This is a genomic window from Chromobacterium sp. CCUG 76385, assembly GCF_059916625.1.
In genome coordinates, this window is record NZ_JAUCGU010000028.1 from 1 (window position 1) to 51,458 (window position 51,458).

General features: G+C 63.8%; 53 protein-coding genes and 1 tRNA gene. 23 read left to right on the forward strand and 31 right to left on the reverse strand.

Annotated features, from left to right (window positions below):
• The first annotated feature begins 245 nt into the window (after positions 1-245).
• From hpnC to QUG01_RS15810, 8 genes are all read left to right on the forward strand, one after another.
• Complete coding sequence (gene hpnC, locus QUG01_RS15775; protein WP_500830921.1) at positions 246-1,058, forward strand: squalene synthase HpnC; 813 nt, start codon at positions 246-248, stop codon at positions 1,056-1,058.
• A gap of 64 nt (positions 1,059-1,122) precedes the next feature.
• Positions 1,123-1,968 (forward strand): presqualene diphosphate synthase HpnD, encoded by an 846-nt coding sequence (gene hpnD, locus QUG01_RS15780; RefSeq protein ID WP_500830922.1) that lies wholly within the window; start codon positions 1,123-1,125, stop codon positions 1,966-1,968.
• Complete coding sequence (hpnE, locus tag QUG01_RS15785; protein WP_500830923.1) at positions 1,965-3,236, forward strand: hydroxysqualene dehydroxylase HpnE; 1,272 nt, start codon at positions 1,965-1,967, stop codon at positions 3,234-3,236. The genes hpnD and hpnE overlap by 4 nt, the downstream gene beginning before the upstream one ends.
• On the forward strand, positions 3,233-3,994 hold the full coding sequence (locus QUG01_RS15790) for an SDR family oxidoreductase (RefSeq protein ID WP_500830924.1): 762 nt from the start codon (positions 3,233-3,235) through the stop codon (positions 3,992-3,994). Before hpnE ends, QUG01_RS15790 begins: the two co-directional genes overlap by 4 nt.
• Positions 3,995-4,074: 80 nt before the next feature.
• Positions 4,075-4,563: a hypothetical protein gene (locus QUG01_RS15795; protein ID WP_500830925.1), complete on the forward strand. Its 489-nt coding sequence runs from the start codon at positions 4,075-4,077 to the stop codon at positions 4,561-4,563.
• A 72-nt stretch (positions 4,564-4,635) separates the two neighbouring features.
• Positions 4,636-5,997, forward strand: a complete 1,362-nt coding sequence (gene radA / locus QUG01_RS15800) for a DNA repair protein RadA (RefSeq protein ID WP_500830926.1) — start codon at positions 4,636-4,638, stop codon at positions 5,995-5,997.
• Positions 5,998-5,999: 2 nt separating this feature from the next.
• Positions 6,000-6,560 (forward strand): sigma-70 family RNA polymerase sigma factor, encoded by a 561-nt coding sequence (locus QUG01_RS15805; protein ID WP_261173643.1) that lies wholly within the window; start codon positions 6,000-6,002, stop codon positions 6,558-6,560.
• Positions 6,557-6,754 carry a zf-HC2 domain-containing protein gene (locus QUG01_RS15810; RefSeq protein WP_500830927.1) on the forward strand — a complete coding sequence of 66 codons (198 nt, stop codon included), beginning with the start codon at positions 6,557-6,559 and terminating at the stop codon, positions 6,752-6,754. Before QUG01_RS15805 ends, QUG01_RS15810 begins: the two co-directional genes overlap by 4 nt.
• A 352-nt stretch (positions 6,755-7,106) precedes the next feature.
• On the opposite strand, the gene QUG01_RS15815 is transcribed toward QUG01_RS15810, so the two are convergent.
• The 5 genes from QUG01_RS15815 to QUG01_RS15835 all read right to left on the reverse strand — a co-directional run bounded on the left by QUG01_RS15815 (position 7,107) and on the right by QUG01_RS15835 (position 12,360).
• Complete coding sequence (locus QUG01_RS15815; protein ID WP_500830928.1) at positions 7,107-7,778, reverse strand: hypothetical protein; 672 nt, start codon at positions 7,776-7,778, stop codon at positions 7,107-7,109.
• Between the two features lie 254 nt (positions 7,779-8,032).
• On the reverse strand, positions 8,033-8,641 hold the full coding sequence (locus QUG01_RS15820) for a 3'-5' exonuclease (RefSeq protein WP_500830929.1): 609 nt from the start codon (positions 8,639-8,641) through the stop codon (positions 8,033-8,035).
• Entirely contained in the window at positions 8,641-10,446 is a 1,806-nt protein-coding gene (locus QUG01_RS15825) for a putative nucleotidyltransferase substrate binding domain-containing protein (RefSeq protein WP_500830930.1), read from the reverse strand. Before QUG01_RS15825 ends, QUG01_RS15820 begins: the two co-directional genes overlap by 1 nt.
• A 57-nt stretch (positions 10,447-10,503) precedes the next feature.
• The gene (locus QUG01_RS15830) at positions 10,504-11,283 is read right to left on the reverse strand and encodes a class II glutamine amidotransferase (RefSeq protein ID WP_500830931.1); all 780 of its coding nucleotides are present in this window, start codon (positions 11,281-11,283) and stop codon (positions 10,504-10,506) included.
• Positions 11,284-11,448: 165 nt separating this feature from the next.
• The gene (locus tag QUG01_RS15835) at positions 11,449-12,360 is read right to left on the reverse strand and encodes a LysR family transcriptional regulator (protein WP_500830932.1); all 912 of its coding nucleotides are present in this window, start codon (positions 12,358-12,360) and stop codon (positions 11,449-11,451) included.
• A gap of 143 nt (positions 12,361-12,503) precedes the next feature.
• Between QUG01_RS15835 and QUG01_RS15840 the strand changes: the two genes are divergently transcribed.
• The 3 genes from QUG01_RS15840 to QUG01_RS15850 all read left to right on the forward strand — a co-directional run bounded on the left by QUG01_RS15840 (position 12,504) and on the right by QUG01_RS15850 (position 15,540).
• Positions 12,504-13,364 carry an MBL fold metallo-hydrolase gene (locus QUG01_RS15840; RefSeq protein WP_500830933.1) on the forward strand — a complete coding sequence of 287 codons (861 nt, stop codon included), beginning with the start codon at positions 12,504-12,506 and terminating at the stop codon, positions 13,362-13,364.
• Positions 13,365-13,369: 5 nt separating this feature from the next.
• On the forward strand, positions 13,370-14,053 hold the full coding sequence (locus QUG01_RS15845; RefSeq protein ID WP_500830934.1) for a DsbA family protein: 684 nt from the start codon (positions 13,370-13,372) through the stop codon (positions 14,051-14,053).
• 167 nt (positions 14,054-14,220) lie between these two features.
• Positions 14,221-15,540 carry a chitinase gene (locus QUG01_RS15850; protein ID WP_500830935.1) on the forward strand — a complete coding sequence of 440 codons (1,320 nt, stop codon included), beginning with the start codon at positions 14,221-14,223 and terminating at the stop codon, positions 15,538-15,540.
• 17 nt (positions 15,541-15,557) lie between these two features.
• Here the strand turns inward: QUG01_RS15850 and QUG01_RS15855 are convergent, their stop codons facing one another.
• The 9 genes from QUG01_RS15855 to QUG01_RS15895 all read right to left on the reverse strand — a co-directional run bounded on the left by QUG01_RS15855 (position 15,558) and on the right by QUG01_RS15895 (position 20,860).
• The gene (locus QUG01_RS15855) at positions 15,558-16,283 is read right to left on the reverse strand and encodes a peptidylprolyl isomerase (protein WP_043622683.1); all 726 of its coding nucleotides are present in this window, start codon (positions 16,281-16,283) and stop codon (positions 15,558-15,560) included.
• Between the two features lie 192 nt (positions 16,284-16,475).
• A complete protein-coding gene (locus tag QUG01_RS15860; protein WP_500830936.1) occupies positions 16,476-17,258 on the reverse strand; it encodes a peptidylprolyl isomerase in 783 nt (260 codons plus the stop codon).
• A gap of 32 nt (positions 17,259-17,290) precedes the next feature.
• Complete coding sequence (locus QUG01_RS15865) at positions 17,291-18,079, reverse strand: peptidylprolyl isomerase (RefSeq protein WP_500830937.1); 789 nt, start codon at positions 18,077-18,079, stop codon at positions 17,291-17,293.
• A gap of 20 nt (positions 18,080-18,099) precedes the next feature.
• Positions 18,100-18,366 (reverse strand): BolA family protein, encoded by a 267-nt coding sequence (locus QUG01_RS15870; protein ID WP_500830938.1) that lies wholly within the window; start codon positions 18,364-18,366, stop codon positions 18,100-18,102.
• A complete protein-coding gene (locus QUG01_RS15875) occupies positions 18,363-18,665 on the reverse strand; it encodes a YciI family protein (protein ID WP_500830939.1) in 303 nt (100 codons plus the stop codon). Before QUG01_RS15875 ends, QUG01_RS15870 begins: the two co-directional genes overlap by 4 nt.
• Positions 18,665-19,198, reverse strand: a complete 534-nt coding sequence (locus QUG01_RS15880) for a septation protein A (RefSeq protein WP_500830940.1) — start codon at positions 19,196-19,198, stop codon at positions 18,665-18,667. Before QUG01_RS15880 ends, QUG01_RS15875 begins: the two co-directional genes overlap by 1 nt.
• A gap of 62 nt (positions 19,199-19,260) precedes the next feature.
• A complete protein-coding gene (locus QUG01_RS15885; RefSeq protein WP_043622698.1) occupies positions 19,261-20,202 on the reverse strand; it encodes an SPFH domain-containing protein in 942 nt (313 codons plus the stop codon).
• Between the two features lie 9 nt (positions 20,203-20,211).
• Positions 20,212-20,637 carry an NfeD family protein gene (locus QUG01_RS15890; protein ID WP_500830941.1) on the reverse strand — a complete coding sequence of 142 codons (426 nt, stop codon included), beginning with the start codon at positions 20,635-20,637 and terminating at the stop codon, positions 20,212-20,214.
• Positions 20,638-20,731: 94 nt separating this feature from the next.
• Positions 20,732-20,860, reverse strand: coding sequence for a hypothetical protein (locus tag QUG01_RS15895; protein ID WP_500830942.1), 129 nt, complete (start codon positions 20,858-20,860; stop codon positions 20,732-20,734).
• Between the two features lie 105 nt (positions 20,861-20,965).
• On the opposite strand from QUG01_RS15895, the gene QUG01_RS15900 reads away from it, so the two are divergent.
• Both QUG01_RS15900 and QUG01_RS15905 read left to right on the forward strand, forming a co-directional pair.
• A complete protein-coding gene (locus QUG01_RS15900) occupies positions 20,966-21,553 on the forward strand; it encodes an IMPACT family protein (protein ID WP_500830943.1) in 588 nt (195 codons plus the stop codon).
• 30 nt (positions 21,554-21,583) lie between these two features.
• Positions 21,584-22,516 (forward strand): exopolyphosphatase, encoded by a 933-nt coding sequence (locus QUG01_RS15905; RefSeq protein ID WP_500830944.1) that lies wholly within the window; start codon positions 21,584-21,586, stop codon positions 22,514-22,516.
• Positions 22,517-22,521: 5 nt separating this feature from the next.
• Here the strand turns inward: QUG01_RS15905 and QUG01_RS15910 are convergent, their stop codons facing one another.
• Positions 22,522-23,181: an HAD family hydrolase gene (locus tag QUG01_RS15910; protein WP_500830945.1), complete on the reverse strand. Its 660-nt coding sequence runs from the start codon at positions 23,179-23,181 to the stop codon at positions 22,522-22,524.
• 145 nt (positions 23,182-23,326) lie between these two features.
• Here QUG01_RS15910 and QUG01_RS15915 point away from each other — a divergent pair, with 145 nt between their 5' ends.
• Both QUG01_RS15915 and QUG01_RS15920 read left to right on the forward strand, forming a co-directional pair.
• Positions 23,327-23,974, forward strand: a complete 648-nt coding sequence (locus QUG01_RS15915) for a nucleotide-binding protein (protein WP_500830946.1) — start codon at positions 23,327-23,329, stop codon at positions 23,972-23,974.
• Positions 23,975-24,158: 184 nt separating this feature from the next.
• The gene (locus QUG01_RS15920) at positions 24,159-25,109 is read left to right on the forward strand and encodes a GMP reductase (RefSeq protein WP_500830947.1); all 951 of its coding nucleotides are present in this window, start codon (positions 24,159-24,161) and stop codon (positions 25,107-25,109) included.
• A 63-nt stretch (positions 25,110-25,172) separates the two neighbouring features.
• On the opposite strand, the gene QUG01_RS15925 is transcribed toward QUG01_RS15920, so the two are convergent.
• The 7 genes from QUG01_RS15925 to lptF form a co-directional block, all read right to left on the reverse strand.
• A complete protein-coding gene (locus tag QUG01_RS15925; RefSeq protein WP_500830948.1) occupies positions 25,173-25,655 on the reverse strand; it encodes a MaoC family dehydratase in 483 nt (160 codons plus the stop codon).
• Positions 25,656-25,713: 58 nt separating this feature from the next.
• Positions 25,714-26,253: a GNAT family N-acetyltransferase gene (locus QUG01_RS15930; RefSeq protein WP_500830949.1), complete on the reverse strand. Its 540-nt coding sequence runs from the start codon at positions 26,251-26,253 to the stop codon at positions 25,714-25,716.
• Complete coding sequence (locus QUG01_RS15935; protein WP_500830950.1) at positions 26,250-27,020, reverse strand: alpha/beta fold hydrolase; 771 nt, start codon at positions 27,018-27,020, stop codon at positions 26,250-26,252. Before QUG01_RS15935 ends, QUG01_RS15930 begins: the two co-directional genes overlap by 4 nt.
• A gap of 16 nt (positions 27,021-27,036) precedes the next feature.
• Positions 27,037-27,603 carry a GNAT family N-acetyltransferase gene (locus QUG01_RS15940; protein ID WP_500830951.1) on the reverse strand — a complete coding sequence of 189 codons (567 nt, stop codon included), beginning with the start codon at positions 27,601-27,603 and terminating at the stop codon, positions 27,037-27,039.
• A gap of 65 nt (positions 27,604-27,668) precedes the next feature.
• On the reverse strand, positions 27,669-30,239 hold the full coding sequence (locus QUG01_RS15945; protein ID WP_500830952.1) for a [protein-PII] uridylyltransferase: 2,571 nt from the start codon (positions 30,237-30,239) through the stop codon (positions 27,669-27,671).
• Between the two features lies 1 nt (position 30,240).
• Positions 30,241-31,317 (reverse strand): LPS export ABC transporter permease LptG, encoded by a 1,077-nt coding sequence (lptG, locus tag QUG01_RS15950; RefSeq protein WP_500830953.1) that lies wholly within the window; start codon positions 31,315-31,317, stop codon positions 30,241-30,243.
• A 13-nt stretch (positions 31,318-31,330) separates the two neighbouring features.
• The gene (lptF, locus tag QUG01_RS15955; protein ID WP_500830954.1) at positions 31,331-32,431 is read right to left on the reverse strand and encodes an LPS export ABC transporter permease LptF; all 1,101 of its coding nucleotides are present in this window, start codon (positions 32,429-32,431) and stop codon (positions 31,331-31,333) included.
• Positions 32,432-32,624: 193 nt separating this feature from the next.
• Here lptF and QUG01_RS15960 point away from each other — a divergent pair, with 193 nt between their 5' ends.
• From QUG01_RS15960 to QUG01_RS15990, 7 genes are all read left to right on the forward strand, one after another.
• Complete coding sequence (locus QUG01_RS15960) at positions 32,625-34,190, forward strand: leucyl aminopeptidase (RefSeq protein WP_500830955.1); 1,566 nt, start codon at positions 32,625-32,627, stop codon at positions 34,188-34,190.
• Entirely contained in the window at positions 34,177-34,605 is a 429-nt protein-coding gene (locus QUG01_RS15965; protein ID WP_500830956.1) for a DNA polymerase III subunit chi, read from the forward strand. Before QUG01_RS15960 ends, QUG01_RS15965 begins: the two co-directional genes overlap by 14 nt.
• On the forward strand, positions 34,602-37,043 hold the full coding sequence (locus QUG01_RS15970) for a hypothetical protein (protein WP_500830957.1): 2,442 nt from the start codon (positions 34,602-34,604) through the stop codon (positions 37,041-37,043). The genes QUG01_RS15965 and QUG01_RS15970 overlap by 4 nt, the downstream gene beginning before the upstream one ends.
• Positions 37,040-37,591, forward strand: a complete 552-nt coding sequence (locus tag QUG01_RS15975) for a cob(I)yrinic acid a,c-diamide adenosyltransferase (protein WP_500830958.1) — start codon at positions 37,040-37,042, stop codon at positions 37,589-37,591. Before QUG01_RS15970 ends, QUG01_RS15975 begins: the two co-directional genes overlap by 4 nt.
• A 307-nt stretch (positions 37,592-37,898) precedes the next feature.
• Positions 37,899-38,330 (forward strand): hypothetical protein, encoded by a 432-nt coding sequence (locus tag QUG01_RS15980; RefSeq protein WP_500830959.1) that lies wholly within the window; start codon positions 37,899-37,901, stop codon positions 38,328-38,330.
• Positions 38,331-38,376: 46 nt separating this feature from the next.
• Positions 38,377-38,452, forward strand: a tRNA-Thr gene (locus QUG01_RS15985).
• 149 nt (positions 38,453-38,601) lie between these two features.
• Entirely contained in the window at positions 38,602-38,754 is a 153-nt protein-coding gene (locus QUG01_RS15990) for an Arm DNA-binding domain-containing protein (RefSeq protein WP_500830960.1), read from the forward strand.
• Positions 38,755-38,908: 154 nt separating this feature from the next.
• Here QUG01_RS15990 and nudC read toward each other — a convergent pair whose 3' ends face one another.
• Genes nudC through QUG01_RS16005 form a run of 3 tightly spaced genes read right to left on the reverse strand, consistent with a single transcriptional unit; the run spans position 38,909 to position 42,061 of the window.
• Positions 38,909-39,703, reverse strand: a complete 795-nt coding sequence (gene nudC, locus QUG01_RS15995; RefSeq protein WP_500830961.1) for an NAD(+) diphosphatase — start codon at positions 39,701-39,703, stop codon at positions 38,909-38,911.
• Between the two features lie 26 nt (positions 39,704-39,729).
• Positions 39,730-40,863 (reverse strand): YbdK family carboxylate-amine ligase, encoded by a 1,134-nt coding sequence (locus QUG01_RS16000; RefSeq protein ID WP_500830962.1) that lies wholly within the window; start codon positions 40,861-40,863, stop codon positions 39,730-39,732.
• Positions 40,856-42,061, reverse strand: a complete 1,206-nt coding sequence (locus QUG01_RS16005; RefSeq protein ID WP_500830963.1) for a cation:proton antiporter — start codon at positions 42,059-42,061, stop codon at positions 40,856-40,858. Before QUG01_RS16005 ends, QUG01_RS16000 begins: the two co-directional genes overlap by 8 nt.
• A 95-nt stretch (positions 42,062-42,156) precedes the next feature.
• On the opposite strand from QUG01_RS16005, the gene QUG01_RS16010 reads away from it, so the two are divergent.
• Positions 42,157-42,975: a M90 family metallopeptidase gene (locus QUG01_RS16010; RefSeq protein ID WP_500830964.1), complete on the forward strand. Its 819-nt coding sequence runs from the start codon at positions 42,157-42,159 to the stop codon at positions 42,973-42,975.
• Here the strand turns inward: QUG01_RS16010 and QUG01_RS16015 are convergent.
• The 6 genes from QUG01_RS16015 to QUG01_RS16040 form a co-directional block, all read right to left on the reverse strand.
• Entirely contained in the window at positions 42,966-44,285 is a 1,320-nt protein-coding gene (locus QUG01_RS16015) for an MFS transporter (protein ID WP_500830965.1), read from the reverse strand. The two genes, QUG01_RS16010 and QUG01_RS16015, sit on opposite strands and share 10 nt — an antisense overlap.
• Positions 44,286-44,497: 212 nt before the next feature.
• Entirely contained in the window at positions 44,498-46,708 is a 2,211-nt protein-coding gene (gene katG / locus QUG01_RS16020) for a catalase/peroxidase HPI (RefSeq protein ID WP_500830966.1), read from the reverse strand.
• Positions 46,709-46,937: 229 nt separating this feature from the next.
• A complete protein-coding gene (locus tag QUG01_RS16025; protein ID WP_500830967.1) occupies positions 46,938-47,921 on the reverse strand; it encodes an ABC transporter substrate-binding protein in 984 nt (327 codons plus the stop codon).
• 396 nt (positions 47,922-48,317) lie between these two features.
• Positions 48,318-49,163 carry a carbohydrate ABC transporter permease gene (locus QUG01_RS16030; RefSeq protein WP_500830968.1) on the reverse strand — a complete coding sequence of 282 codons (846 nt, stop codon included), beginning with the start codon at positions 49,161-49,163 and terminating at the stop codon, positions 48,318-48,320.
• A gap of 7 nt (positions 49,164-49,170) precedes the next feature.
• Positions 49,171-50,037 (reverse strand): carbohydrate ABC transporter permease, encoded by an 867-nt coding sequence (locus QUG01_RS16035; protein WP_500830969.1) that lies wholly within the window; start codon positions 50,035-50,037, stop codon positions 49,171-49,173.
• Between the two features lie 85 nt (positions 50,038-50,122).
• A complete protein-coding gene (locus QUG01_RS16040; protein WP_500830970.1) occupies positions 50,123-51,382 on the reverse strand; it encodes an ABC transporter substrate-binding protein in 1,260 nt (419 codons plus the stop codon).
• Between the last annotated feature and the right edge of the window lie 76 nt (positions 51,383-51,458).

Below are 51,458 nucleotides of genomic sequence, written 5' to 3' on the forward strand. Positions count from 1 at the left end.
GGCGTTTCGCGCGCCGCATAGTCATTCTCTGCCAGCGCGAAACAACGAAGAGTCGGCGCGAAAGGCACCCGGCCCTGCGGGTTTGGCGAAGCTCAAACGCGATCCTCGCAGCAAACGTCAACAGCCCCTAGCGCAAGCTGATTTGGCATGTTTCGGCTGGATCGAGCATGGCATTGTCAGCGCGCGGGACGTTGTCACGCAGGCTCGGTTATAATCCGCAGCCGGAATCGGTTTGAGAGGCGGCAATGTCGGTTGGCCATTACGAGAATTTCCCGGTGGGTTCCATCCTGCTGCCGCGAAAGATGCGGCGGGCGGTGCACGCCATCTATCATTTCGCCCGCTATGCCGACGACGTGGCGGACGAAGGCGATGCCGACGCGGCGACGCGGCTGGCCGAACTGGACAGACTGGAGGCAGATCTGGACCGCATCGCCGTCGGCGAGCCGCCGCGGATCGCGCTGATGGCACCGCTGGCGGTGGCCATCGCCGAGCATGCCTTGCCGCTGCAACCGTTCCGCGATCTGCTGTCCGCTTTTCGTCAGGATGTGGGCAAGACGCGTTACCAGAACTTTGGCGAATTGGTGGACTATTGCCGCCGTTCCGCCAACCCGGTGGGGCGATTGATGCTGGCGCTGCACGGCGAAACCGATCCGCGCAGCCTGGCGCAGTCCGACGGCATTTGCACCGCGCTGCAGCTGATCAATTTTTGGCAGGATGTGGCGGTGGATTGGCAAAAGAACCGGGTCTATCTGCCGCAGGAGGATCTGGCGCGCTTTGGCGTGACGGAGGCGCAGATCGCGGAAGGCCTTTGCGACGCCAAATGGCGCGCGCTGATGCTTTACCAGGTGGAGCGGGCGCGCAAGATGCTGCAGGCCGGCGCGCCGCTGGGGCGGACGCTGCGCGGCAGGCTGGGGCTGGAGTTGCGGCTGATCGTGATGGGCGGCGAGCGCATCCTGCACAAGCTGCATGCCAGCGAAGGCGACGTGTTCCGCCGGCGGCCGAAGCTGAACAGCCGCGATTGGGCATACATGATATGGCGGGCGTGCCGGGGCAAATGAGCCGGCGCGACGCACACTACGGAATCCCGCCGGCAAAGTCCGGCGACAGTTTTGGGAGAGGCGCGTGACGCCGGATCAGTATTGCGAGGACAAGGCCGCGTCCAGCGGCTCCAGTTTCTATTACAGCTTCCGTTTTCTGCCGCAAGAGCGGCGGCGCGCCATCACCGCGCTGTACGCCTTCTGCCGCGAGGTGGACGACGCGGTGGACGAGTGCCAGGACCTGAACGTGGCCAAGGCCAAGCTGGCCTGGTGGCGCGGCGAGGTAGGCCGGGCGTATCTGGGCCAGGTGGACCATCCGGTGATGCGCGCGCTGCAGCCGCATTTGAAGGCCTTCCAGCTGCCGCAGTCGCAGCTGGAAGAGATCATAGACGGCATGGAGATGGACCTGCACATGGTGCGCTATCAGCGCTACCAGGACCTGCTGCTGTATTGCCACCGCGTGGCCGGCGTGGTGGGACAGCTGGCCGCCCGCATCTTCGGCTACCGCGACGAACGCACGCTGGAGTACGCTCATGAACTGGGCGTGGCTTTCCAGCTGACCAACATCATCCGCGATGTGGGCGAGGACGCCCGGCGCGACCGCATCTATCTGCCGATGGATGAGCTGCAGCGTTTCAATTGCCCGGCGATGGACATTCTGCATTACGAGGAGAGCGAGGCGTTCCAGGCGCTGATGGCCTTCCAGATCGAACGGGCGCAGCAGCAATACCGCAAGGCTTGGGATTTGCTGCCGGCGGAAGACCGCAAGTCGCAGCGGCCCGGCCTGCTGATGGCGGCGATCTACCGCGCCACGCTGGAGGAAATCCGGCAGGATGGTCCTGCCAAAGTGCTGAACCAGCGCCTGTCGCTGGGAACCGGCCGCAAGCTGTGGCTGGCCTGGAAAACCTGGACCTTCGGCTACCAGCCGTGAAACCGAGAGTGGCGGTGGTGGGCGCCGGCTGGGCCGGCCTCGCCGCGGCGGTGGAACTGACCGGCTGGGCGGACCTTACCGTGTACGAGGCCGGGCGTGATCCAGGCGGGCGGGCGCGGTGCGCCGGCAAAGATGGCGCCAGGTTTGACAATGGTCAGCACATTCTGTTGGGCGCTTATGCAGAATGCTTGCGCCTGATGCGGACTGTAGGCGTCAAGCCGGAAAGCGCTTTGCGGCGGCTGCCCATGCAGTGGCTGCGCGATGGCGGCTTGCGTCTGCGCTGCCCGCACCTGCCGGCGCCGCTGCATGTGGCGGCTGGGCTGCTGCTGGCGCGCGGCGTGTCCTGGACGGACAAGTGGAAACTGGCCCGCGCGCTGGATGGATTGCAGCGCTCGGGATACCGGTTAGAGCGCGATTTGAGCGTGGAAGCCTGGTTGGCGGAGCAGGGGCAAAGCGCGGCCTTGCGCCGCGACTTCTGGCAGCCCTTGGTGGCGTCGGCGCTGAATACGCCGCTGCGGCGGGCATCGATGCGGGTGTTGGCCGCCGTCTTGCGCGACAGCCTGGGCGCCGCGCGCGAGGCCAGCGATCTCTTGCTGCCGGCGCTTGATCTGTCCGCGCTGTTTCCCGATCCCGCCTGGCGCTGGCTGGGCGAGCGCGGCGCGGCGCTGCGGACCGGCGAGCGCGTGGCATCGGTGGAAATCAAGGATGGCAGGCCGCAGGTGGACGGGACCGGGTATGATGCGGTGATCGTCGCCGTGGCGCCGTATCATGCCAACGATTTGCTGGCCGAGCCGGCCCTGCGGGAATCGGTAGCCGCCTACCGTTATTGCCCCATCGCCACGGTTTATTTGCGCTTCGACCGCTCGCCGCGCTTGCCGGCGCCGATGATGGGCGTCAGCGGCGGCACGGCGGACTGGCTGTTCGATCGCGAGGCGCTGTGCGGCGAGGCTGGTTGGCTGGCCGCTGTGATCAGCGCGCCCGACGCACTGCCGCCAGCGCGGGAACTGGTCCAGGCGGTGGCGGCCGATGCGCGCCGTTTGGCTCCCTGGCTGGGCGAACCTTGCCAGAGCCAAGTGATTGTGGAAAAACGCGCCACCTTTGCCAGCGAGATCGGCCTGTCCAGGCCGGATACTCGCACTGCGTGGCCGGGAGTTTATCTGGCCGGGGATTGGGTGCATCCCGATTACCCGGCGACACTGGAGGGCGCGGCGCGCAGCGGCGTAGCCGCGGCCGCCGCCGTGAAGCGGGATTTACAGGTAGAACAATGACAATGAAAACGGAATTTGCTGCAGACGCGTTGGCCGGGCGCGTCATCCTGGTCACCGGCGCCTCGCAAGGCATAGGCCGCGAGGCGGCGCTGGCCTTCGCCCGCCATGGCGCGACGGTGGTGCTGCTTTCTCGCAGCGTCAAGGGCCTGGAGAGAGTCTACGATGAAGTGGTGGCGAGCGGCGCGCCGGAGCCGGCCGCGGTGCCGCTGGATCTGCTGAATGCCGGCGAGAACGAATTCAACAATCTGGCGCTGACCATACATCGAGAGTTTGGCCGGCTGGACGGGATTCTGCACTGCGCCTCGCATTTTTACGCGCTGTCGCCGCTGAGCAACCAGACCATAGAAGAATGGATGAACCAGTACCGCATCAATACCGTGGCCCGCTTCGCGCTGACCCGCGCCTGCCTGCCGCTGTTGAAGGATGCGCCGGATGCGTCGGTGCTGTTCGTCGGCGAGCATCACGCGCTGCATCCCGCGGCTTATTGGGGCGGCTTCGGCGCTTCCAACGCCGGCCAGGTTTATCTGACCACGGTGGCCGCCAGCGAATGGGACATGCATCCCAATTTGCGGGTCAATCTGCTGCTGCCGGGCCCTGTCAACTCGCCGCAGCGCAACCGGACGCATCCGGGCGAAGACAAGCGCGAGCGCGGCGATCTGGACGATCTGATGCCGCATCTGCTGTACTGGATGAGCGCAGACAGCCGCGGCCGCAGCGGCGAAGTGCTGGAACTGGATCTGCGTCAGCCGCGCGGCTGAGGCATTAGCGAAAACGGGGGATAAGCATGAGAATTTTGCTGCTGCTGACGACCATATTGGCTCTTGGCGGATGCAATTGGGTGAACAGCGTAACCGGCCTGACCCGGGACTCTGACAAGGCTGTGGGCGCCGCCTGCCGCCAGACCGGCCGCTCGCTCGAGGAATGCTATATCCGCAACCCCGAGGCCGATAAGGCGTCCATCTATTCCGGCTGGCGCGAGATGAACGAATACATGGCCAAGAACAAGCTGGAGACGATGGCGCCGCCGCCGGAGAAGCCGGTCGCCGCCAGCGGCGCCATGGCGGGCGCCCCCGCCGCCGCCGTCAACAAGCCGGCCGCGCTAGCCGGCAAGTCCAGCGACGCCGGCCCGCATCCTTTAACCAGCGAAGAGGCCGACCAGGCCGCCAAGAATGATCCGCAGGTCGCAGCTGTGGTGGCGGCGATGCAGCATCCCGACGCGCCGGCCAAACCCAAGCAGCCCAACGGCAAGAGCGAGGCCGATCAGAAGCGCCTGCTCAACATCATCAACGAGCTCAACAAGTCCGACGCCAAGCATCCGGCTAATTGATCGTCCGCTTTTGCGGCATGGCTGGCCGGCTCCTGTTATTCTTCCGCCTTTGATTCCCATTTATTGTCCCTAATGGCCAAGAGCAAAACCGTATTCAGCTGCACCGAGTGCGGCGGACAAGCGCCCAAATGGCAGGGCCAGTGCCCGCACTGCAACGCCTGGAACACGCTGGTGGAGTCGGTAGCCGCGCCTGCCGCCGCCGGCCCGCGCTTCCAGTCCTGGGCAGCCAATGTCACTCAGGTGCAGAAGCTGTCCGAGGTGCAGACCGAGGAAACCCCGCGCGATCCGTCCGGCATCGACGAGCTGGACCGCGTGCTGGGCGGCGGGATCGTGCGCGGCGCGGTGGTGCTGATCGGCGGCGACCCCGGCATCGGCAAATCCACGCTGCTGCTGCAGGCCTTGTCGCAGATCGGCCGCAACCGCAAGGTGCTGTATGTGTCCGGCGAGGAATCGGCGCAGCAGATCGCGCTGCGCGCCTCGCGCCTGGCGCTGGATACCAGCAGCGTCAATCTGCTGGCCGAGATCTGCATCGAAAACATCCTGGCCACGCTGAAGCGCGAGCTGCCGGACGTGGTGGTGATCGATTCCATCCAGACGCTGTACACCGAGCAGGTGACGTCGGCGCCGGGTTCGGTGTCGCAGGTGCGCGAGTGCGCGGCGCAGCTGACGCGCATGGCCAAGCAGAGCGGCATCACGGTGCTGCTGGTGGGCCATGTCACCAAGGAAGGCTCGCTGGCCGGCCCGCGCGTGCTGGAGCACATGGTCGACACCGTGCTGTATTTCGAGGGCGACTCCCATTCCAGCTACCGCATGATACGGGCGATCAAGAACCGCTTCGGCGCGGTCAACGAGCTGGGCGTGTTCGCGATGACCGACCGCGGCCTGAAGGGCGTATCCAATCCGTCCGCCATCTTCCTGTCGTCTTACCGCGACGACGTGGCCGGCTCCTGCGTGCTGGTGACGCAGGAGGGCACGCGGCCCTTGCTGGTGGAGATCCAGGCGCTGGTGGACGACTGCCATGGCTTCCAGCCCAAGCGTCTCACCGTCGGCCTGGAGCAGAACCGGCTGGCGATGCTGCTGGCGGTGCTGCACCGCCACGGCGGCGTGGCTTGCTTCGACCAGGACGTGTTCCTGAATGCGGTGGGCGGCGTCAAGATCAACGAGCCGGCGGCCGACCTGGCCATCATCCTGGCCATGGTATCGTCCTTGCGCAACAAAGCGCTGCCGGAAAAGCTGGTGGTGTTCGGCGAGGTGGGCCTGGCCGGCGAGGTGCGCCCGGTGACGCGCGGGCAGGAGAGGCTGAAAGAAGCCGCCAAGCTCGGCTTCACCCGCGCCATTGTGCCCAGCGCCAACAAGCCGCGGCAAGAAATCGAAGGCCTGAAAGTGCTGGCGGTGGACCGGCTGGAACAGGCGGTGGAATTCTGCAGGGAGTGAGCATGATAGACGCGCAGCTGATCGAGCGGGAGCGGCCGTATTTGTTGCGTTACGCGCTGGCGCAATTGCGCGAGCGCGACGCGGCGGAAGAGGCGGTGCAGGAAACGCTGCTGGCCGCGCTGGAGTCGCAGGCCAGCTTTTCCGGCAAGTCCACCCTGCGCACCTGGCTGACTTCCATTCTGCGCTTCAAATTGATAGACGCGATGCGCCGCAAGGGCAAGGAGAAGCTGTTCGAGTCGCTGGAGGACGAGGCGGACGACAGCGATTTCGACGGCCTGTTCGCGCGGGACGGCCACTGGCGCGAGCCGGTCAAGGCCTGGAGCGGACCGGAGAACGAGCTGATCTCGCGCCAGTTCTGGCAGGTGTTCGAAGAGTGTTCCCAAGTGATGCCGCGCCGCACTGCCATGGTATTTGTCATGCGCGAGGTGATGGGAATGGAAATCGCCGACATCTGTAACAATCTGGACATCAGCGCGACAAACTGTTCAGTACTGCTGTATCGGGCGCGGATGAGTCTGCGCGAATGTTTTTCAATACGCTGGAGCCGGGAGGACGAGCGATGAAGTTCAGTTGCCGCGAAGCCAGCCGGTTGATTTCGGCCAGTCTGGATCGACCCCTGGGCGCCGCCGAACATCTGAAATTGAGGATGCATCTGCTGCTATGCGGCAATTGCCGCCAATTCTCGCAGCAGTTGCAGCTGATGCGCCGGGCGGCGCGCCGGGCTGGCGATGGGGAAGACAGCATGCCTAATGGCTGATGCCTTTGACATGCTGGATGCTGTTGTGGAAACTGGGCCTTTCTTTGAGAAAGGCCTTTTTCATGACCGCCGCCTCCACGCTGCAGCAGCTGATTCAAATCCACGATGACAGTCCGGATGAGGTGAACGCGCCCGGGCATGCTTTGGCCTGGGACGCCGCGACGAGGGCGAGCTGGCTTACCGGCAGGCGCAGACGCTGGCGGCAGCGTTCGATGCCAGCCTGCGGCCCTGGTTTGATGGCTGCGCCAGCCGGGCCAGAACGGAAGGGCAGCGCGCTTGAGGTGCTGCCTATGCCCGGCAGAACGTAAAAGGCCTTCCGCATGGAAGGCCTTTGTCTTGAGGCTGGGAAGCTTTACACCGATAGCGACATCAGCAGGCTGGAAATGTCATTGTTGCTGGCGCTGGCCTGGTACAAGCTGAGCGCGGCCTGGGCTTGCTGGTTGATGGCGTTGCTGCCGGCGCTGTTGCCTGTCGCCGCGCTTTGCTGCTGATTGCCGCCGTTCAACAGATTGGCCAAGCCGTTGTTTTGCTCGCCGCCGCTGTCATGGCGGTGATGATGGTGGCGATGGCCGCCTTCGCTGGCTTGCGCCCCGTTGGCCTGTTGCAGGCCTTGCTGCAGTTGCTGGAAAGCCTGCTGCGCCTGGCTCAGGTTGCCTGATTGCAGATCCTGGCCCAGAGTATTCAGCAAGGAGGAGACGGAATTGCCGGCGCCGCTGGTCTGGCTGTTGTTCAGCGCGGCGAACGGATCGCTTGCCGTGGCGCCGGCGCCGGTGGCGGATGCCGCGGATGCCGCGCTGATGGCATTGTTCAGCGCCACGCTGAAATCCTGGTTGCCATTGTCAGGGGTGTTGAAACCGTTCAGTTGCTGCAGCGCCGCCAGCGCTTGTTGCGCGCCGGCGATGTCGCCTTGCTGAACCGATTGCGTCAGGCTGTTGAAATCCTGGCGCCGCTGCTGATGCAGCGATTGCAGCTGTTGCCAGTACGAGCCGGCGTTGTTGCTGGTGTTGCTGCCGCTGATAGACATATTGCCTCTCCTTGAAAACGTGGATGCCGGGCAGCGCTTCACGGATCAGCTGCTGTCCTGGGCGGCGGGGCTGCAATTTTTGCCGCCTCGCCGCTGTCGCTTGCCGCCATGCCGGCATCAAAGCGTCTATTTTTCGATTTTTCTTGCCGGAACAATGGCTTGCCGTCATGGGTGTCAGCAAGGCGCGTGCCAGGAATGGGTTGAGGGCAGAGGCAAATGTTTACAAATATTTTGTCATGTGATGGGCAGTGAATTTAGCCAAATCCGCGCTGGCGCAGCGCCTGGTACAGCATGGCCACGCCCAGCGCGTCGTTCAGCGCGTCGTGCCGCGGCGGGGCGGGAATGGCGAGGTCGCGGTACAGCTCGGCCAGCCTTAGGTCGATATAGGCGCCGGGGTTTTGCTTGAACTTGTAGTCGTAGTAGCGGGCGGAAACCTCGATCTGCCGTTGCGGCAGGGCAATGCCGAGCAGCGGCTTCACGTATTTGTTCAACACCGCCACATCGTATTCCAGGTAGTAGCCGAGCAATGGCCGGCCGCCGATGAAATCCAGCAGCTGCCGCACGGCCTGCGCCGCTTCCATGCCTTCGTTGAGATCGCGCCGGCGCAGGCCGTGGATGGCGATATTGTCGCCTTGCGGCAGGGTTTGCGGTTTGACCAGCAGGTACAGCGATTCGCTGCTGAGGATGCGGTTGCCGCGCAGCTTGACGGCGCCTATCGACAGCAGCTCGGCCTGCTTGACGTCTAGGCTGGTGGTTTCGCAATCCAGGCTGACCAGTTCTTCCGGGTGTTCGTCGAACAGATGGCGCCAGGCCGGATCACGCAGCCGGGCCAGCTGCCAGCGGCGGTGCCATTGGCGCAGCATCACAGGCTGCCCAGGCGATAGTGGTGGCGCAGTTGCGCCTTGAAGCGCTTGACGACGGCCAGCGCCTCTTTCAGCAGGTCTCTTTCCAGCGAGGATAGCCGTTCCGGCTCAATCAGATTGTCTGCAGGCTGGCCTGCTTCGATGCGCCGCAGCCCTTGGTCCAGCCGCAATTGCGACAACACGCCCAGCGCCTCCACGATGTCATTGGCCAGCGAGGGTTCCAGCCGCCCGGCGGCGGCGAGCGCCTGCGCGCGGGCGTGGCTTCCGGTTTCGTCGATGCGGTATTCCAGCGCCAGCGCGCGCAAGCCATGCACCAGCGGGAAGATGCCGCCTTTTTTCAGATCCAGCGTGTCGCGGCCATCGCGCTCGCGGGTGCGCAACCGGGCGAACGGCCCCAGCGGCGTGTCGAACTGATCGATGGCGCGGGCGAAGCGGGCGTAGAAGCCTGCGTCGTCCTGCAAGCGCTCGCGCAGGTAGTCGCGGCAGTCGGCCAGCAAGGAGGCGTCGCCGCATACCGCTTCGGCGTCGCAAAAGATGGCCAGCCGCATCATGCCCTCGCCGCTGGGCTGGGCCAGCCAGCCGTGTATGCGGTCGCGCATGGCGGCGCGGGTCAATCGCCATTCGGGATGGCTGACCATGATGCCGCCTGGGCAGGGCGGATAGCCAAAGCGGGAGAGGACGGCGGAGAAAGCGCCGCAATATTCCGCCGCGCTTTCAGGGGGAACGCCGTCGCGCAATAGCAGCGCGTTGTCCTGATCGGTCTTGAGGATTTGCTCGCCGCGGCCCTCCGAGCCGAGCACGATCAGGCAGCTGTTGTCCGCCAGTTCGGCCGGCGCGATCATCCGCCAGGCGCGGGCGAACAGCCGCGCGTTCAGCGCCTGCACCAGCCGACCCAGTTGCAGCGGCCGCACGCCGTGGCCGGACAGGATGCCGATCAGCCGGTCGATCTGGCTGGCGATGTCGGCAAGCTCATCCAGGCTGCCGGCGCGCTCCAGCCGTTGCGCGATCAAATGCGAGTGGTTGGAGAAGTAAGACAGCACATCGACTTGCGCCAGCATGCCGACCGGCCGGCCGTGCTCCGTCACCACCAGCCGGCGCAGATTGCGCTGCGTCATCAACAGCAGGGCGTTGAACAGGAAATCGTCGATGTCTATGGTCAGCAATTGGTAGCCGCAATGGCGGCCTATCGGTTCGGCGCTGTCCACGCCGTCCAGGATCACGTCGCGGAAATCGGTAGTGGTGAAGATGCCCAGCCGCTCGCCGTCGCGCACCAGCACGGATTTGCTGCGCTGCGCCTTCATCGCCGCCGCCGCGTCGCGGATGCTGTCGGCGGCGTCGACAAATACCGGCTGGCGGCAGCCGGCATCGCGCACGGTGGCGGTCAGCAGCGTTTGCAGCTCGCGGGTGCCGGCGCGCTGCGCCAGCATGCCCAGCTTTTGCGAGACGCTGGCGTAGAAATAGGCGCCGAAGCGCGGATGGCTTTCGGTCAGCGCCAGCAGTGCGGCGCGCGGCAACGCCAGCAGCAAGGCCTCTTCTTCCACCACGAAGCGGTGCGGCGTCTGGCCGGCGATCAGCGCGCGGGTGTCGAAGCTGTCGCGCGGATGGTAGCGTGAAACCACTTCGTCTCCGGCCAGCTCGCACACCTTGCCTTTGATCACCATGTACAGCGCGTCTATGGCCTGGCCGGGGGCGATGACCAGCGCGTCGTCGGGAAAGTAGACGATGTCGGCGCGGGCCTCCAGCGCGTCGCGCTCGGCGGGACCGAGCGTGTCGAACGGCGGCTGGCTGAAGTCGAAGCGGCTCATGGCGGATCCGGTTGTAGAAGGCTTGCCCTCAGCATACCGCCAATCGCCGCCGGGATGTCAGCCTGTCTTGTGCGTCAGCAGCGGCGCGCCGTCGCGGAACAGTATCAGTTCGCCCGGCGACAACGCGGTCCAGTGCTCGTTGTCGGTCAGCGGCTGAGTGGCGATCATCGCCACCTGGTCGCGCGGTGTGGTGACGGTGGCGAAGTCGACGCTGACATCGTTGTCCACCAGGTGGGCGGTATTGAACGGCGCGCGGCGGATGATGTAGTGCAGATGGGTGGAGCAATGGGCGAACAACACCTCGCCATTGCTCAGCATGAAATTGAACACGCCTTTGCTGCCGATTTCCGCCGCCAGCGCGGCCACTTCCTGGAACAGCGTTTCCAGCTCCGGCGGTTGCGACCACTTGGCGCGCAGCCGCTCCATCAGGTGGCAGAAGGCGCGTTCGGAGTCGGTGGTGCCCACCGGGCGGTAATACTCGCCGGTTTCCGGCTGGAAGTTTTCCAGATTGCCATTGTGGGCGAAGATCCAGTACTGGCCCCACATCTCGCGCATGAACGGGTGGGTGTTGGCCAGGTTGACCTTGCCCTGGGTGGCCTTGCGGATGTGGGCGATGACGTTCTCGGACTTGATCGGGTAGCGGCGCACCAGTTCGGCCACCGGCGATTCGACCGAGGGTTTGTCATCCAGGAAAACGCGGCAACCCTTCTGTTCGAAGAAGGCGATGCCCCAGCCATCGGCATGGTGGTCGGTCAGGCCGCCGCGGCGATGGAAGCCCTCGAACGAGAACAGGATGTCGGTCGGGATATTGCAATTCATGCCCAGCAGCTGGCACATCGATCTGATTCCACTTCATTAACGGTTTGCGTCACTGCCGGCGGGCGGCCGGCATATCGGATGTAGCTGAGCTTAGGCGATCTTGCGGCAACCGGCAATTGCCAATAGCCATTTGGCTCGAAAAGTCACTTCTTCATGCTGATAAGATATAAACGGCGGCGGTTCTTAAGCGGCGGCGCGGTCCCACGGCGGCAGCGGGCCGCCCAATCTTTCCACCAAAAAGTCCAACAGGCTGCGCAGCGCCAGCGGCAGCAGGCGGCGCGACGGATACAGCGCATGAATGCCCATCAGCTGCGGCTGCCAGTCTGGCAGCAGCGCCACCAGTTCGCCGCGGCGAACGTAGGGCGCGGCCAGATAGCTGGGTTGCAAGGCGATGCCGCCGCCCGCGGCCGCCGCGCACAGCAGCGCGCTGGCCTCGTTGGCGCTGATGGCGCCGCTGACTCTGACCCGCTGTTCTTCTTCTCCCTGGCGGAAGCGCCATTCGCTGCGGCCGAAGTTGCTGTAACTGAGGCAGCGGTGGTTTTCCAGATCCATCGGATGTCCGGGCACGCCGTGGCGGGCCAGATAGTCGGGCGAGGCCACCGCCAGCGAGCGGCAGTCGCATAGCCGCCGTCCCACCAGGCCCGGATCGGGTTCATTGGTGATGCGGATGGCCAGGTCTATTCTTTCTTCAATCAGGTTGACGGCGCGGTCGCCCAGTTGCAGGTCGATGCGCAGCTGCGGGTGGCGCTCGCTGAATTCGGCCATCAAGCCGCCCAGCACCGCCAGGCCAAACGAGGTGCTGGCCGCCACCCGCAACAAGCCGCGCACCTGGCCGTCGCGCTGGCTGGCGTCGGCCCGCACTTCGGCCGCCAGCTCCAGCATCTGCTGGCAGCGCGCCAGGCAGGCCAGGCCGGCGTCGGTCAACGTGACTTTGCGAGTGGAGCGCTGCAGCAGCCGCACGCCCAGCCACTGTTCCAGCTCGTCGACATAGCGGGTGACCATGGGGCGGGACATGTCCAGCTTGTCGCCGGCGGCGGTGAAGCTGCCCAGCTGGGCGACTTCGGCGAACACTTGCATCGCGGTCAGCCTGTCCATTTATATGCTCGTTTTTTGAAACAATAATGTGCATTTTAAGCCATTTATTGGTGCGATTACTAAGCTTATAGTGTACGCATCTTCACTGATTCGCAGTGCAACCCCGCCGGCGGGCGCCGGCATAAGACTGAAGGAGTCCCACCATGATCCGTCAAACCCTGATCGCCGCCGCTCTCGCCGCCGCCGGTTTCGCCCATGCAGGCGACCTCAAGCTGTCGGTCTACCACGCCGACAGCAACAGCTTCAACGTCAGCTCAGTGCTGGTGGCCGGCGACAAGGACGCCGTGCTGATCGATACCGGCTTCACCCGCGCCGACGCCTACCGCATCGCCGCCAAGGTGCTGGACAGCGGCAAGAATCTGAAAACCATCTACGTCAGCCAGGCCGATCCGGACTACTACTTCGGCGCCTCGGTGCTGAAGCAGATCTTCCCCAAGGCCGAACTGGTGGCCGCGCCGGAAGTGCTGGCCCACATCAAGGGCAATGTGAAGGGCAAGGTGGCGTTCTGGGGCCCGAAGATGGGCGCCAACGCGCCGCAGGCCAATCCGTTGCTGCCGACCGAGATCAAGGCTAACAAGATCATGCTGGAAGGCAAGGCGCTGGAGTTGCGCGACACCCAGGGCGTGATGGCGCATCGCGGCTATGTGTGGATTCCGTCCATCCGCGCCATCGTCGGCAATGTCGGCGTCTATTCCGGCATGCACGTCTGGACGGCCGATACTCAGACCGACGCCGAGCGCAAGGGTTGGTACAAGCAGCTGGACGACATGGAAGCGCTGAAGCCGGAAACGGTGGTGCCGGGCCATATGATCGCTGGCGACAAGATGGACGTGTCCGCCATCCGCTACACCCGCGATTACCTGAAAACTTTTGAGGCCAAGAACGCCGTCACCGCCAACAGCGGCGAGCTGATCGAGGCGATGAAGCAGGCTTATCCGCAAGCCGCCGAAGTGTCGACGCTGGAGCTGGGCGCCAAGGTGCGCAAGGGCGAAATGAAGTGGTAAGCCGGATGAAACTGCATTATTTTTACGATCCGCTGTGCGGCTGGTGCTACGGCGCCTCTCCCTTGCTGAAGGCGGCGGCCGCTGTGCCGGGATTGGAATTGATCATGCACGCCGGCGGCATGCTGGACGAGGCCGAAGGCAGGACCATCACGCCGGAGTGGCGCGGCTACGTGATGCCGCACGATGCGCGCATCGCCCAGATGAGCGGCCAGCCTTTCGGCGAGGCTTATTTCGAAGGCCTGCTGCGCGATATCGGCGCGCCTTTGGCGTCGGACCCACCGATCGCCGCCATCCTGGCGGCCGACAAGCTGGGTTTGGAGCCGTTGGCCATGCTGGCCCGCATCCAGAGCGCGCATTATCTGGAGGGGCGCCGCATCGCCGAGTTCGAGGTGCTGGCGGCGCTGGCGGCGGAGCAGGGGGCCGACGCGGCGGCTTTCGCCCAGGCCTGGCGCGCGGCGCGGATCGAGGCGGAGCGGCATATCGCTGAGAGCCGCCGCCTGATGGCCCAATGGGGGTTGCATGGTTTCCCGTCCGTGGTGCTGGAGCAGGATGGCCAACGGGAGCGGCTGGAGCTGTCCAGCTGGTTCGGCAAGCCCCAGCAACTGGCCGCCGAGCTGGCCAAGCGCCTGCCCAAGCCGGCGGAGACGGGCGACGACGCGCTATTCTGCAAGCCGGACAGTTGTCGATAAAATGCGGCGCCGCCGAAACCGCGTCCCGAAAAGGCGCGGTTTTTTTTGCGTCTGTTTGCTTTGATAAATATACGAAATGGATTTTCACCTTGCATTCTCGATGGCATGGCATAGTCTGAAATACCAATTAAATACCAATTGGTTCAGTCAAGACGAGGAGCATGGAGATGCACAAACAATTCGGCATGCCTCTGCGCGCGGCCGCGCTCGCGCTGCTGCTGGCCTGGGGACAGAGCGCCTTGGCGGCGTGTACCGCCTGGGCAGAGGGCGCGACTTACAAGGTGGGCGATGTCGTCAGCTATGGCAATGCCAATTACACGGCGTTGGTGGCGCATACGGCCTATGTCGGCGCCAATTGGAATCCGGCGGCCTCGCCCACGTTGTGGGCCGCGGGCGGCAGCTGTTCCGGCGGCGACCCCGCCCCGCCGACGCCGCCGAATCCTCCCACACCGCCTAGTCCGCCGCCGGGCAACACCGCGCCTTTCGCCAAGCATGCTTTGGTGGGCTACTGGCATGATTTCGCCAATCCCAGCGGCCCGGCCTTCCCGCTATCCCAAGTCAGCTCGGATTGGGACGTAGTGGTAGTGGCCTTCGCCGACGATGCCGGCAACGGCAATGTCAGCTTCACGCTGGACCCGGGCGCGGGCAGCCAGTCCCAGTTCATTCAGGACATCAAGGCCTTGCAGGCCAAGGGCAAGAAGGTGGTGCTGTCGCTGGGCGGGCAGAATGGCTCGGTGACGCTGAACAACGCCGCCCAGGTGCAGAACTTCGTCAACAGCCTGTACGGCATCCTCACTCAATACGGTTTCGACGGCATAGACCTGGATCTGGAGAGCGGCAGCGGCATCGTGGTGGGCGCGCCGGTGGCCAGCAATCTGGTCAGCGCGGTGAAGCAGCTCAAGGCCAAGGTGGGGCCGAGCTTCTACCTGTCCATGGCGCCGGAACACCCTTATGTGCAGGGCGGCTTCGTCGCCTATGGCGGCAACTGGGGCGCCTATCTGCCCATCATCGATGGCTTGCGCGACGACCTGTCGGTGATTCATGTCCAGTATTACAACAACGGCGGCTTATACACGCCGTATTCCAACGGCGCGCTGGCCGAGGGTTCGGTGGATATGCTGGTGGGCGGCAGCAAGATGCTGATCGAGGGCTTCCCCATCGCCAACGGCGCGTCCGGCAGCTTCAAGGGTTTGCGGCCGGATCAGGTGGCCTTTGGCGTGCCGTCCGGCCGCAGTTCGGCCAATTCCGGCTTTGTCACAACGGACACCGTGGCCAAGGCGCTGAGCTGCCTGACCGCCTTGCAAGGCTGCGGCGCGGTGTTGCCGGCGCAAGCCTATCCCACCTTCCGCGGCGTGATGACGTGGTCCATCAACTGGGACCGGCACGACGGCTACAGCTTCTCCAAGCCGGTGGCGGCCAGCCTGCGTCAGCTGCCGGCGGCGGCGACCATGAAAAAGGCCGCCGGCAAGAAACCGGCGGCCCGATAAGCTGGCAGGATGGCCGCTTAGGCGTTCATCTGGTAGCCGCTGATCTGAGCGGCCGATACCAGGCCGTTCAGGTATTCATGCATGGCCTGATTGACCGCCAGGTCGGTCAGGTAATGCTGCAGGCGTTCCTTGATCTCGTCGAAGCCGATCTTGCCGCCTTCCACGCGTTGCTCCACCTGGATGATGTGGTAGCCGAACTGTGTTTCTACCAGATTGGGGGTGATTTCGCCGGCGGCGGTGCTGAACACCGCTTGTTCGAATTCCGGCACCATCTGGCCGCGGCCGAACTGGCCCAGGCTGCCGCCCTGCTTGCCGGACGGGCAGGTGGAGTGCTCTTGCGCCAGCGCGGCGAAGCGCGACGGATTGGCCTGGACTTCGGCCAGAATGCCTTCAGCCTTGGCCTTGATCAGGCCGGCTTCCAGGCCTTCGCCCTTGGGCAGCAGAATGTGGTTGGCCACGGCGCTGTCGCCGGCGCTGAAGCGTTCCGGGTACTGTTCGTAGAATTCGCGGCAGCTGGCTTCGTCGATGGCCGGCACTTGCAGCTTGCTGTCCAGCAGCGACTGGATGGCTTGCTGCTCGTCGGAGACGTCCAGGCCTTCGCTCTTGGCCTGCTGCACCAGCAGGGCGTGCAGGATCAATTGCTGGATCGCGGTGTCGCGCGGGCTGGGCGTGTCGGCATAGTGGTCCAGTTGGGACGCGATCATCTCTTCGCTGATTTCAACGCCGTTGACGGTAATGGTCATGAGAATTTCCTGTGCGGAGCAGCCATCGAGGCGGCATTTCCGGATGAGGCTGCCTGCGGCAGCCGGTGACAAGGGCAGGGCGGGCCTGCGCGACGATGTGCCGGCAAGGTAAGCGGGACGGCGCGGGCTGTCAAGTCCGCGCAAACGAAACGGGGACGGCAAGCCGTCCCCGTTGTTGAAGCATGGCGCGGATTATTGCTGAACCTGGGCCTTGGCCTTCAGATCGGCAACGTATTTCTCGATGCGGGCGCCCATCACGCGCTGGGTCAGCTGCGGACGGATGTCATCCAGCGACGGCACGTTGCGCTGGGTGCGCATGTCGTCCAGCTTGATCACGTGCCAGCCGTACTCGGTTTTCACCGGAGAGGCGGTCACTTCGCCCTTGGCCAGCTTGCTCATCGCTTCGGAGAACGGCGCGACGAAGGTGCCGGCTTCCTGCCAGCCCAGATCGCCGCCATTGGCCTTGCTGCCCGGGTCCATGGATTTTTCCTTGGCCAGCTTGTCGAAGGACTTGCCCTTCTTCAGCGCGTCGATCACCGCCTTGGCTTCGGCTTCGGTCTTCACCAGGATGTGGCGCGCGTGGTACTGCTTGGTTTCCGGAACCGAAGCCACCAGCTTGTCGTATTCGGCCTTCAGGTCGGCGTCGCTGACCGGGTTGGCCTTCTCAAAGTCTTTGATCAGACGGTTGGCCAGCGCCATCGCCTGCATATTGGCCAGCTCGGCATTGAATTCCGCTGACTTGTCCAGGCCCTTTTTCACGGCTTCCTGGCGCAGCACTTCGGCGGTGATCAACTGGTCTTTGATCTGATCGCGAGCTTGCGGAGTGACATTCTGGCCTTGGGTTTCCATCATCTTGGCCACGGCGTCGATGCGGACGTCGGAGATCTGCTGGCCATTGACGGTCGGGCCGGCGACGGCGATGGCGCTGCCGGCGAAAGCGGCGACGAGGGCGGTATGCAGCAGGATTTTACGCATTCTGTTTGATTCCTGATTCGGTATCGGGGGTGTTACTGGATCTTGCTCTTGGCGCGCAGGTCTTCCACGGCCTTGGCAATGGCTTCTTCCTGCAACTGGCGGGCAAGCTGGGGTTTGACTTGATCCAGCGACGGCACTTGCGCGTCGCGGATGTCGGCTACCTTGAACACATGCCAACCAAGCTGCGACTGGAACGGCTGGGCGCTGACCTGGCCCTTGGGGATGGCCTTCAGCGCTTCGGCCAGCTTGGGCTCCATGCGGGACAGATTGCCCCAGCCCATGTCGCCGCCGGTTTGCTTGGCGTTGGGATCGATCGAGCGGGTCTTGGCCAGCTCTTCGAACTTACCGCCCTTCTTCAGTTGGGCGATCAGCTTTTGGGCGTCGGCCTGGCTGGACAGGGTGATCTGGTAGGCGTGCAGTTCCTTGGTGCCGGCGTATTTGGCGACTTCCTGATCATAGCGGGCCTTGATGTCGGCATCGCTGATGCTGGCCTTGTTGGCGATGTCGGCGAACAGCGCGTCGCGCAGCAGCTCGGAACGAGCTTCGTCCAGGCGTTTGACGAATTCCGGCTGTTTGTCCAGGCCGCGGCGGGTGGCTTCCTGCAGGATGACTTGGCGGCTGATCAGCGAATTCTTCAGCTGTTCGCGCAGCTCCGGGGAGTCTTGCACCCGGCCGCCATTGCTTTGCACCACATTGGCGACGGCCGCGTCCAGTTCGGACTTGTCGATGGACACGCCGTTGACCACGGCGATCGATTCGGCGGCGGCCGGCAGACTGATCGAGGCTGCCAGCAGCAGCGCGGCGATACGGGAGTGCTTCATGTTAGCCCTTTGGTAGAAATTCAGAGTTCTTCTGGAGTGAGCGCGCGGATGGCCAACGCATGCACGCGGCTGGTCATCAGTTCGCCCAGGGTTTGGTAGATCAGCCGGTGGCGTTGCACGCGGCCCAGGCCTGCAAAGCGGGCGCTGACTATCGTCAACGTATAGTGGCCGCCACCGCCCTTGGCGCCGGCATGGCCGGCGTGCAGGGCGCTGTCGTCCTGGATGTCCAGATGCTCCGGCGCAAGCGCCTGCAGCGCCGTTTCCAGCAGTTGCATGGTGTCGCTCATGCCGGGAATACCTGGCGGAAGGGCTTGACCTCGACGCTGGCGTAGACGCCGGCGGCGCGGTAGGGATCGGCGTCGGCCCAGGCTTGCGCCTCGGCCAGCGACGGGAACTCAGCGACGATCAGGCTGCCGGAAAAGCCGGCCGGGCCGGGATCGATGCTGTCGATGGCCGGGAACGGGCCGGCCAGGGTCAGGCGGCCGGCGTCCTGCAGCGCCTGCAGCCGGGCCAGATGGTCAGGGCGGGCGGCGAGGCGCTTGTCCAGCGTGCCTGGCGCGTCTTGGGCGACGATGGCGTACAGCATTATTTCTTTTCCTCGATGTACTTGGCCAGGAACAGGCTCTGCGCGATCACGAACAGCAGCATCAGCCCCATGCCGCCGAACAGCTTGAAGTTGACCCAGACGTCTTCGCTGAAATGGTAAGCGACGAACAGATTCAGCGCGCCCATGAAGCCGAAGAAGCCGCACCAGGCCCAGGTGAGCTTGCGCCACACCGGGTCCGGCATGCTGATCTGCTGGCCCATCATCAGGCGCAGGCCGTTCTTGCCGGCGAAATCGCTGATCAGCAGGCCGCCGCCCATCACCCAGTACAAGACAGTGGGCTTCCACATGATGAAGTGCTTGTCGTGCAAGAGCAGGGTGGCGCCGCCCAGCACCACGATCAGCCCCAGGCTGATCCATTGCATGGTGTCCACCTTGCGGTGCTTGTACCAGGCCCAGGCCACCATGACGACGGTGGCGGCGATGGCCACGCCGGTGGCGGCGAACATGTCGCGGGTCAGCCAGTAGGCGCCGAAGAACAGCAGGACGGGGAGGAGATCGGTAAAAAATTTCATGCGGGTGATTATGCGGGCTGACGCCGGCATATTCAAGCCGCGGCAGCCCCAGTTTTCCTGAGTTAACGGTTAGTTTGTTTGACCACGCTGAGCGCGCTGGCCACCAGGCCGCCGACGTCGGCGACGTTGCTGGGCATGATGATGGTGTTGTTTTCCTTGGCCAATTTGCCGAAGGCGGCGATGTATTGCTCGGCCACTTTCAGGTTGACGGCCTCCAGGCCGCCGTCGGTGCGGATGGCGCCGGCGATGCGGTTGATCGCGTCGGCGGTGGCGTCGGCCACCAGGCGCAGCGCCTCGGCTTCGCCCATGGCCTGGTTGATGGCCGCCTGCTTGTTGCCCTCGGAGTTGTTGATGGTGGCTTGCATTTCGCCCTGGGACTTCTGGATGGCCGCCTCGCGCGCGCCGGTGGCCAGGTTGATCTGCTCCACCTTCACGCCCTCGGACTGGGCGATGCGGGCGCGTTTTTCGCGCTCGGCGGTGATCTGCGCCTGCATGGCGTGCAGGATGTCCTGCGGCGGCACCAAGTCCTTGATTTCATAGCGTAGCACCTTGACGCCCCAGTTGATCGCGGCCTCGTCCAGCGAAGCCACCACGGTGCGGTTGATGTCGTCGCGCTCTTCAAAGGTCTTGTCCAGCTCCAGCTTGCCGATGACCGAGCGCAGCGTGGTCTGCGACAGCTGGGTGATGGCGACGATGTAGTTGCTGGTGCCGTAGGAGGCCAGCTTGGCGTCCGTCACCTGAAAGTACAGAATGCCGTCCACTTTCAACTGGGTGTTGTCGCGGGTGATGCAGATCTGGCTGGGCACATCCAGCGGGACTTCCTTCAGGCTGTGCTTGTAGGCGATGCGGTCGATGAACGGAGTGATGATGTTGAGGCCCGGCGTCAGGGTGGCGTGATAGCGGCCCAGGCGCTCGACGATGTAGGCATGCTGCTGCGGCACGATGGCCAGCGATTTGAAAATGAAGACGACAACGGCCAGGAACAGGATCAGGGCGATTTCCATGATGGACTCTTATTCGGGTTGTGTGGACGCGATTTTGAACAGATTGCCTTGGCGGCCGGCGATGTAGCCGGTGGCGCCGGCATGCAGCGCCGGATCCAGCAGCTCGGCATCCCACTCCGCGCCGCGGTAATGGATGCGGGCATGGCCAGGCGACGTGAGCGCAAGGATTTCCACTTGCCGCCCCCAGTCCGGATCATCCTGGGGGCGCGGCGGGGCGGCGATCCGGCGGCGGCGCTGGCGCACCAGCAGCACGCCCGCGACGCCGCTGACGCTGGCGAGCAGCCATTGCCAAAGTTCCGGCGCGCCCAGCCAGGCGGCAAGGCCGCCGCAGGCCATGGCCAAGGAGACCATCAGCAGATAGAAGGTTCCGGACATGAATTCGGCGATCAGCGCGACAAGCGCGCCGACCAGCCAGAAGGTGAGGGCTTGCGACATGGGTTTCCCGCTAGATGGCCACGGCTTCATTGTCGGGCCATTCACTGAAAATGACAACGAACTGAATAATCAGCCTTTGTCAGCTTGCGGGGATTCAGACGTGATCGCGATCCGGCAAATAGTGCGACAGGTGGATGGCGTCCTCGCTTTGCAGCCAGAACTTCCTGATGAACAGCCAAAGGCCGGCCACCACCAGCGCGGAGGACAGCAGCAAGGTTTTCATGGCGATTCTCCATGAGGTTTCCCGCTTTCAGTCTAGACCGTAATTGGGCGCTCCGCGGCCACGGCGTTACAATGCCCGCCCTATTCAGACTGCTGGGTGCGATAAATGTTCCAACTGGAAGCCATGGCTTGCGCCGAGGTGGAAATCCGCAAGAGCCGCTTCATCGGCATCGTGCAGCCCGTGTCCAGCCGGGTGGAGGCGGAAGCGGCGCTGCGCGACATCCGCCGGCGCTGGCCCGATGCCCGCCATTACTGCGCGGTGCTGCTGTGCGCTGGCGATTCCATGCTGGACGACGATGGGGAACCTTCCGGCACCGCGGCCAAACCGATGTATAACGTATTGCAGCATCGTGAAATTGCCAATGCGCTGGCGGTGGTGGTGCGCTATTTCGGCGGCATCAAGCTGGGTGCGGGCGGCTTGGTCAGGGCCTACACTCAAGCTGTCAACGCCGCGTTGGCACAGGCTAAGCTGGTTGCCGTGGTGCGGATGCGCCGCGTGCGGCTGGCGGTGGATTTTTCCGGCGAGGCCAGGCTGCGCCGCCTGTGCCATGACGCCGGCGCGACGGTGCTGGAGCAGCGCTACGCCGAGCGCGTCTGGCTGACGGTGGCGTTGCCGGAGGCGGGGCTGGACGCGGCGCTGGCGGGATTGGCGGACGGCATGGCCGGCGCGCTGGAGGCGAAGCCGGACGATTGACGGCGGATGGGTAAACGGGAGGCAGGCAAGATGACGCAGAAACAGTATCGGCTGGTGACGCGCAGCGATTTCGACGGCTTGGTGTGCGCCGTGCTGCTCAATGAACTGGGTTTGATCAAGGAGGTGCAGTTCGCCCACCCCAAGGACATGCAGGACGGCAAGGTGGAGATCACCGGCGACGACATCACCACCAACCTGCCTTACGTGGCCAAGGCGCACCTGGTGTTCGACCACCACTTGTCAGAGACGCTGCGCAACGCCACGGATGCCGACAACTACGTGATCGACCCGCGCGCGCCGTCTGCCGCCCGGGTGGTGTACAACCACTACGGCGGCAAGCAGACCTTTCCCGACATCAGCGATGAAATGATGGCGGCGGTGGACAAGGCCGACTCCGCCCAGTTCAGCATCGAGGAAATTCTCAATCCCAAAGGCTGGGTGCTGCTGAACTACCTGATGGACGCGCGCACCGGGCTGGGGCGTTTCCGCGAATTTCGGGTGGGTAATTTCCAGCTGATGATGGACCTGATCGGCTACTGCCGAAACCATACCATAGACGAAATCCTCAGCCTGCCGGACGTGCAGGAGCGGGTAGCCTTGTATCGCGAGCACGAAACCGAGGCCAAGGCGCAGATCCTGCGTTGCGCCAGGGTGCACGGCAATGTGGTGGTGCTGAACCTGCAGAACGAGGAAATCATCCATCCGACCAACCGCTTCATGGTGTATGCGCTGTTTCCGGACTGCAATGTCTCCATCCATGTGATGTGGGGCCTGAACAAGCAGAACACCGTGTTTGCCGTCGGCAAATCCATCGTCAACCGCAGCTCGCACAGCAATATCGGCGCGCTGATGCTGCAGTACGGCGGCGGCGGGCACGAGGCGGCCGGCACCTGCCAGGTGCCGCACGACAGGGCCGACGACGTGCTGGACGAGCTGGTGGCGCGCATCCGCGGCTTGGGCTGAGGCGCTTACAGCGCGCGGATCAGCTCCAGCGCCTGGTGCAGGTCGCCGCATACCGCCAGCGCGGCGGCGCGGTCGTCGTCGCTGGGCGACAGCAGGTCCGGCACCAGGATCACTCGCGCGCCGGCGGCCACGCCGGCCTGCAGCCCCATCCGGGAGTCCTCCAGCACCAGGCAGCGTTGCGCGGCCACGCCCAATCGGGCGGCGGCGTCGTGATAGACGTCCGGCGCCGGCTTGGTGCGGGCCACTTCGTCGCCGGCCACGGTGACGTCGAAAAACTCGCCCAAACCGCTGCGCTGCAGTTTGATGTCGGCGATACGCCGCCGCGTCGAAGTAGCCACCGCGCGCGGGATGCCTTGTTCCCGGACCCAGTCCAGCAGTTCCAGAATGCCCGCCTTCAGCGGAATGTCCTCATGCCGCAGGATGTGCTGATAATGGCGGTCCGACCCCTTTTGCAGGCGGTCGGCAGCCTCTGCGTCGCCCAGATAGTCCTCGACAAAGCGAATGCAGTTCTGGAACGACATCCCAACCATCGCGTGCAGCATTTCGTCCCGAATCTCTATGCCCAATTCCGCGCCGGCGCGGCGCCAGGTCTCGTTGGATAGCCGTTCGGTATCCAGCATCAATCCGTCCATGTCGAACAGCAGGGCATCGAAACTGCGGGGCATTGCGTCTCCTTCAGGGCTTGGGTTGGTCTGGCTCGATTGTGCGGCCGCGGCGGCGGGCTGTCGAGCGCCTGTTTTTGTCATGGGCCGGCGCGGCTCGCCATGGCTCTGGTATAGTGGCCTGATGCACCGGAAAGGGGAGGATGATGTGCGGTCGGTATTGATAGCGAATCCCAAGGGCGGCAGCGGCAAGTCCACGCTGGCCACCAATCTGGCGGGCTACTTTGCAGCCGGTGGCAAGCAGGTGATGTTGGGTGACGTGGATCGCCAGCAGACCTCCTTGCACTGGCTGTCGCAACGCAACGCGGCGCTGCCGGCGATTGCCGGTTGGGAAGTATTGCCCAACGAGCCCAAGCGGCCGCCCAAGGGCACGGAAGTGGTGGTGCTGGACAGCGCGGCCGGCCTGCGCGGCAAGAAGCTCAGCGCCTTGCTGTCCCAGGTGGGGCATGTGATCGTGCCCATCCAGCCGTCGCCATTCGACATGTGGGCCAGCGAGGACTTTTTCGAACAGATGCTGGAAGAGAAGACCATCCGCAAGAACAAGGCCTTCATGGCGGTGGTGGGCATGCGGGTGGACCCGCGCACCCGCTCGGCGCGCGAGCTGGAGCAATTTCTGGCCCGCCACGAAGTGCCGGTGCTGACCTGGCTGCGCGATACCCAGCTGTATGTCCAGGCCGCGTCGGCCGGCATGTCCTTGTTCGATCTGCCGCCTTCGCGCACGGAGCGCGACCGCGAGGCGTGGCAGCCGATTTTGCGCTGGCTGGGCGAAGATCCGCAGGCCTGGTGCGACAAGTAGCAATCATTCTGCCTGATAACTCTTGACGTGGAGAAAAAATCAGCGTAGCTTGTATTCGTAACTGCGTGCGAGCCGAACCAAGGCGTCGCAGGGGAACGCGCAATCGGGAGCCTATACGGCTCCCGTCTTTGTTTGGGGCCCCTGTTTTTTTCGTTCACCTCATTCAAGCTTTGGGAGCACACGCATGATCAAGACCGAACTCAATTACGGCGACGTATACCTGGTGCCGAAGAAAACCATGGTGGACAGCCGCAAGGACTGCAGCACCACGGTCAAATTCGGCCCGCGCGAGTTTGTGATGCCGGTGTATCCGTCGAATATGAAGTCCGTGGTTTCGGCCGAGACTTGCGAGTTCTTCGCCCGTCAGGGTTGGTTCTACACCATGCATCGCTTCAATGTCGATTCGGTGGCCTTCACCCGCGACATGCAAGCCAAGGGCCTGTTCGCCTCGATCAGTGTAGGCGTCAATGAAGACACCATCGAGCAACTGGAGGCGCTGAAGGCGGCCGGCCTGCAACCCGAATACATGACGCTGGACATCGCCAACGCCTGGTGCGTCAAGGCTGAGCGCATGATCAAGCACATCAAGCAGCATTTCCCCAATACCTTCCTGATCGGCGGCAACGTGGCCACTGCCGAAGCGGCGCGCGATCTGGAAAGCTGGGGTTGCGACGCGATCAAGGCCGGCATTGCCGGCGGCCGCGTCTGCATCACCAAGAACAAGACCGGTTTCCACCGTCCGATGGTGTCCACCGTGCGCGATTGCGTGTCCGCAGTGACGGTGCCGGTGATCGCCGACGGCGGCATCGTCGAGCATGGCGACATCGCCAAGGCGCTGGTGTGCGGAGCCACCATGATCATGGCCGGTTCGCTGTTCGCCGGTTACGACGAGTCCGCCGGCGACATCGTGGAAATCAACGGCAAGCACTACAAGGAATACTTCGGCAGCGCCTCACAGTTCAACAAGGGCGCCTACGTCAACGTGGAAGGCAAGAAGATTCTGGTCGAGTACAAGGGCAGCATGGGCAAGCTGCTGCGCGAGTTGCAGGAAGATCTGCAGTCGTCGGTCAGCTACGCCGGCGGCACCACGCTGTCCGCGTTGCGCGAAGTGGAGATGATCCAGGTTTATCGCTGAGCCGGAATCTGAGGCGATGAACGGCCGCGGGCTTGCGCTGCGCGGCCGTTTTCATGCCGGTTTTTACTTGGCGCCGGCTGACTCCGCCACGTTTTCTTTGACCTCGCTGCGGCATTGCAGCCAGATGGCGCACTCCAGCTGCATGGCGACGGCGTCGTCCTGATTGCGCGTGGTCCATTTGACCTTCACCACGCCGAAGCCGGGCTGGCTGCCGGAGCGCCGCTTGTCCAGCACCTCCACTTCCACTTGCAGCGTGTCGCCGGCGCGCGTCGGCTGCGGCCAGCGCATTTTGTCTATCTGCATGCCGATCAGGCCGTTGGCCGCTTTGCCCAATTCCGACTCCGCCACCAGTCGCATGGTTAGGCTGCTGGTATGCCAACCGCTGGCGGCCAGGCCGTTGAAGAAGGTCTGTTTCGCCGCCTCGGGGTCCGTATGGAAGGGCTGCGGGTCGAACTGGCGGGCGAAAGCGATGATTTCGTCCTCGCTCAGGGTATGGCTGGCACTGAAAAAGCGCTGACCGAGCTGCAGGTCTTCGAAGTAGAGCATGATTCAACTTACGTTAACGTAATATCGGCAGCCAGCATAGCGCGTGTCCGCGATCTGGTCAAAGATTGGATTGTCCTGATTCGAAAACATAAATCCTGTCCAAGGACGGCTCGCCGTGCAGCTCCGCCGTTTCCTCGCGCAGCAGCCGGAAGCCATTTTTGAGCAGCACGCGCTGTGACGCGGGATGGTGGCTGTCCACTGCGGCCAGCAGCGGGCCATGCGCCAGCCAAGGCCGCAAGGCCGGCGCCAGCCAGCCTAGCGCCTCGCTGGCCAGTCCCCGGCCCCAGTGAGCGGGCGCCAGCTTATAACCCAGCCACTGGCTGCCGTCGGCGAATCGGGTGGCCTGCAAGGTGCCGATGGCTTCGCCGCCGTCCTTGAGGAGCAGCGCCCAGTTCAGCCAGATTTCGCCGCTGTCGGCCGGCGCGCCGCCGGCGAACTCGCGGTATTCGGCGCGCATGGATGCCAATGAGGGATGCGGCCGTTCCGGGATGAAGCGATATAGCTCAACGGTTTGAAAGGCGTCGAACAGTTCGTCCGCGTGGGCCTCGCGCAGCGGCTCGATGCGCAGGCGAGCGGTTTCGCCAGCCAGGGTCTTCATGCGTTTGTCTCCAGCGCCGATGCGATGGCGGTGGCCAATCCGGCTGGATTATCCCAGGCCAGGGAATGGCCGGCGTTGGCGACGATGCGGGTGGCGATGCCATGACGCGGTAGCCACTCGGCGTCGGGGTCGGGCAACGAGTGTTCGCCGAAGATGATGCAGCGCGGCATGCTTAGCGCCAGCAATTGTTCGCGCCAGCTGACCGGGCTGCCTTGGATCAGCCCTTTCGCCGCGCGGTGCACCGCCAGCGGCGAGGCGACGGCCATGCTGCCGGCCCAGTTGGGGTTGTCCGCACCAAAGGTCTGAATGCTTTCCCTGTGGCCGCGTGCGGCGTAGTCGGCCTCGCTCCAGGCCGCTATCGCGCGGCTGTATGCGCCGCCGCCACTGTCCAGATTCGGTTCGGCCAATATCAGATGCCCGATGCGATCCGGCATCAGTGTCGCCAGTTCGATGGCGACGCTGCCGCCCATGCTGTGGGCGAACAGGTCAACGCCGCGCAAATCCAGATATTCTACCCATTGCGCCAGCGCTTGCGCCTGGGCGCGCGGCGTGTAGCTGAAATCTTGCGGCTTGTCGCTGAAACCGTGGCCCAATAGATCGACCAGCAGCGCGCGGCGGCCGGCCAGGCCAGGTTCGGCCAATAGGCGCGGATAGTCGAACGAAGAGGCGCAGCCCAGGCCGTGCAACATGATGAGCGGCGCGCCGTGGCCAGGAATGTCGTGATGGCGCAGGTAGGCGGCGGGTTCAGTGAGCGTGTGCGATTTCATGGTCGAACTTCAGAAGTTAGTTGGTCAGGGCGTATAGGGCGGTATCGCGCATGCTGCCGTCAGGGGCGATGCGCTCGTTGCGCAGTATGCCTTCCAGCTGGAAGCCGGCGCGCTCCGCCACGCGGCGGCTGTCCAGGTTCAGCGTGTCCGGCAGGCAGGTCAGGCGGCAAAATTGCAGCTGCGTCAGGGCAAAGTCGGCCACGGCTTTCACCGCTTCGCTGATCAGACCTTGGCCTTGCCATGCCAGATGGCACCAATAACCGATTTCAGCTTGTTTGTGCTTCCAGTGGATGCCGTGCAGGCCGGATGCGCCGATGAAGTGGCTGCCGTCTTTCAAAAACAGCAGCAAGGGCAGGTTCTTGCGGGCCAGGTAGTCCACTCGGCCCTGGCGGCAAAAGGTTTCCGAGGCTTCCACTGAGGGTTCTGCCTGCGCCCAGGGCATGGAGGCAGGCCAGGCGCGCAACTGTTCCAGCGTGGCCACGACGCCGGCGTGGACGGCGGGGCCATCGCCAGGCATCGGGCTGCGCAGGATCAGGCGGCGGCTTTCGATTTGATCGGGGATATCCAGCAGGATGGTGCTCACTTCATGCTCCTTGCATTGTGCAATGCAATGGTAACAAAGCGAACCGGATATTCAAATCAGATTGTTCAGATGCGAAGCGCTGCGATCAACTCCGCTTCCAGCGCGAGCGCGGTCTTGTCGTCCTTGAGTCCCGGACCGGAAATCAGGAAAGAGTCTTCGGCGCGGCTGCCCAGCGTCATGATCTTGGCCGACTGCACGTTGAGGCGATAATCGGCCAGCACCTTGGCGATGCGGGCCAGCAGGCCGGGGCGGTCGCCGGCCACGATGGACAGGATGAAGTAATTGTCCTTGTCGTCCGGGCGGATGGATACCTGCGGCGTGATCGGGAAATGCTTGAGGTGGCGGCTGATGCGGCCTTGCGGCGGCGGCTGCAGCGGCTTGTCCTGCGCCAGCGTGGCGGCCAGCTCGAACTCGATGAAGTTGATCATGTCCCGGTAGTCGCCATCATGATGTTCCGGCACGAAGACATGGAAGGTGTCCAGCGCGTAGCCGTGGCGCGTGGTGTAGACCTTGGCGTCGGCGATGCTGTAATTGGTGCGCCCGAAGAAGGCGCAGGCGCGGGCGAACAGTTCCGGCCGGTCCGGCGAGTAGACCAGCACCTGGATGCCGTCATGGTCGTCGGCCAGCCGCGCCTTGACCTGCGGCGCGTCGGGCGTGAGCTGGCGGTTCAAGACGCGGGCGTGCCAGGCGATTTCCTTGGCTTCGTGGCGCAGAAAGTAGACGGTGTCCAGCTGCGCCCACAGTCCGGCTTCCACGCCGTCCGGGATGGCGTGCAGCCGGAGCAGCGCCCGGGCCTGGTTCTTGCGGGCTTCGAGTTCCGAAGCGATGTCGGTTTCGCCGCCGCGCGACAGCACGCGCAGCGTGGCGTGGTACAGGTCTTCCAGCAGCTTGGCCTTCCAGGTGTTCCACACCTTGGGGCTGGTGCCGCGGATGTCGGCCACCGTCAGCAGGTACAGGGCGGCGAGGCGGCGCGGCGTCTGCACCAGTTCGGCGAAGCGGCCGACGGTTTCGGGGTCGTAGATGTCTTGCTTCTGCGCGATGCTGGACATGGTCAGGTGGTGTTGCACCAGCCAGACGATCAGCGCGCAATCTTCCTCCAGCAAGCCGTGGCTGCGGCAGAAGGCCTCGGCGTCGGCCATGCCCAGCTGCGAGTGGTCGCCGCCGCGGCCTTTGGCGATATCGTGGAACAGGCCGGCCAGGTACAAGGCTTCCGGGCGTTCGAAGTCGTTGATCAGCCGCGACAGAAACGGGTATTCGTGGTTGTAGGCGCTGATGGCGAAGCGGCGCAGATTGCGCACCACCATCAGGATGTGCTCGTCCACGGTGTAGACGTGGAACAAGTCGTGCTGCATCTGGCCGACGATCTGGCCGAAATTGGGCAGGTATTGGCCCAGAATCCCGTACAGGTTCATCCGCCGCAGGGTGCGGGTGAGGCCGGACGGTTCGCGGAAGATCTGCAGAAAGGTGGCGCGGTTGCGCGCGTCCTGGCGGAAGCGCTCGTTGATCTGGCTGCGGGCGTGCCACAGCGCGCGCAGCATGCGCGGGGCGAAGCCTGACAGCTCCGGGTGGCGCTGCAGCGTCAGAAACGCTTCCAGAATGGCGTGCGGATGCTTGTCGAAAACATTGACTTCGCGGATGCCCAGCATGCCGTTGACGGCGTGGAAGTGCTCGTTGATGTGCTGGGTGACGCGCGGCACCTGGCAGTAGATGCGGCCGCGCAGATTCGGCAGCAGGATGCCGTTGAGCTGGTTCACCGTCTTGGCGGCGCGGAAGTACAGCTGCATCAGCTGCTCGCTGGCGCGCTTGGCCGGGGTGTCGGCGAGATTCCAGGCCTGGGCCATCTGCTGCTGCAGATCGAAGATCAGCCTGTCCTCGCGGCGGCGGGCCAAGAGGTGCAGGTCTATGCGCAGCTTCTGCAGCTGTTCCTCGCTGTGCTTGATCAGCCGCGCTTCGGCCAGGGTCAGGATGCCGCGCCTCACCAGCGCGTCCCAGTTGTCGCCCAGGCCGGCAGCCTTGCTGATCCACAAGATGGTGTGCAGATCGCGCAGCCCGCCGGGACTTTCTTTCAGATTGGGCTCGAGATTGTTGCTGACGCCGAAGTGCCGGGTGTGGCGCTGCTGCTGCTCGCGCGTTTTGCCTTCGAAGAAAGCCAGCGGGTCGCGTTGGGCTTCCAGCTTCTGGATCAGCTGCAGCCAAGGCGTGACCGGTCCAGCCACCAGGCGGTTTTCCAGCAGATTGGTCTCGATGGTGATGTCCGACTGCGCTTCGCGCAGGCATTCCGCCTCCGTGCGCACGCTGTGGCCGATCTCCAGGCCGATGTCCCACATCAGGCCGATGAAGCGGGTGACTTTGTCGTTGATGTCGGCCGGCGTCGGGTCCGGCAGCAGGATCAGGATGTCGATGTCGGAGCCGGGAAACAACTGGCCGCGGCCGTAGCCGCCCACCGCCGCCAGGCTGGCCTCGCCGTCCAGGCCTTGCTCGCGCCACAAGGTTTGCAGCGCCTCATCCACCGCCAGGCAGTAGCGGCGCAGGTAGGTTTGGGCGTCGCGCGTTTCGCGGTAGCGCTCGGCCAGTTGTTGTCGCTTGTCGGCCAGCGTCTGCCGCCAGTGTTGCAGAGGAGTGGCCGCAAGCGTCATGTCAGCGCCTTTCCTGTTTCGTGATGATGGCAATGCCGCCCAGGAAGAAGATCAGCGTGGGCAGGGTGGCCGACAGGATGGCGTTCCAGTCGTACAGCAGGCCCAGGTGGCCGAACAGGCGGTTCACGAAGTGGAAGCTTACACCCAGGCAAATGCCGGCGAACAGCTTGATGCCGAGTTGCCCGTGGCGTCGCTGTTGCGGCGTGAAGGCCAGCGCCACCAGTGCCATCGAAATGCAGGCCAGCGGGTAGAACAGTTTGCTCCACAGCGCGATCTCATAGCGCTGGGTTTGCTGCTTGTTCTTCTTCAGATGCTCGATATAAGTCAGCAGGTTCAGCGCCGACATCTGTTCCGGCACCACCAGCAGCACCGACAGAATGGCCGGCTCGACAATCGACTTCCAGCGCAGCGTGGGATAGAAGGCGCTGGCGGTGTGGTCGCTGGCGAGCACGGTTTCCTTGACGTTTTCCAGTTGCCAGACGTGGTCCTGCTTGGAGAAGGTGCCGCGTTCGGCCAACTGGGTGCGCACCAGCTTGAAGTCCTGATCGTACGTATAGATGCGCACCCCTAGCAGGGTGTTGTCCGGCAGCATTTCGCGCACATTGATGAAGTTTTGATTGTCTTTCACCCAGGTGCCGGAGCGGAATTCGCGCGCGATGATGGAGTGGGTGGCGGTGAGTTTGCCGCGTTCGGCTTCCTGCATCGACCAAGGGGCGACGAATTCGCCCAGCACGATGGTCAGAACGGCGAAACCCAGGCCAAACTTCAGCAGCGTGGCGGCGATCTGTTTCAGCGTGACGCCGGAGGTGCGGATGACCGTGTATTCGCTGGAGCTGGCCAACTGGGTCATCGCCACCATGCCGCCTATCAAGACGGCCAGCGGCATCAGCTCATAGGCGTGGCCAGGGGCCAGCAGCGCCACATAGGTGGCCATCGCGCCGGCGTTGTAGTTGCCTGTGCCGAGCATCGGCACCTCGCCCAGCAGGTCGAAAAAGCCGTACAGGCCCAGCAGCGCCAGCAGGGTGAACAGCGTGGACTGGGTCAGCGTGCTGATGATGTAGCGGTGGATCAGTTTCATCGATGTGTACGTGTCAGTTTTTGCCGAACATCTGGGCCAGGGATTGGCCGAACGGAAGCTGGGGGCGGTTGCGGTGTCTGAGCAGCGCCAGCGCCAGCAACAGCAGCAGGGCATGGACCAGCGCGATGGACCAGACGCCGGTTTTGCCCTGCGCGATCCAGTTCCGGGCCACGGTGAGGCCGTTCTGGTAAACGAAGAATGTCAGCAAGGCAAACAGCAGATTGTAGGTGTGGCCGCTGCGCGGGTTGTAGTAGGACAGCGGCAGCGCCAGCAGCGCCAGCAGGATGCAGCTGATGGGCATGGAAAGCCGCCACGCCAGTTCCGCCTTGTATTCCGGATTGCTGCTGCCCAGCAGCTGCCGGGTGGGGATGGACTGGCGGTTGCCGGCCGGGCCGGTGGCCATCTGGCTTTCACCTATGCTGGCCGTATAACGCTTGAAGGTGCCGACCTGATAATCGGCCTTGCCCGGGTCGCCTACGTAGCGCGTGCCGTCTTCCAGCACCAGCACCCGTTCGCCGTCTTTTTTGGTGGTGATGTAGCCGTGCTTGGCGAAAACGGTGCTGACTTTGCCGTCGGTCATGTCCTGCATGAAAATATTCGAGGCCGCGCTATTCTGGCCAGTGTAATTTTCAATGAAGTAAACCTTGGTGGCGGAGGAGGATTCCTTGAAGACGCCCGGCGCGATGGCGGAGACTTCCTCGCGCCGTTTAATGATTTCCGCGTAGTCCTGGCTGCGCTGGTCGGCCCACGGTCCAACGAAGAGCGTGACGCCGGCGACCAGAATGGCCAGCGGCAAGGTAAAACGCATGATGGGCCAGATCCAGTCGCGCAGCGACAGGCCCGCGGACAGCCACACTACCATTTCATGGTCGCGCCAAGTGCGAGTGAGCACCACCAGAACACTGACGAAAACCGTCAAAATCATCAATACTGGAAAAAATCCCAGTGTCCAGAAACCGATCAGCGCCGTGATCGCCTCGTTGGCGATCTGGCCTTCGGCGGCGCGGCCCAGCATGTTGATGGCCTGGGTCGATACGATAATGGCCAACAACACGACGAAGACGCCCAGGGCGGTGAAAGTCAACTCGCGTGTCAGGCTTTTTTGAAAAACCATTTATTCAGTGCCTTTTTGACTTTTTATGAAAAGCATTGTGATAATTCAATGAGACAATCCTGAAGCGCCATTTCCGGCAAAATCGGACCAAACAACAATCCTGCGTTCATTGGCGGCCTAGCCGTCCGTCTTCCCCGAGCTTAGACGGCCGTCATGAGGTGGGCAACGACACTCGTTCTACAGCGGAGTACCTATGGAATTTAACATAAAAAGCGGCAGCCCGGAGAAGCAGCGCGTCGCCTGCGTGATCGTCGGCGTGTACGAATCCCGCAAACTGACTTTCGCCGCGGATTTGCTTGATCGCATCTCCAACGGCTTCATCAGCGACGTGCTTCGCCATGGCGATATGGAGGGCAAGCTGGGCAGCACGCTGGTGCTGCATTCGGTGCCGCATACCCTGTGCGACCGCGTGATGCTGGTCGGCCTGGGCAAGGAACGCGACTTCCGCGCCAAGGAATACCGCGAGGCCGTTCGCGCTTCGATCAAGGCGCTGACGCAGACCGCCGCCGGCGAGGCGGTGAGCTATCTGTCCGAACTGACAGTCAAGAAACATGACGTTGAGTGGATGATCGAACAGGCCGCCGTGGTGACGCTGGACGCGCTGTACCGCTTCGACCGCTTCAAGAGCAAGCAGGATGAGTCCGTGCGCGAGCCGCGCAAGCTGACGCTGGCCGTGCCCCGCCGCAGCGATCTGGCCGACGGCGAGAAGGGCCTGCAACGCGGCCTGGCCATCGGCAACGGCATGAAGCTGGCCAAAGACCTGGGCAATCTGCCCGGCAATGTCTGCACCCCGAACTATCTGGCCGAAGAGGCGCGCAAAGTCGCCGAAACTTTCGGCGCGGCCGCGGAAATCCTCGGCCCCAGCGAGATCGCCGAACTCGGCATGCATTCCTTCCTGTCCGTGGCCAAGGGCAGCGTGGAAGAGGCCCGCCTGATCGTGCTCAAGCACAACGGCGCCAAGGACAAGAACGACAAGCCCATCGTGCTGGTGGGCAAGGGCATCACCTTCGACTCCGGCGGCATCTCGCTGAAGCCGGGCGAGGGCATGGACGAGATGAAGTACGACATGTGCGGCGCGGCCACCGTGCTGGGCGCCTTCCGCGCCGCGGTGGAAATGAATCTGCCGCTGAACGTCATCGCCATCGTCCCGGCCTGCGAAAACATGCCCGACGGCAACGCCAACAAGCCGGGCGACATCGTCACCTCCATGTCCGGCCAGACCATTGAAATCCTGAACACCGATGCCGAAGGCCGCCTGATCCTGTGCGACGCGCTGACCTATGCCGAGCGCTTCAACCCGGCCACGGTCATCGATGTGGCCACGCTGACCGGCGCCTGCGTCATCGCGCTGGGCCACATCGCCACCGGCCTGTACAGCAACCAGGACAGCCTGGCGCGCGAACTGCTGGCCGCGGGCGAGGAAGTGGCGGACCGCGCCTGGCATATGCCGCTGTGGGACGAATATCAGGAACTGCTGAAGAGCCCGTTCGCCGACATGGCCAATATCGGCGGCCGTCCGGGCGGCAGCATCACCGCGGCCTGCTTCCTGTCGCGCTATGCCAAGGCTTACGACTGGGCGCACCTGGACATCGCCGGCACCGCCTGGAAGGGCGGCAAGGACAAGGGCGCCACCGCGCGTCCGGTGCCGCTCCTGGTGCAATTCCTGCAGGATCGCGCCGACATCGCGCTGGGCAACGTAGTGCGCCGTGGTCGACCGCGCCGTGAGGCGCCCGAAGTGGCGGAAGATGAGCAAGATTGATTTTTACACCAATGTCGCCGACCCGCAGGAGTTTGCCTGCCGGTTGGCGGACACGGTGCAGCGCAAGAAAGAACGGTTGCTGATCTGGCTGGACAGCGAGCGCAGCCTCGATGTGTTCAGCAACCGGTTATGGAGTTTTGGCGATACCCGCTTCGTGCCGCATTGCAGGCTTGAGGCGGCGGAAGCGGCCGAGACGCCGGTGTGGCTGGCCGCGACGCTGCCGGACGATCTGGCGCATCCGGTTTTGTTGAATCTGGGACCGAATCTGCCCTATGCATTCGAGCGGTTTACGCGCATTCTTGAAATCGTGGGGCGCGACCCGGCCTCGCTGGCAACTGCCCGCGAGCGTTTCCGCGCCTACCGAGAGCGAGGCTGCGGAATCGAACATCACGACATGAGTCAAACGCAGACATGACTGAGTCGCCGAAAGCCAATGAACCCGACTGGTCCGGCTTGAATCTGCCGGTACTGACCGAGGTGGTGGACGAGCAGGCCGTGCCGACGCTGGCCGAAGAGGCTGGCATCGACGTGCCCGAGTTCGATTTTTCCTCTGAGCTGGACCTGCTGGAACATGAGCTGACGGAGGAACCGCCGGGGGAGGACGGCGTGGCGCTGGAAATTCCCGAGCTGACGCTGGAGGATCTGCTGGCCGGTGAAGAGCTGGCGGCGGAGCCGGCCTCTCCGATGTTGGACTTCAGCTCCTTGCCCTCGTTGGAGCTGACCGACGCATCCGCCTCGCTCGATGAACACACCGCGCTCGACTTTGTGCTGGAGCCGCGTGAGCCGGCAGCGCCCACGCCAGGGCCGGAGGCTTTTGTCGAGGGGGCTGATCTGCAGCCGGAGTCTTTGCCGGACTTGCCTCCCGTTGCGCAAGACGACGTCGCGCTGCCAGAGGTTGCGCCCGCCGATCAAAGCCCTGCTGGCGAGGATTTGAGCTGGAGCGACGTGGTCGCCGCCGCTGAGCAATTGCCTGTGGATGAATCCGCCGTGCCGGAGCTTCCAGATGCGCTTCCTGCCGAACCCGTTCCGGAGCGGCAGGCCGAGGCGGAGCCGGCTTCGCTGGCAAGCTCGGCGGAGCAGGACGCGCCGCAGGAGGCTGCGGCCCAGCCTTTTGTTTCGATCTCCTTGGACAGCTTGCCCAGCGGCGTGCTGGGCGGCGGCATCGGCCGCGAGCCGGCGCCGGAAACCGGGCTGGAATGGCTGAATGATTTGCCCAAGCCGGAAAGCCAAGCCGCAAGCGAGACGCCTCCTGAAGCGCCATCGCTGCAGGATGTGTTGCAGGAGGCGGAGCGAGTCTTGGCGGAAGAGCGGGCGCAACTGGCTGCGCAGGCGGACTTGCCGGCCGACGAAAACGCGGGATCGTCTGTCTCCGAAGACCTCCCCGCCATTCCGGACTCGCTGGAAGCGGCAGAAGCCGAGACTGCGTTGGCGAACGAGCGGGATGCCCTCGAAGCAGTGGGCGAGGATATCGAGCCGGCGCAGGCCATTCCGTCCGAGGGGCCGGAGATGGACGCTTCCGTAGCCGAGGCCTTGCCAGAGCTTGAAGAGTCCCTGATTGAGGCGCCCATTCCCGAGTTGTTGGAAATTTCCGACGCCGTATCCGAGGCGAACCTGTCGGATCAGGATGGCGAGTCCGCTCTGGGTGAGCGGCTTGACGAAGCCATGGCGCTGCCGGACTTGCCGAGCGCGGTAGAAGCGTCTACGGACGCCCAGGCCGCCGAGGCCGAGCCGCCCATGGCAGCTGGCGAAGCCGCGTCTGAAGCGCTGGCTTACGATGCCGTCGCCTTGCCCGAACTGCCGGTTGTGACCGAAGTTGCGCAGGACCAGGCCGACTTGCCTGCGGCCCCCGTGGCTATTGTCGAGGAGGCTCCGGCCGACGAGGCGGCCGCGTTGCCGGGGACGCCCGTGAGTGCGCAGCCGGCTACGGAAGAATTGCCAGTTGATGCTATGGAGGGCTTGGGCGAGGAGGACGCGGAGCTTGCCGAAGAGGCCGCGGCAGCCGCTTTGCTTGCGCCATTGCCAGAGCTTGCGAGTGAGGCGCCAGCGGCAATCGAGCCGGAGAGCGCAGCGCTGAGCGATGTCGCTTTTGTCGAGAAGGAGGCGCTGCCGGAGCTGGCCATAGACCAAGCGGTTTTAGAGTCTGAGCCGGTGATCGATTTGGCGCAGGAGGATGTCGCGTCCACAGCAGCGATTCAGACTTTGTATGAGCCTGTGCCGGAGCTGGCGCCGGCTGATGCGATGGATGGCGAGTTTCCAGCGCCTGAAACGCGGATTGAGGACATCGATGCTCATGCAACCGGCGCCATGCCGGAGCCGGCTTTGACCGAATCCATGGCCAGCGAGCTGGCTGCATTTGCCGAGCCGCAACTGGAAACCGAAGTCGCCCGGGATTTGGATGCTGCCGCAGTCAGCATGCTGTATGAGGGCGTGCCGCAGCCTGCGCCGCTGGAAGATGAAGACATGCCGGCCTTGTCCGGTTTGCTGGAGCGTGGACAAGAGCACGCGGCGGCCAGTGCCGAGGCATCGATGGCCGAGGCCGCCGCGTTGCCCGTGTCTGTGGTCAGCGTCGCCGCCATGGCCTCAGCGGTGGCTGCTGGTCGGCCGCTGCCGCCGCCCTTGGACGAACAAGCCTTGTTCGAGTCGCTATACGAGCAGATGCTGCCGAGGATGAAGGTGGAGCTGTCGCTGTGGCTGCAGGACGCCATCGAGGTGCAGGCCAAGCAGATGCTGTCCGGCATGATGCATCAACTGAAAGAGGATTACGAAATGCTATTCAGCGACGCGCTGAAAGAAAGCCTGCGCGAGGCGCTGCACCATGCCGGCAGCGCAGGTAAGGATGAGGAGCAGCCATGAGCGACCGATTGTCGGATATCGTCACCCGCACCGGCGACGATGGCTCCACCGGACTCGGCGATGGCAGCCGCGTGGCCAAGGACAGCCCTCGGATTCAGGCATTGGGCGACGTGGACGAGCTGAACTCGGTGATTGGCGTGTTGCTGGCCGATCAGCCGCCGCAGCCGATGGCGCAATGGCTGGCTGAAATCCAGCACGATCTGTTCGATCTGGGATCCGAGCTGGCCGTGCCGGGCTATAGCGCGCTTACCGACAGCCATGTGCAGGCCCTGGAAGGCTTGGTGGCTTTCATGAACGAAGAGTTGGGTCCGCTCAAGGAGTTCATCCTGCCCGGCGGCTTGCGCACGGCGGCGCTGGCCCACCAGGCGCGCGCCATCTGCCGCCGCGCAGAGCGCAGCATCGTCGCGTTGGCGCGGGAAGAAACCTTGTCGCAGCCCCTGCGGCGCTACCTGAACCGCCTGTCGGATTTCCTGTTCGTGCTGGCCCGCTATCTGAATCGAGAAGGCGGGGTGCCGGATGTGTTGTGGAAGCCGGGGCGGGAGCGCTGAGCCTCGGCTCAGATACTCTGCGCGGTTTTGTTAGCAGCGCAAAGTCAAAACAGGCTGGTTGTCCAATGGGCGGCCAGCCTGTTTGGCTTATAGGCCCTTGCCCATGATCGCAAGATCATGCCATACGAGGCCGCCATCGGTGTCTAGCCTGTAACGCAAGCGCGGCACGATGAGATGCGCCACGCCGATCCCAGCCGCAGTCTCCTCAAGAGGCCGACTCCTGGCCCCTCGCCGCACTCATGCTAATATAGGCTGATACCGCTGCGATCCAGATCGTCAGCCATGACCAACAAAATCCGATAAAAACATGAATCTGATCAAGCTCATCAGTCCGTTCATCGCCATCGGCCTGGCCGTTGCTAGCCCGCTAAGCCACGCCGAATCAGAAGACCAGCCCTTGCCTGGCGATTTCCAGCCAGCGCCTGCCGCCAAACCGCTGCATCAACCGCGCGCCAAGGCTGCGACGTCCCACAGCGCCCCTAAAGCCACGCGCGCGCCGAAAGCCAAAGGCACGCATGCCAAATCTGGCAAGGCCCATGGCAAAAAACATGCGGCGAAAAAGCACGAAGCCAAGAAGCATCGCGCCAAGGCCAAGCCAGCCCACTCCGCCGCCAAAGCACCCAAGCCCCAGCAAGCAAAAAAACACGCGCATAGGCCGGCCAAGGCGCATAAACACAAAACGCATAAAAACAAAAAGTTAACTACCCATCCTCATCAAAAGCACAAGAAAAAGCATTAAACCTCTTGTCAGCCAATAAACGAAGAGGCATAATTCGCATCTCTTCGCCGGTGTAGCTCAGTTGGTAGAGCACCTGACTTGTAATCAGGGGGTCGCGAGTTCGATTCCTGCCGCCGGCACCAAGATTCATTCCCAGAAGCTCCAGGGAATACCGAAAAAGCCCGCAGACATTAGCTCTGCGGGCTTCTTCATTTCCAGAACCGTCCACGGCCGTCTCATGGATTACAGCTCAAAATCGGGGTGAATTTCGGGGTATAACCCAGTTCGATTATTGAGATACCCCGATGGCCCTGACCGCCCAGACTGTGAAGCACATCCAGCAGCCGAAAAACTTACCAAGAAAGCCGATGGCGGCGGGCTGTTCCTCTGGGTCTACCCTAACGGCGCAAAATACTGGCGCTTGCGCTACTGCCTAGCGCTTTGATGGTCAAGTGACAGAGCTGCAAGTACGTGCCGCCATCTTGAACCGCTTCAGCATGCTGGGCCGTCCATGCACGGTGGCTGTGGCGCAAATCCGTTGGAGTAAAGGGAAGCCTCGCCCGATTCAGGATTTATGCAACGCCGCCCAGCAAAGCCATTCAGAGTAAATGGTTTCGAATCTGTCCGCAGCTGTGGGCAATCAGATGGTTGGCGATGGAGATGGCTGTCGGCAGCGCGGGCAGGGCGTCGATATCGAACCAGCCGGCGTCTTCTATTTCGCCTTCCTGCGGGCGGATATCGCCGCTGTCGTATTCGGCGGTGAATGCCAGCATCAGCGAGTGGGGAAACGGCCAGGACTGCGAGAAGGCGTAGCGCAGGTTTTTCACCTTGACCCCCACTTCTTCCCAGGTTTCGCGGTGCACGCACTCTTCCAGCGTTTCGCCGGGCTCGACGAAGCCCGCCAGCGCGCTGTACACGCCGGGCGTGAAGTGCGGGCTGCGCGCCAGCAGCAGCTCGCGGCCGCGGTGCACCAGCACCATCATCGCCGGCGAGATGCGCGGGTAGTAGACCTGGCCGCAGCTGGGGCAATGGCGGCCCAACTGGTCGCTATTGACGGCCAGCGGCGTGGCGCAATGGCCGCAGAAGCGATGGTTGCGCAAAAACTGGCGCAACTGCGCGGCCCGCGCCGCAGCCTGGACCTGCTCGGCGGGGAGCGCGAGAAGGGCAGGGCGCAACGGCAGCCACTCGCCTGCGGCCGGCGGCGCGCCCACCAGTTCCGCCAGAAACAGATTGTGTTGCTCGTGGATGCCGAGAAAACGCTGGCCGGTCAGCGCGCAGCCTGCCGGCGCGGATGACGGCAGGGCTTTGTCCAGCAGCCATAGCCGGGAATCATCAAAAATGCACCAGCGCGCGGGCAGATTCGGCGCTGGTTGTTGCGGGAGTTCGAAAGCCATGATGCGAAAGTCATGATGAGGATCGCTCAGTTTACGCCGACTCCCGGCGCCGCGTACATCCAGTGTTCGCTTTGCCGGCGCACCACTTCGCTGAGCGAGCCGCTGTGCTCGTACACCTGGCGCAGCCAGCGGCTGTCGCTGTGGCATTTCAGCGCCTTCTGCCGCAGCGCCGCCAGCTGGCGTTGGCTGCCCAGCGCCTCGGCGTGCGGCTCCAGCTCGCGCAGGGTGTCCAGCAGGTCTTCCTGCAATCCCTGCTGGCGATTGCCGCGGGCGTCCACCAGCACGCCATCGAAGCCGAAGCGGCAGGCCTGGAAGCGGTTATAGCTGTAGGTGAGGTAGGGTTCAGGGCTGATGTCGTCCCAGCCGTCTTCCAGGCAGCGCCGCGCCAGCATCTGGGCATAGGCGGCCAGCAGCACCGGGGTGTCGATGGATAAGGGCGTGTCGCAGATGCGGATTTCCACCGTGCCGTATTCCGGCTTGGGACGGATGTCCCAGTAGAAGTCCTTCATGCTGGCGACGATGCCTAGCGATTCCATTCGTTCGAAATACGCGTTGAACGCTGCCCAGTCGCGCACCACCGGCATGCAGCCGGACAGCGGGAAGGCGTTGACGCTGGTCAGCCGCGAGGTCTGGAAGGCGGTGTCCACGCCTTGATAGAACGGGGAAGAGGCGGATAGCGCGATGAAGTGCGGGATGTAGCGCGCCAGATAGTGGGTGAGCCGCACCGCGGCGTCGCCGTCTGGACAGCCGATGTGAATGTGCTGGCCGTAGACGGTGAACTGTTTGGCCAGGTAGCCGTACAGTTCCGATACCAGCTGGTAGCGCTCCTTGGGATAGATGCGCTGATCGTCCCAGTGCTGGAAGGGATGGGCGCCGCCGCCGGCCAGGCCCAGGTTCAGCTTGTGCGCGCTGTCCACCAGCAGCTGGCGGATGGCCAGCAGCTCCTCCAGCATGGCGTTGACGTCGCTGTGGACGGCGGTGCCGATTTCTATCATGCCCTGGGTGATTTCAGGCTTGATGTCGAAGCCATGCGGCTTGCGGTTGACCTGCAGCAGCAGGTCGTCGGAGCCGCGCGTCAGGTTGTAGTCGCGGCGGTTCAGTATCATCAGCTCCAGCTCCACGCCCAGGGTGAGCGGCTGGCTTGTGTTGAATTCAAGCATGATTGGCTCCCGCGGTTTCGCCGGCCAGGCGCAGCGCCAGCCGGCTGAGGATGGGGGCGAAGATCTCGTTGATCAGCAGCGCGGCCATCAGCGCCGCGCTGAAGCTCTGGGCGGCCTCGCCCAGCGACACCATGCCCAAGCCCATCAGCAGCGCCGAGCCGCTGTTCATCGGACTCAGCGCCAGGCCCAGCAAGGCACCCTGTTTGCGCGACAGGCCGTTGCCGCGCGCCGCCAGCCACCACACCAGCATGCCGATGCCGCAGCGCAGCAGCAGGCACAGCAGCGCCAGCTGCCAGTGCGCGGCCAGCGCCTGCGGCGACAGATGGGCGCCGGCGGAGACAAAGAAAGCCACGGTGAAGACATGGCTCAGCGACAGGATGCCCGGCTCGCTGACGGTATAACCGTGGCGTAGATTGCGCGTGCTCATCCCCGCGATCAGCAGCGCCAGCAAGGCCAGCAGCTGCAGCATGTCGGCCAGGCCGACGACCAGCGCGATCAGGCCGAACAACAGCACGCGCTGCGCTTCGCGCTGGTGTCCGCCCAGCCAGCGGTTCAACTGGGTGGTGAGCAGGCCGGCCGCCAGGCCCAGCGCGGCCGATCCCAGGATCAGCCAGCCCGGCATCAGGATGCCTTCTTCCACCGTGTGATTGGCGGACAGGTGGCTGTATGACAACGCCAGCGCGAAGCCTATCATCGCCAGCAGGCTGGACAGCGCGGTGGCGGTCAGCAGCCGCTCGCTGACCTGGCCGTCGGCGCGCGATTCGCGCACGATCTCCAGCACCACGATGGGCGAAGTGGCCATGCCCAGCGCCGCCAGCATCAGGCTGGCCGGCGCGCCAAAGCCGCCGGCGTTCAGCAGCGCGAACAGCGCAGCGAATACCAATACGCAGTAGAACAGGCTGGTGGCCAGCAGCGTTTTTTCCACGCGCAGCCAGCGCAAGTCCACGCGGCGCCCGGCTTCGAACAGCGCGATGCCCAGCGCCAGCTGCACGAACAGCGACGCTTCGTTCAGCAATTGCTGGTTCAGCAGATTCAGGCTGTAGGGGCCGATGATCAGGCCGGTGACGATATAGCCGGTGATGGCGGGCAAGCGCGCCACGCGCACGGCGATCTGGCCGCCTATCACGCCCAGGGCCAGCAGAATGCCGAATGCGGCCAGCGGGTTCAGCATCAGATTGTGCCAGGTGGGGAATGGCATAGTGGTTTCTCCTGTATTGCGCGAGGCGAGGCATTGAATTGCCTCGCCTCTGCCCTAAGGTATGAATGACTGACGCGATTTCGAGCCAAGAGTTCATGCTAATAGACTGGATCCGCCGCCTGGGCGGCAAACGGGTGCCGCCGGCTTTGCTGTCGCGGCTGCGGGAAGAGGCAGACGGCATGCCGCTGCTGCAAGGCTTGTTGGCCGATGAGCGGGACCGTTTGCTCAGGCTGGCGGGCGATTTGCTGCTGGGCAAGACCATCACCGGCCTGGAGGGCATGGAAGTGGATGACGCCATGCGTTGCCGGCTGGCGCTGCAAATGGCATTGCCGGGCATGAACCTGGGCATGCGCGCCTATGAAAACTGGCGCGAGGCGGTGCTGTACCCCGCGCCGTTTGTGGTGCGCAACCGTTGGCAGGACGGCATGGGCCTGGCGCATGAAGCCGAGCAGGTGTTGATAGGCCAGGCGCATTACCAGGGGCCGCTGGTGTTTTCCTGGCCGGACGTGAATGAATCGCCGTTGCTGGATGGCTGGAATGTGGTGATCCACGAGGTGGCCCACCAGTTCGACATGCTGGATGGCCCGGCCAATGGCGCCCCGCCGCTGCACAAGGGCATGAACCGCAAAACGTGGAGCCAGGCCTGGAATCAGGCCTATCGCCAGTTTTGCCGCACGGTGGATCATGGCGTGGAGGGCTGGCTGGACCCATACGCCAGCGAAAACCCGGCCGAATTCTTCGCCGTGCTCAGCGAAGCCTTCTTTGAAATCCCCTACCTGGTGGCCAGGGATTTCCCGGAGCTGTATGGCTTGCTGAAGCTGTTCTATCGACAAGATCCGGCGGCTAGGCTGCCAAGGGTGGCGGAAGACGCCCTGCTACCGCCTCCGCCGCCCGATGGCATGGATCACGGTTGATCTATCGTCTCGGCCAGGGCGCCGCCTTTTTCGCGCAGCAGCAGGTAGATGCCCGCCGCCAGGCCGATCAGGCACTGGACCATCAGATAGTAAGAAGGCGCCATTGCGTCGTATTTCAGCCAGATGGACAGCAGCACCGGCGTCAGGCCGCCGGCGAAGGCGTAGGCCACATTGTACGAGAACGACAGGCCGGAGAAGCGCACCGCGGCCGGGAAGACCCGCACCATCACCAGCGGCACCGCGCCGACGATGCCCACGCTGAAGCCCAGCAGCGTGTACAGCGGATACAGCTGGCTGCTGTCTTGCGCCATGATCGAATAGAACACATGGCTGCTGATGCCCAGCAGCAGGCTGCCGCCAATCAGAGTAAAGCCGCTGCCGATGCGGTCGCTGAGCCAGCCCGCCACCAGACAGCCGCAGGACAGCGCGACCACGGCCAGGCTGTTGGCGCGCAGCGAGTCCACTGGCAGGATGCTGAACTGTTTCTGCAGATACGCCGGCGCCATCAGGATGGCGACGACGATGGCGATGGCCAGGAACCAGGTCAGGAACATGGACAAGGCCACGCCGGTCTTGTGCTGTTTCAGCACCGTTTTCAGCGGCAGCTCGCGCGACAGTTTCTTGCGCGCCTTCATCTCCGCGAATACCGGCGTCTCATGCAGCCATTGCCGCAGCTGCATCGCCACCAGTCCAAATACGCCGCCGATCAGAAATGGCACCCGCCAAGCCCATTCCGCGATCTGCTGCTGGGAAAACGCCATATTGATGGCCGTGGCGATCAACGAGCCCAGCAGGATGCCCACGGTCAGACCGGAGGTGATCACGCCGCAGGCAAAGCCGGTATGGCGTGACGGCGCGTGCTCGGCGACGAACACCCAGGCGCCCGGCACTTCGCCGCCTATGGCCGCTCCCTGCAGGATGCGCAGCGTCAGCAGCAACAGCGGCGCGGCGATGCCGATGTCGTGGTAGGTGGGCAGCATGCCCATCGCCAGCGTGGGCAGCGCCATCAGCACGATGCTTAGCGTGAACATGCGCTTGCGGCCGAACAGGTCGCCGAAATGCGCCATCACGATGCCGCCCAGCGGCCGCGCCAGATAACCGGCGGCGAAGATGCCGTAAGTTTGCAGCTGGCTCAGCCAGTCCGGCATGCTGGGCGGGAAGAACAGCTTGCCCAGCACCACGGCGAAGAACACGAAAATGATGAAGTCGTAGAATTCCAGCGCGCCGCCAAGCGCGGCCAGCGAGAGGGTTTTGTAGTCTTGCCGTCCCAGCGGGCGGGCGGAGGGCAGGGTCAGTGGGCGGGCGTTCATCCAGGTACGGTCCTCTTGTCCAGTTTATTGTCGGCTGCTTGTTTAAGCGCGGCCGTGCGGACCAGATTAAAGGAGCGGGGATTGTCTGACAATACGAATCTATTGCATCTGTGTATTCCCGGGATGCGTGGCGGGCGGGGCGCGCAAGCGCTGGGCGCTCGCGGAAAGAAAAATGCCCCGGCGGCAAGGCGCGCGCCGGGGCAGGGTCAGGCTTATTGCAGATCGAAGCGGTCCAGGTCCATCACCTTGCTCCAGGCCGCGGCGAAGTCGCGCACGAACTTCTCCTTGGCGTCGTCTTGGGCATAGACTTCGGCCAGCGCGCGCAGCTGCGAGTTGGAGCCGAAGACCAGATCGACCCGGGTCGCCGTCCACTTCAGCGCGCCGCTGGCGCGGTCGCGGCCTTCATATACGTCATGCGCGTCCGAAACCGGCTGCCACACCGTGCCCATATCCAGCAGGTTGACGAAAAAGTCGTTGCTCAGCGTCTGCGGCCGCTGGGTGAACACGCCGTGCCGCGATTGGCCGGTATTGGCGCCCAGCACGCGCAGGCCGCCCACCAGCACCGTCATCTCCGGCGCGCTTAAGGCCAGCAACTGCGCCTTGTCCACCAGCAGCGCTTCCGCCGGAGCGGTAAAGGTTTTTTTCTGATAGTTGCGGAAGCCGTCGGCCTGCGGCTCCAGCACGGCGAAGGACTCGACATCGGTCTGGTCTTGCGAGGCGTCGGTTCGGCCGGGGGTAAACGGCACGTCCACCGCGAAACCCGCAGCCTTGGCCGCGGCCTCCACCGCCGCGCAGCCGCCCAGGACGATCAAGTCGGCCAGCGATACCTTCTTGCCGCCGCTCTGCGCGCTTTGGAAGCCCTGGCGGATTTTGTCCAGCGCAGCCAGCACCCGCGCCAATTGCTCGGGCTGATTGACTTCCCAGTCTTTTTGCGGGGCCAGCCGGATGCGCGCGCCGTTGGCGCCGCCGCGTTTGTCCGAGCCGCGGAAGGTGGAAGCCGATGCCCAGGCGGCGGAGACCAGTTCGGCGATCGACAGGCCGGACGCCAGTAGCTGAGTCTTCAGCGCGGCGATGTCCTTGGCGTCGATCAGCGGGTGATCGACGGCCGGGATCGGGTCTTGCCAGATCAGTTCTTCCGCCGGCACTTCCGGGCCGAGGTAGCGCGCCTTCGGGCCCATGTCGCGGTGGGTCAGCTTGAACCAGGCGCGGGCGAAGGCATCCGCGAAGGCTTGAGGATTCTGGTGGAAGCGGCGGGCGATCGGTTCGTAGATCGGATCGAAGCGCAGTGACAGATCGGCCGTGGTCATCATCGGCGGGTGCTTCTTGGACGGGTCGTGCGCGTCCGGAATCATGTGTTCCGGCTTCACGTTCTTGGCCACCCATTGATGCGCGCCGGCCGGGCTCTTGGTCAGCTCCCACTCATAGCCGAACAGCACGTCGAAGTAGCCATTGTCCCAGCGGGTCGGGTTCGGCTTCCAGGCGCCTTCAATCCCGCTGGTGGTGGCGTGCGCGCCTTTGCCGGAGCCGAAGCGGTTGATCCAGCCCAAGCCTTGCGCCTCCAGCGGCGCGGCTTCCGGTTCCGGCCCCACCAGCGCCGGATCGCCGGCGCCGTGGGCTTTGCCGAAGGTGTGGCCGCCGGCCACCAAGGCGACAGTCTCTTCGTCGTTCATCGCCATGCGGGCGAAGGTTTCGCGCACGTCGCGGCCGGAGGCCACCGGGTCCGGGTTGCCGTCCGGACCTTCCGGATTGACGTAGATCAGGCCCATTTGCACGGCGGCCAGCGGGTTTTCCAGTTGGCGGTCGCCGGTGTAGCGGCTGTTAGGCTTGTCGCTGGTGGCCAGCCAGGTCTGCTCGGCGCCCCAGTAGATGTCTTCTTCCGGTTGCCAGATGTCCACCCGGCCGCCGCCGAAGCCGAAGGTCTGGAAGCCCATCGATTCCAGCGCGCAGTTGCCGGCCAGGATCATCAAGTCGCCCCAGGACAGCTTGTTGCCGTATTTCTGCTTGATCGGCCATAGCAGGCGCCGGGCCTTGTCCAGGTTGCCATTGTCCGGCCAGCTGTTCAGCGGGGCGAAGCGCTGGTTGCCGGTGCCCGCGCCGCCGCGGCCGTCGGCCGTGCGGTAGGTGCCGGCGCTGTGCCACGCCATGCGGATGAACAGGCCGCCATAGTGGCCCCAGTCCGCCGGCCACCACTCCTGCGAGGTGGTCATCAGCGCGTACAGGTCTTTTTTCACGGCGGCCAAGTCCAGCGTTTTGAAGGCCTTGGCGTAGTCGAAGTCATTGCCCAGCGGGTTGGACGCGGGCGCGTGCTGGTGCAGGATGTTCAGATTCAGTTGATTGGGCCACCAATCCCGGTTGCTGCGGGCGCCTGCCAGCGTCTTGCTGGCATGGGCGGCGGTGAAAGGGCATTTTTGTTCCTGGCTCATAGTGTTCTCCTTGCGTGGGGGGGCAATGGGATGACTTGCTGAACCTAGGTTAGTTGCCAATCCGTCGGCTGGCTATTGAGTATGTTTTATCGAGTCAATTTCACAAAGCTATCAATTTGCGTTAATGGTTATAATTTGGCTATTGAAAGTTTGCCGTACCGGCGCGACGGTCCGGCAAACCTCAACAGCGGCTGCCGCACGCGGCGTTAGGCCGTCCTGGCCGGCATGCTCAATCCAGCAGCGTGGTTTTCTTCAGCATGTCGTTTGGCAGCTTGATATGCCAGCGATCCAGCCCTGAGCGGCTGAAAATGAATGCGCCTTCCGATGGAATAGTCGGGAAGATGCTGGACGGCGGCTTGTGATGGATCAGGATGGATTTGGTGATGGAGGCTGCGGCCTGGCCCTGCTCCGTCCCCGTCAGCACAATGCCGCCGATGGCGCGGTTGGGCCCGACGGCAAAGCTCCAGAACGCAAAAACCGGCACCGGCGTGTGCTGCATGGTCCATTGCATGACCTCATCTCCCGACACATAACGACCGTTGCGGTCATGCAGCGCGAAATACAGCCCGACCCAGATGGCGCGGTACTTGTCTTTGGCGCTGACAACGATCTGCTGCCAGTCCTCGAAGGTGGCGGCTTCCGCCATCATCACGTCGAACATGCCCAATTTGATGGCCGGCAGATTATCGAAGCTTTCCTGCTCAATCACGTCCGCCGTCATTTCCTTGTCGAACAGAATCAGGATGTTGCGGGCGTTTCCGGGAGCAAAGGGCGCAATGCTGAGAATGTTGCGGGAGAACAGGGGCCGCTCCAGCACGCCGGTCACGTTTTGCTGAGGGGTTTTGAAATATCGCCTGGGATTGTTGTTGATGCCGAGGTACACCACAGGAATTTTGTTGTCGATCATGGCGCCCACTAACTCCAGCGAGGCGTCGTCGCCGGCGATGACCAGATCCGGCCTGTCATGGTCGATGAGGCGAACCAGTCTGCTAGCCGTCGCCTTGACCTTGTCAGGCTTGTCCACCTTGGAGTTCAGTTCGAAGAATGACAGCGCCGCCAGCGGCGCCAGTTCGGTTTTCAGCACTTCGCGGTAAGCATGGCTCCAGGCGTACTGGTTGGAGTAGCTGTCTATCACGTAGATGCGCTTGAGGCCTTGAGCGCAGGCCTGCGATGCGCCCAGCAGCAGAATCAGCAAGAGTGCCATGGATTTCATGGGAAAATCTCCATTCCCTTGCGGACGAATGCCTAGGGGCTGTTGACGTTTGGTGAGTGGATCGCGTTTGAGCCGATTTGGGCCGGAAGCAAGGCGCGCAGTCCGCCGCATAGTCATTCTATGCAAGGGCTGGGCAACGCGGCTTCCGGCCCAAAGCGGCCAAACCCGCAGGGCCGGGCGCCTTTCGCGCCGACTCTTCGTTGTTCCGCGCTGGCAGAGAATGACTATGCGGCGCGCGAAACGCCTCGATTCGGCGCAAAACGCATCCCGGCGCGACCGCTCACAAAACGTCAACAGCCCCTAGGGCGCAGGCGGTGTATGGTGTTGTTTTAAATCATGTTAGGCGCTGTCGCGTGTTTTCTCCAGCCGGCGGCCGCCTGTCGTGCGGGCAAGGCGTCATTTTACCGCCCCATCCATGCCGCGCATGAAGTAGCGTTGGCAAAATACAAACACCGCCAGCACCGGCAGGATGGCCAGCACCGCTCCGGCCGCCACCATGCGGGTGGAGGTGGCGAAGGCGCCCTTCAGGTACAGCACGCCGACGGACAGCGGGTACAGATCCGGCGTTTTCAGCACCACGCTGGGCCAGACGTAGACGTTCCACGACCATACCAGAGTAAAAATGCCCAGTGTGGCGAGGTAGGGCCGCGACAGCGGCAGGCAGATGCGCCAGAACACCTGCCAATCATTGGCGCCGTCCATGCGGGCGGCGTCGACGATTTCGTCCGGAATGTCCTCGAAGGCATGCTTCATCAGGTAAATGCCGAAAGCCCCGGCGATGGACGGCAGCACCACGCCCAGCCGGCTGTCGTCCAGTCCCAGCCGGGTGATGGTGACGTAGTTGCTGATGAAGTTGATCTCGCTCGGCAGGAGCAAGGTGGCGATGATGGCGTAGAACACCAGTTGCCGGCCGCGAAAGCGCAGCTTGGCCAGTGGGAAGGCCGCCAGCGCCGATACCGCCAGCGTGCCCAGCGTGGTCAGGCCGGAGATGCATAGCGAGTTCCACAAGAAACGCCCCAGCGGGATCGCGTCCCAGACGGCGGCAAAGTGTTGCCAGCCGGCATCCTTGGGCCACAGCGGCGGCGGGAAGTCGAACACCTGCTCGCCATTGCCGACGGCGATGCCCAATGTCCAGATGAAGGGATAGCAGCAGGCGAAGGACAGCGCCAGCAGCAAGATGAAGTCGGGCAGCCGGCGCTGCAGGCGGCGCCGGGCGAAGCAGGGTCGGGCGAGGGTAGCCATGCGGTTCTCAGCGGTGATCGGCGCGGATCAGTCGGAAATTGAGCCAGGCCAGCAGCAGGCAGGCCAGCGTCAGGATCAGCCCGGCGGCGCTGCCGCGGCCGAAGTCCAGTTGATTGAAGCCCTGGTGGAAGGCGTAGTACAGCGCGGTGTAAGTGGCATTCATCGGCGCGCCGCGCGTCATCACCAGCACTTCCTCAAACGCTTTCAAGGCGTCTAGCGTGGAGATCAGGCTGCAGAACAGGATGGTGGGCTTGAGCATGGGCACGGTGATGCGCCAGAAGCGCTGCCAGCGGTTGGCGCCGTCCAGCCGCGCCGCCTCCTGCATCTCGGCCGGGATGGCCTGCAGTCCGGCCAAGTACAGCACCATGTAGTAGCCCAGGCCGCGCCAATAGGTGACGAACATCACCGAATACAGCGCAAGGTCTTCGTCGCTGAGGAAACCGATGTCCTGCCCCGGCGCGAGCCAACCCATCCAGCGCAGCGCGCTGTTGAGCACGCCGTAGTCGGCGTACATCCAGTTCCACATGATGCCGACGACAGATACCGTGGTGATCACCGGCAGGTACAACGCGGCGCGAAACAGGCGGATGCCGGGCAAGACCTGGTTGACCAGCAGCGCCAGGGCGATGCCGGACAGCTGGATCGCCGGCACCACCAACAGGTAGCGCAGCGAATTGGCCATGGCCTGCCAGAACACCGGGTCGTCCAGCAGGTAGCGGAAATTGTCCAGGCCGGCCCATTGCGGCGGCGAGATCAAATCGTAGCGGGTGAAGGCGACGTAGCTGCCGAACAGCAGCGGCCAGAAAGTGAACGCGCCCATCAGCAGCAGGGCGGGCGACAGAAATAGCCAGGCGTTGCGGGACGAGGTCTTCATCGTGCATTCCGTGTGCGGCGCGGCGGAAAAAAGCCCCTCCGGCAGACGAGGAGGGGCAAAGAGAGGAGGATGGGCGCGGATGCGCTTATTTCAGCTGCCGGTTCCAGAACGCCGCGGCGTCGTCCAGCGCCTTCTGCGCGTCCTTCTTGCCGGTGACGGCGGCTTCCACATTGTCGACCAGGTTTTTCTTCAAATCGGCGACATTGGGCACGCCGGTCAGCACCAGGGTGCGGATGTTGCGCGCCACCTTGGCGCCCTGGATGCGCGAATCCTCTATGGCGCCGCCAGCCGAGGTCTTGACGAAATAGCTGTCGGTCAAGGCCTTTTGGGTGGAAGGGAAGGTGGCGCCGGTCACTTTGGCGAAGGCTAGTTGTTGGTTGTCGCTGGTCAGGAATTTGGCGAATTTGACCGCCTCGGCCTGGGTCGTCGCCGGCAAACCCTTGGATACGGCCCAGCTGAACAGATAGCCGCCTTGGGCGATCTTGGTCGGCCCCAGCGGCGCCGGCTGCACCACGGTGACGGCGTAGATGGCGCGGGCGTCGCTTTGCGTGCGCTGCGCGGCGGTGGGGGCGGTTTCCATCATCGCCAGCCGTCCGCTGTTGTACAGTTTGACGCTGGCCTGGTAGTTGTCGTCGGCGAACAGATTGTCCTTGGCCAGCGCGCCGGCCTGGTAGGCGTCGGCGAACTTGCGGATCAGCGCGACATGGCGCGGACTGTTGAACACGGCCTTGCCGTTTTCGATCAAAGGCAGGCCCTGGCCCAGCATGATGCCGTCTATCTGCCCCAGCTGCGGCAGCAGGCCGGGCACGCCGGTCTTGGCCTTGATGGTCTTGGCCAGCGCCAATTCCTGCTCCAGGCTGCTTACCGGCGCGCGCGGGTCCAGCCCGGCCTTCTTGAAAAGCTGGCTGTTGATCGCCAGGATATTGATATTGTTGTACCACGGCAGGCCGTACAGCTTGCCGCCGAAGCTCAGATCGGCCAGCGCGTTTGGCAGATAAGCCGCCTTGTCCGCGCCCAGCGCCGCGTCCAGCGGGATCAGGGTGCCTTTCTGCGCGTATTTGAACAGCCGCGGCACATCGTGGTTGACCAGCGCCGGCGGCTTGCCGGCGGCAATGGCGGCGTTCAGCTTGGTCTCGAAATTCTCGTTGAACACGTCCACCCACTGCACTTCCACATTGGGGTGTTGCGCTTCGTAGCTTTTCTTCACGTTGGCGAAATAGCCGTTGAAGGTCGGTTGCAGCGAGTCGGTCCAGAATTCCAGACGGATTTTCTCGGCATGCGCGGCGGCGCTCAGCCCGCAAGCGAGCAGGACTGCGCTGGCGAATGGCAGGCGATAGGTTTTCATATGGCTATGTCCCAATTACAAGTTGGTAACTACACTGAAGTAAGCCTCTCACCAGGAGCGTGATGATGGATACCCA

Excerpts from the sequence above, each read along its gene's own strand:
- hpnC (WP_500830921.1), top strand. The coding sequence starts at position 246 with ATGTCGGTTGGCCATTACGAGAATTTCCCGGTGGGTTCCATCCTGCTG.
- QUG01_RS15790 (WP_500830924.1), top strand. The coding sequence starts at position 3,233 with ATGACAATGAAAACGGAATTTGCTGCAGACGCGTTGGCCGGGCGCGTC.
- radA (WP_500830926.1), top strand. The coding sequence starts at position 4,636 with ATGGCCAAGAGCAAAACCGTATTCAGCTGCACCGAGTGCGGCGGACAA.
- QUG01_RS15805 (WP_261173643.1), top strand. The coding sequence starts at position 6,000 with ATGATAGACGCGCAGCTGATCGAGCGGGAGCGGCCGTATTTGTTGCGT.
- QUG01_RS15810 (WP_500830927.1), top strand. The coding sequence starts at position 6,557 with ATGAAGTTCAGTTGCCGCGAAGCCAGCCGGTTGATTTCGGCCAGTCTG.
- QUG01_RS15815 (WP_500830928.1), bottom strand. The coding sequence starts at position 7,778 with ATGTCTATCAGCGGCAGCAACACCAGCAACAACGCCGGCTCGTACTGG.
- QUG01_RS15820 (WP_500830929.1), bottom strand. The coding sequence starts at position 8,641 with ATGCTGCGCCAATGGCACCGCCGCTGGCAGCTGGCCCGGCTGCGTGAT.
- QUG01_RS15825 (WP_500830930.1), bottom strand. The coding sequence starts at position 10,446 with ATGAGCCGCTTCGACTTCAGCCAGCCGCCGTTCGACACGCTCGGTCCC.
- QUG01_RS15830 (WP_500830931.1), bottom strand. The coding sequence starts at position 11,283 with ATGTGCCAGCTGCTGGGCATGAATTGCAATATCCCGACCGACATCCTG.
- QUG01_RS15835 (WP_500830932.1), bottom strand. The coding sequence starts at position 12,360 with ATGGACAGGCTGACCGCGATGCAAGTGTTCGCCGAAGTCGCCCAGCTG.
- QUG01_RS15840 (WP_500830933.1), top strand. The coding sequence starts at position 12,504 with ATGATCCGTCAAACCCTGATCGCCGCCGCTCTCGCCGCCGCCGGTTTC.
- QUG01_RS15845 (WP_500830934.1), top strand. The coding sequence starts at position 13,370 with ATGAAACTGCATTATTTTTACGATCCGCTGTGCGGCTGGTGCTACGGC.
- QUG01_RS15850 (WP_500830935.1), top strand. The coding sequence starts at position 14,221 with ATGCACAAACAATTCGGCATGCCTCTGCGCGCGGCCGCGCTCGCGCTG.
- QUG01_RS15855 (WP_043622683.1), bottom strand. The coding sequence starts at position 16,283 with ATGACCATTACCGTCAACGGCGTTGAAATCAGCGAAGAGATGATCGCG.
- QUG01_RS15860 (WP_500830936.1), bottom strand. The coding sequence starts at position 17,258 with ATGCGTAAAATCCTGCTGCATACCGCCCTCGTCGCCGCTTTCGCCGGC.
- QUG01_RS15865 (WP_500830937.1), bottom strand. The coding sequence starts at position 18,079 with ATGAAGCACTCCCGTATCGCCGCGCTGCTGCTGGCAGCCTCGATCAGT.
- QUG01_RS15870 (WP_500830938.1), bottom strand. The coding sequence starts at position 18,366 with ATGAGCGACACCATGCAACTGCTGGAAACGGCGCTGCAGGCGCTTGCG.
- QUG01_RS15875 (WP_500830939.1), bottom strand. The coding sequence starts at position 18,665 with ATGCTGTACGCCATCGTCGCCCAAGACGCGCCAGGCACGCTGGACAAG.
- QUG01_RS15880 (WP_500830940.1), bottom strand. The coding sequence starts at position 19,198 with ATGAAATTTTTTACCGATCTCCTCCCCGTCCTGCTGTTCTTCGGCGCC.
- QUG01_RS15885 (WP_043622698.1), bottom strand. The coding sequence starts at position 20,202 with ATGGAAATCGCCCTGATCCTGTTCCTGGCCGTTGTCGTCTTCATTTTC.
- QUG01_RS15890 (WP_500830941.1), bottom strand. The coding sequence starts at position 20,637 with ATGTCGCAAGCCCTCACCTTCTGGCTGGTCGGCGCGCTTGTCGCGCTG.
- QUG01_RS15895 (WP_500830942.1), bottom strand. The coding sequence starts at position 20,860 with ATGAAAACCTTGCTGCTGTCCTCCGCGCTGGTGGTGGCCGGCCTTTGG.
- QUG01_RS15900 (WP_500830943.1), top strand. The coding sequence starts at position 20,966 with ATGTTCCAACTGGAAGCCATGGCTTGCGCCGAGGTGGAAATCCGCAAG.
- QUG01_RS15905 (WP_500830944.1), top strand. The coding sequence starts at position 21,584 with ATGACGCAGAAACAGTATCGGCTGGTGACGCGCAGCGATTTCGACGGC.
- QUG01_RS15910 (WP_500830945.1), bottom strand. The coding sequence starts at position 23,181 with ATGCCCCGCAGTTTCGATGCCCTGCTGTTCGACATGGACGGATTGATG.
- QUG01_RS15920 (WP_500830947.1), top strand. The coding sequence starts at position 24,159 with ATGATCAAGACCGAACTCAATTACGGCGACGTATACCTGGTGCCGAAG.
- QUG01_RS15925 (WP_500830948.1), bottom strand. The coding sequence starts at position 25,655 with ATGCTCTACTTCGAAGACCTGCAGCTCGGTCAGCGCTTTTTCAGTGCC.
- QUG01_RS15930 (WP_500830949.1), bottom strand. The coding sequence starts at position 26,253 with ATGAAGACCCTGGCTGGCGAAACCGCTCGCCTGCGCATCGAGCCGCTG.
- QUG01_RS15935 (WP_500830950.1), bottom strand. The coding sequence starts at position 27,020 with ATGAAATCGCACACGCTCACTGAACCCGCCGCCTACCTGCGCCATCAC.
- QUG01_RS15945 (WP_500830952.1), bottom strand. The coding sequence starts at position 30,239 with ATGACGCTTGCGGCCACTCCTCTGCAACACTGGCGGCAGACGCTGGCC.
- lptG (WP_500830953.1), bottom strand. The coding sequence starts at position 31,317 with ATGAAACTGATCCACCGCTACATCATCAGCACGCTGACCCAGTCCACG.
- lptF (WP_500830954.1), bottom strand. The coding sequence starts at position 32,431 with ATGGTTTTTCAAAAAAGCCTGACACGCGAGTTGACTTTCACCGCCCTG.
- QUG01_RS15960 (WP_500830955.1), top strand. The coding sequence starts at position 32,625 with ATGGAATTTAACATAAAAAGCGGCAGCCCGGAGAAGCAGCGCGTCGCC.
- QUG01_RS15965 (WP_500830956.1), top strand. The coding sequence starts at position 34,177 with ATGAGCAAGATTGATTTTTACACCAATGTCGCCGACCCGCAGGAGTTT.
- QUG01_RS15970 (WP_500830957.1), top strand. The coding sequence starts at position 34,602 with ATGACTGAGTCGCCGAAAGCCAATGAACCCGACTGGTCCGGCTTGAAT.
- QUG01_RS15975 (WP_500830958.1), top strand. The coding sequence starts at position 37,040 with ATGAGCGACCGATTGTCGGATATCGTCACCCGCACCGGCGACGATGGC.
- QUG01_RS15980 (WP_500830959.1), top strand. The coding sequence starts at position 37,899 with ATGAATCTGATCAAGCTCATCAGTCCGTTCATCGCCATCGGCCTGGCC.
- nudC (WP_500830961.1), bottom strand. The coding sequence starts at position 39,703 with ATGGCTTTCGAACTCCCGCAACAACCAGCGCCGAATCTGCCCGCGCGC.
- QUG01_RS16000 (WP_500830962.1), bottom strand. The coding sequence starts at position 40,863 with ATGCTTGAATTCAACACAAGCCAGCCGCTCACCCTGGGCGTGGAGCTG.
- QUG01_RS16005 (WP_500830963.1), bottom strand. The coding sequence starts at position 42,061 with ATGCCATTCCCCACCTGGCACAATCTGATGCTGAACCCGCTGGCCGCA.
- QUG01_RS16010 (WP_500830964.1), top strand. The coding sequence starts at position 42,157 with ATGCTAATAGACTGGATCCGCCGCCTGGGCGGCAAACGGGTGCCGCCG.
- QUG01_RS16015 (WP_500830965.1), bottom strand. The coding sequence starts at position 44,285 with ATGAACGCCCGCCCACTGACCCTGCCCTCCGCCCGCCCGCTGGGACGG.
- katG (WP_500830966.1), bottom strand. The coding sequence starts at position 46,708 with ATGAGCCAGGAACAAAAATGCCCTTTCACCGCCGCCCATGCCAGCAAG.
- QUG01_RS16025 (WP_500830967.1), bottom strand. The coding sequence starts at position 47,921 with ATGAAATCCATGGCACTCTTGCTGATTCTGCTGCTGGGCGCATCGCAG.
- QUG01_RS16030 (WP_500830968.1), bottom strand. The coding sequence starts at position 49,163 with ATGGCTACCCTCGCCCGACCCTGCTTCGCCCGGCGCCGCCTGCAGCGC.
- QUG01_RS16035 (WP_500830969.1), bottom strand. The coding sequence starts at position 50,037 with ATGAAGACCTCGTCCCGCAACGCCTGGCTATTTCTGTCGCCCGCCCTG.
- QUG01_RS16040 (WP_500830970.1), bottom strand. The coding sequence starts at position 51,382 with ATGAAAACCTATCGCCTGCCATTCGCCAGCGCAGTCCTGCTCGCTTGC.